Origin of the sequence: Skermanella aerolata KACC 11604, assembly GCF_000936425.1 — a bacterium.
In the GTDB taxonomy this organism is placed as follows: Bacteria; Pseudomonadota; Alphaproteobacteria; order Azospirillales; family Azospirillaceae; genus Skermanella; species Skermanella aerolata.
In genome coordinates this window covers 112,876-170,546 of sequence record NZ_AVFK01000014.1, presented here as the reverse complement: position 1 = coordinate 170,546, position 57,671 = coordinate 112,876, and the positions used below count along the sequence as shown (strand labels likewise).

Here is a 57,671-nt window from a genome sequence, read left to right as displayed (position 1 = left end):
TATCGGCCGCGCATCCGGGACGCTGGCGGACGTCGCGGGCTGGGAACAGGTCGTTGAACGGCTTGACGCGCTCTCCAGGCCCCGTCAGCCCTTCGCCGGCCTCGCCCTCGACAAGCCGGCGATCATGGGGATCATCAACGTCACCCCCGACAGCTTCAGCGACGGCGGCGACTTCCTCGACCACGCCAACGCCATCGCCCAGGGCGCCGCTTTGCTGGATGCCGGAGCCGATATCCTGGACGTCGGCGGTGAGTCGACCCGTCCCGGCGCCGATCCGGTATCGCCGGAGGAGGAGATCCGGCGCGTCGTCCCGGTCGTCCGTCATTTCGCCGGAACGGGAGCCAAGGTGTCGATCGACACCCGTCACGCCGCCGTCATGGCGGCGGCGCTGGAGGCGGGAGCGGCCATCATCAACGACGTCACCGCCCTGACAGGCGATCCGGAAAGTCTCGGCGTCGCGGTCCGGTCGGCGGCTCCAGTCGTCCTGATGCATATGAAGGGGGAGCCGCGCACGATGCAGCAGGCTCCCGACTACCTGGACGTTTCGACCGACGTCTACGCGTATCTGGCCGAGCGGGTCGCGGTGTGCCTGGATGCCGGCATCCGGCCGGAGAACCTGTGCGTCGATCCCGGCATCGGCTTCGGCAAGACGGTTGCGCACAACCTGGACGTCCTGCGCCATACCGCGCTGTTCCACGGCTTAGGATTGCCCGTCCTGATCGGCCTGTCGCGCAAGGGCTTCATCGGCGCCCTGAGCCGCAAGGAACCGCCGAAGGACCGGCTCGCCGGATCGCTGGCCGGCGCGCTCGCCAGCTTGGGGCAGGGAGCCCAGATCGTCCGCGTCCACGACGTCGCGGAAACTTATCAGGCACGGGCGCTATGGCTGGCTCTCGAGGGGCAAAGCGCCACCTGACCGAATGCGTCTGCCCTCACGGTTGGCATATTGCCGGTTTTTCCGCTAGAACACCGCGATTGTTCGAGAGGGATCATGACGCGAAAACTGTTTGGTACCGACGGCATCCGCGGCACCGCCAACATCGAGCCGATGACCGCCGAAACCGCGCTGAAGGTCGCCATGTCCACGGCGATCCAGTTCCATCGCGGCGATCACCGGCATCTGGCCGTGATCGGCAAGGACACGCGCCTGTCCGGCTACATGCTGGAGCCGGCGCTGACGGCGGGGCTGATCTCCATGGGCATGGACGTGGTGCTGGTCGGTCCGATGCCGACCCCGGCGGTCGCCATGCTGACCCGCAGCCTGCGCGCCGATCTCGGCATCATGATTTCGGCCTCCCACAACCCGTTCCAGGACAACGGCATCAAGCTGTTCGGCCCTGATGGCTACAAGCTGTCGGACGAGGTCGAGGGCGAGATCGAGGCGCGCTTGAACGATCCCCTCGGGACCGGTCTGGTCAAGCCTGCGGCGCTTGGCCGCGCCAGCCGACTGGATGATGCCAGCGGACGCTATATCGAGTTCGTCAAGAACACCTTCCCGCGCGGCCTGCGGCTCGACGGTCTTAAGATCGTCGTCGATTGTGCCCATGGCGCCGCCTACAAGGTCGCCCCCAAGGTCCTGTGGGAGTTGGGCGCCGAAGTCGTCGCGGTCGGCGTCAAGCCCGACGGCATCAATATCAATCGTGGCTGCGGCGCCACTGCCCCGGCGATGCTCCAGAGCGAGGTGCTGGCCAACGGCGCCGATCTCGGCATCGCGTTGGACGGCGACGCCGACCGGCTGATCCTGGTGGACGAGAAGGGCCGGCAGGTCGATGGCGACCAGCTCATGGGCATGGTCGGCCGGTCTTGGTGCGAAACGGGACGGTTGAAGGGCAACGGTGTCGTCGCCACCGTCATGTCGAACCTGGGTCTGGAACGCTACCTCAAGGGCATCGGCCTCGACCTCGTCCGGACGCCGGTGGGAGACCGCTACGTGGTCGAGCACATGCGCGAGCACGGCTTCAACGTCGGCGGCGAGCAGTCCGGCCATATCGTGCTGAGCGACTATGGCACGACCGGCGACGGCCTCGTCGCCGCCTTGCAGGTGCTGGCGGTCATTCAGGAGAGCAAGCGCCGGGTCAGCGAGGTCTGCCGCGTCTTCGATCCGCTGCCGCAATTGCTGAAGAACGTCCGGTTCGGCGGGGGCGCTCCGCTCGAGGACGACCTCGTCAAGGAGGCCATCCGCGATGGCGAAGCCCGCCTTGACGGCATCGGCCGCCTGCTGATCCGCAAGTCCGGGACCGAGCCGGTCATTCGCGTCATGGCCGAGGGTGACGATGAGTCCTTGGTTAATGCGGTCGTGGGGGATATCGTAAACAGCATCCAGCAGGCGGCTGCCCGGGAACAGGAAGCGGCGGAATGAAGGGAAGGGTCTTGATCGTCGCCGGCTCCGACAGCGGAGGCGGCGCCGGTATCCAGGGTGACATCAAGACTGTCACCGCACTGACGGGATATGCCGCGACGGCGATCACGGCCCTGACCGCCCAGAACACGCTGGGCGTGTTCGGCATCCATGCGGTGCCGGTCGAGTTCATCGCCCAGCAGATGCGGCTGGTGTTGGAAGACATCGGCGCCGACGCGATCAAGACAGGCATGCTGCACAGCGCCGAGGTCATCAACGCTGTTGCCGATGTGATTGAGGAATTGGGGACCGACATCCCGCTGGTGGTCGATCCCGTCATGGTCGCCAAGGGGGGAGCCTCGCTGCTCGACCCGGACGCCGGCCATGCGCTTCAGCGCCGGCTGCTGCCGCTGGCGGAGGTCCTGACTCCCAACATCCCGGAAGCCCAGGTGCTGAGCGGGATGGAGATCCTCGACATCAACGACATGCGCCATGCCGCCAACCTGATCCTCAGCTACGGACCCCAGGCCGTGCTGATCAAGGGCGGGCACATGGAAGGCGAGACCGTCACCGATATCCTGGTCACCAACGACGGGGAGGAGGTCTTCACTTCCCGCCGAATCGAAACGGTCCACACACACGGAACCGGCTGCACGCTGGCCTCCGCCATCGCGACCGGCTTGGCGCAACGGCTGACCCTGCCGGAAGCGGTGACGCGGGCGCGGAACTACGTCGATCAGGCAATCCGGCAGGCTCCCGGCTACGGCAAGGGCCATGGCCCGCTGAACCACGCCTGGACGGTCGACGACGGGTTCTAGACGACTGACAGCGACGCTCCCACGGGGTTCATCAGCAACTCGGCGATGACTTCCAGCCCATGGCGGACATCGTCGCGCCGCTGCGGCATGGAAATGCCGACGCGGACGGCATGGGGCGCCGCACCCCGTCCGACCATGAAGACGTCGGCTCCGGTCAGCATGATGCCACGCTGGCGCGTTTCCGAAACGAAGTCCTCACGCCGCCACGGCTCCGGCAGCTTCAGCCAGAGATGCTGGCCGACCGACGGCACGGCGATCACCGGACAGTCGCGCAGGATGTCCTGCGCCATGGCATGCCTGATCCGGCATTCGCGGCGCTGGGCGTCGGCGAAGCGGTCAGCGCTGCCGTCCTCGATCCAGCGGCTTGCAAGCTCGCTCATCAGCGGCGGCACCGCGTAGTTGAGCGCCCGCATGGTGCCTTCCAGCCGGGGCATCAGGCGCGACGGCGCCACCAGATAGCCGATCCGCAGGCCGGGCGCGATGCTCTTGGACATGCTGCTGATATGCAGGGTGATATCCGGCGCCAGCGTCTGGATCGGCGGCGGCGCGTCCGGCATCAGGAAGCCGAAGACGTCGTCCTCGATGATCGTGACATCGTATTGCCGGGCGATTTCTATGATGCGCAGCCGCCGCTCCAGCGGCATCACCGCCGTCGTCGGGTTGTGCAGCGTCGGCACGGTGTAGAGGGCACGCGGGGCGGACTGGCGGCAAGCCGCCTCGAACGCATCCGGCAGCAAACCGTCCTCGTCCATCGCCACCCCTTCCAGCCGCAGCCCTAGGGTGGAGGTCAGGGCCTTCATGCCGAAATAGGTCAGCCGCTCCGTCAGGATCAGGTCGCCCGGCCTCGCTACGGTCGAAATGGAAATCGCCATGCCGTTCTGAGCGCCGCTGGTCACCAGCACGTTTTCCGGCCCGACGGAAAGCTGGTGCCGGCTCAGCCATTCGGCCCCCGCCGCGCGATGCGCCGGCAACCCGCCATGGGGCGGGTATTCCAGCAGGCCCCGGAAGTCGGCCGGGTTCGACATGCTGGCGAACATCGTGGCCAGGGCCTCGGCAACCCCGGCGCTGCTCGGCGTGCAGAGCGACAGGTCCACAACCGCCGGGATGTCGCCGGGAGGCGGAGGCAGTTGCGGCCACTGGTCCATTGCGCTGGCGGGAGTGCCGGCCTTGACATAGGTCCCGCGCCCGACCTCTCCCCCAATCAGGCCGCGCCGCTCGGCTTCCGCATAGGCGCGGGTCACCGTGCCGACCGTCACCTTAAGGTGATAGGCCAAATCCCGGTGCGTCGGCAGCCGGGCGCCGACCAACAGGCGGTTGGAGGATATATCGGCGGCCAGTGCGTCCGCGATGGCGCGATAGCGCGGGCCGGGGAAGTTCGCAAGGTCGGGAAGCCAATTTGTCATGGTGACAATGTTATAATTGACCCTCATCCGAATCAAGACATAATCGCATTGTCTCGATTGTAGCGAGGCAGAACGCTGGTGGATGGAGGATTGTATGCGTACAATTGATGCGACGGCCCGCACGACGGCGGGCGTTCCGGTGGTTTTCTCGAAGGGGCTTCGCGCCGCCGCCGGGCTCCCGGTCCGCATGCTCCTGAAGATGCTTGACGTCTATCTCGCATGGGACGAGAAGCGCCGCCAGCGCCTAGCCTTGCTTGCGCTCAGCGACGAGATGCTGAAGGATATCGGCATCAGCAGAGCGCAGGCCGATGCCGAGGGGAGCAAGCCATTTTGGCGGGATTGACCATGAAGACCGAAGCGGACGATACGGTGGTCGTGTACGCGCTGGAGCCCGGATTGTCCGGGACGGAGTTCGTCGATGTGCTGGTGCGGTCCAGCCTCTCCGAGCGCCGCCCAGTCGCGGATCTGAAGCGTATCGGTACAATGCTGGAGCGGGCTGACATTATCGTCACCGCCCGCGCCGGCGGCGTTCTGGTCGGCGTCGCCCGGTCGGTCACCGACTTCAGCTATTGCTGCTACCTGTCCGATTTGGCAGTGGACCGGCAATGGCAGGGCAGGGGCATCGGCACCGGACTGATGCTGCAAACCAAGGCTGCCGCCGTGGCGGAGTTCGGCGACGGCGTCCGCTGCATCCTGCTCTCCGCCCCGGCAGCCATCGAATTCTATGAGAAGGTGGGGCTGGAACGGCATCCCAACTGTTTCGACTTTACCAACCTGAACGGGTAAGACTTAAACGGGTAAGACGGATCATGAGCCAGCGCATTTATCAGGTGGATGCATTCACCGACATCGTCTTCGGCGGCAACCCGGCGGCGGTCATGCCGCTCGATACATGGCTGCCGGACAGGATGCTCCAGGATCTCGCCGCCGAGAACAATCTGGCCGAGACAGCCTTCTTCGCGCCGGAAGGGCAGGACGGCTACCGGCTGCGCTGGTTCACTCCCACGACCGAAGTCGATCTGTGCGGCCATGCCACCTTGGCCAGCGCCTTCGTCATCATGACGATTCTCCGTCCGGGAACGGAGCGGGTGGAGTTCGCCACCCAGGTCGCGGGTACGTTGCCGGTCACCCGATCGGGCGACCTGTTCACCCTGAACTTTCCCTCCCGGCCGGCCGAAGCGGTCCCGGCCGACTCCGATCAGTTGAAGGCCGACATCGCGGCGGCGTTGGGCGGCGGCACTCCGGCGGACATCTTGGTCGCGCGCGACTACATGGTCGTCTACGACGACGCGGCGTCGGTGGCGGGGCTCGCTCCCGATTTCTCGGCGCTGAGCCGGCTCGACCGCGCCGTGCTCGTCACCGCCCCCGGCAGCGGCGAGGTCGATTTCGTCTCGCGCTACTTCGCGCCCAGCCACGGCATCGCTGAAGATCCCGTCACCGGTTCGACCCACTGCACGCTGACGCCGTATTGGGGGGAGCGTCTGGGCAAGACGGAGCTTGTAGCCCGCCAGCTTTCCAAGCGCGGAGGGCTATTGAAGCTCAAACTGGCGGGCGACAGGGTCTTGATTTCCGGGACCGCCGTGCTGTACCTCGAAGGCACCGTATATCTTTAAGTAAGCAATGAAGAGGCTGAGACGGCAGCCCGTGCCTTTGGGGAGCGATCCGGCGCATGCAGACCAAGTATTTCGAGGACTTCCTGATCGGCGAACGGATCGAGACATCCGGCATCACCCTGACCGAAGCCCAGATCATCGACTTCGCGCTGGTCTACGATCCCCAGCCGATCCATGTCGATACCGTAGCCGCCTCCAAAGGCCCTTTCGGCGGCCTGATCGCCAGCGGTTTCCAGACGCTGGCGCTGACTTTCCGGCTGTTCCGCGATACCGGCACCATCCATGACAGCAGCCTGGGCGGCAGCGGCGGCGACGAGCTGCGCTGGCTGCGTCCGGTCCGTCCGGGCGACACTCTGCATGTCATCGCAGAGGCGGTCGAGATCGTGCCGTCGCGTACCCGCGACGACCGGGGCCGAGTGCGGCTCCAGTACACGACATACAACCAGCGGGACGAGGCGGTGCTGAGCGTCCTGCTCGACCACATCGTCGCCCGCCGCTCGCCGCTGGCCGTATCGGTTTGATTTGATGCGTCCGAGTTGTTGGGCCACGGCCCAACCTACGAATTCATCACCCGTAGGTTGGGCCGTGGCCCAACACATCTCTCCGATGCCTCCTCCCGGCACAGTATTGCGCCGTTGATTTGGCGAATAGCTCTCCTTAGTATCCGCGCCGGGCCACGACCCCCCACCGGGTCGCAACTATTCTGCAAGGAATAGCCGTCATGAAGCCGAACACGCGGCCAGTCAGTACCCATTTCTCCTCCGGTCCCTGTGCCAAACGTCCGGGTTGGTCGCTCGAAGCGCTGTCCGACGCCCTCGTCGGCCGCTCGCACCGCTCGAAGCCGGGCAAGGCCAAACTCGCCGAGGTTCTCGATCTCAGCCGCTCGATTCTCGGCATTCCCGACGGTTACCGCATCGGCATCGTTCCCGCGTCCGATACCGGTGCCGTCGAGATGGCGATGTGGTCGCTGCTGGGTGCCCGTCCGGTGGACATGCTGGCGTGGGAAAGCTTCGGCAAGGACTGGGTGACCGACGTCGTCAAGCAGTTGAAGCTGGCCGATACGCGGAGCATCCAGGCCGACTACGGCAAGCTGCCCGACCTGTCCCAGGTCGATTTCAGCCATGATGTCGTGTTCACCTGGAACGGCACGACCTCGGGCGTCCGCGTCCCCAACGGCGACTGGATACCGGCCGACCGCCAAGGGCTGACCATCTGCGACGCGACCTCGGCCGCCTTCGCAATGGACTTGCCCTGGGACAAGCTGGATGTCGTGACGTGGTCCTGGCAGAAGGTGCTGGGAGGCGAAGCGCAGCACGGCATGCTGGTGCTCAGCCCGCGCGCCGTCGAGCGGCTGGAAAGTTACAAGCCTGCCTGGCCGATGCCCAAGATCTTCCGCCTGACCAAGGACGGCAAGATCTCCGAAGGCATCTTCAAGGGCGAGACCATCAACACGCCGTCGATGCTGGCGGTGGAAGATGCGATCGACGGCCTGCACTGGGCGCAGTCGGTCGGCGGGCTGTCCGGCTTGATCGCCCGGTCGGAAAGCAATCTGGCTGCCTTGGCGGATTGGGTCGAGAGGACGCCCTGGATCGGCTTCCTCCCCGTCGATCCCGCCATCCGGTCCTGCACCTCGATCTGCCTGAGGATCACCGATCCGGAGATCACGGCACTCGATCAGGCGACCCAGGCCGATGTCGCCAAGAAGGTGGCGTCGCTGCTGGAGAAGGAAGGTGTCGCCTACGACACGGCATCCTACCGGGACGCGCCCGCGGGTCTGCGGATCTGGGGCGGTGCCACGGTGGAGCGCAGCGATATCGAGGCGCTGATCCCCTGGATCGAGTGGGCCTTCGCGACCGTCAAGTCGGAGACCGTCAAAGCTTCCTGAACGGGGGAACGTGCCGTATGCCTAAAGTCCTGATCTCCGACAGCCTGAGTCCACGCGCCGTGGAAATCTTCCGCGAGCGGGGCGTCGAAGTTGATGTCAAGACCGGCCTCAAGCCGGAAGACCTGAAAGCGATCATCGGCGAGTACGACGGGCTGGCGATCCGCTCGGCAACCAAGGTGACGAAGGACGTGCTGGCCGCGGCAAGCCGGCTAAAGGTGGTCGGACGCGCTGGCATCGGCGTCGACAACGTGGACATCCCGGCGGCGACCTCGCGCGGGGTCGTCGTGATGAACACGCCGTTCGGCAACTCCATCACCACGGCCGAGCATGCCATCGCCATGATGTTCGCGCTCGCCCGCGAGATCCCGGCCGCCAACGCCTCGACTCAGGCCGGCAAGTGGGAAAAGAACCGCTTCATGGGCGTCGAGCTGACGGCCAAGGTGCTGGGCGTCGTCGGCTGCGGCAATATCGGCTCTATCGTCGCCGACCGGGCGCTGGGGCTGAAGATGCGGGTCGTCGCCTACGATCCGTTTCTCAGCCATGAACGCGCCGTCGATCTCGGCGTCGAGAAGGTCGAGCTGGACGAGCTTCTGGCCCGCGCCGACTTCATCACCCTTCACACGCCGCTGACCGACGGCACCCGCAATCTCATCAATGCGGAGTCGCTGGCGAAGACCCGCAAGGGTGTCCGCATCATCAACTGCGCCCGTGGCGGCCTGATCGTCGAGGAAGACCTGAAGGCGGCGCTGGAAAGCGGTCACGTCGCCGGAGCAGCGCTCGACGTCTTCGCGTCGGAGCCGGCCAAGGACAACGCCTTGTTCGGCATGGATCAGGTGATCTGCACGCCGCACCTTGGCGCCAGCACGACCGAGGCGCAGGAGAACGTGGCGCTCCAGGTTGCGGAACAGATGGCCGATTATCTGGTGTCCGGCGCCGTCGTCAACGCGCTGAACATGGCGTCGGTCTCGGCGGAGGACGCGCCGAAGCTGCGGCCCTACATGGCGCTGGCCGAACAGCTCGGCAGCTTCGCCGGCCAGATCACCGAGAGCGGGCTGAAGGGCGTCACGGTCGAATACGAAGGCCATGTCGCCGAACTGAACACCCGCCCGCTGACGGCATTGGTCCTGATGGGCCTGCTGCGCCCCTTGCTCAACAGCGTCAACATGGTCAATGCCCCGGTAATCGCGCGGGAGCGGGACATAGAGATCGCGGAGACCAAGCGCGAGCGGGCCAGCGACTATCAGACGCTGATCCGGGTGATCGTCGAGACTGAGCACCGGGCGCGGTCGCTGACCGGGACGCTGTTCGGCGGCGAGAAGCCCCGTCTCGTCGGCATCGAGGATGTGCCGATCGAGGCCGAAGTTTCCAGCCACATGCTGTTCATCCGCAACGAGGACAAGCCCGGCTTCATCGGCCATCTCGGCACGACGCTGGGTGACGCCGGTGTCAACGTCGCGACCTTCCACCTGGGCCGCACGGCGCCGGGGGAGAACGCGATAGCCTTGGTGTCGGTCGATCAGCCGATCAGCGACGAGGTCCTGCGAAAGATCGAGGCCTTGCCCAGCGTCGTCAGGGCGAAGGCGCTGAGTTTCTGACTTTCAGCGTCCCGCTGCGGCGTTTCGGATATTTTCTCCATCTTTCCACCATACCAAGGCTTGGCCCTGGTAACCTTGAGTGCGATCGAGGTTCCTGCTACTGCCCCCCCCCCTGGCCTCGGTGTCCAAGATCAAAGCGCGGAGCGATGCGGTGGCGCGGTGCAGGGGCTGGAGGTTGAATCTCGTCCCAAAGGCGGAAGATGCGGTCCGGCAGCGTCGTGCAGACCGCGCCACCAAGCCGATTGCCAAAGTGCCTGCCAACATGGCGAACGGCGCCACACCGCGCCGCAACAAGCGGTCGCTACCAGGCCGGGTGAATAACCATGGTAATGGTCATGGCGGCGATCGTTATGCTAACAAGAGAATGATGCTGGATTGAACGCGATGAACTTGAGGTTTTAAAGCCCTTCTTGTTCCATGACCAAAATCCTTTGCAGGATACAGCGGGGAGCCGGCAACTCTTGAATCGTCATGTCAGCGGATTATGCCGAAGGTTCAATCGCCGATGCTGGCACCGATACCCTTCGGTCTATTAACGGACTGTTCGGTGGTTCCGGTCCATAATGGGATCATCGGTCGGAGCGGCACCTTCGCGATGCCCGGATGCCTCGCATAGGTCGAATAAGGTAATATTTATGACAAAATTCTAACTAGTCCTCTAATATCGAAAGAAGTATCAACCTCATCCATATTTCGCGTGGAGAGTGCCATGTCCGCGTTAAGAGTATTTGGGATACTGCTGACCGTCTGGATTGCGGTAACGGTGCCGGAAATTGCGGCGGCAGGTACGTTGGCCGCCCCGACCGGTCCCGTCGTTCTTACCGTCACCGGGCGCATCGCTAATACTAATGCCGGCAAGGCGGCCGAGTTCGACATCGCCATGCTGGAGGCGCTGCCCGGCCGTACCGCCAGGGTGAACACACCTTGGGCCGAAGGAGTCAACGACTTTCAGGGTCCCTTGACCAGGGCCGTCCTGGAGGCCGTAGGGGCGGAAGGGGCCAAGCTGAAGGTCATTGCCCTGAACGACTATTCGGCGGAAGTGCCTGCGGAAGACTTCATCAAGCATGATGTGATCCTGGCGCTCAAGAAGAACGGCGCCTACCTGCCGGTCCGCAACCAGGGACCGATCTTCGTGATATATCCCTTCGATCTCAATCCAGGACTTTACAACGAGGTGTATTTCAGTCGATCCGTATGGCAGGTGAAAAGCATAGAGGTCCAATAGCGGTTCGCCCGCGCTGGGCCTCTATCGAAGGCCTGTGTAACAGGAGGTTGCCGAAAGTGGTGCATTCCTTGCGCGCAAAAGCGCTGCTCGGTCTTAGCGGGATGCTTTTGGTTTCCTGTGTGATCCTGCTGACGCTGCTGCTCGACCGGCAGGCGGAAGTAGACGGCAGCGTTCGCGAGGATGCGGTATGGGCTGCCTATCAGCTTGATCGCGAAACGGTGAAGCTGGATGCGGCGCTTTCGGACTATATGGCGCAACCGACGCAGCGGACTGCCGCGGAGGTGACGCTGAGATACGACATCCTGTTCAGCCGGACGGCCCTGCTCAGGGGAGGGCAGCTTGCGGCCATCATCTCCATCGTCCCGGAAGACGCCGAGCGCGCCTCCCGGATCGTCGAGATGATCGAACGGCTGGCGCCCGGCGTCGAGACCCTTGATCCCACGATGCTTGATCTCGCCGCCTTCCGCTCCGCGGTGCGCGAAGTCCGGCAGATGACGGAAAGCCAGCTGGTCCGGATCAATGCGCGCCGCTCGGTCGAACTCGTGGCCTACCGCGACAAGACCCGCATCCTGTCGGTGGTGCTCGCGGTCTGCGTCGCTGCGCTGGCGGCCAGCATGGCCGGCATGGTGTGGATGCAGTTCGGACAGCTTCGCGACCTGCGGCGCTCCCGTCTGCGGCAGACCGCCCTTGCCAAGGAATTGGAGCAGGCGCTCGCCGCGGCCGAGTCGGCGAACCGGGCAAAGTCGGTCTTCCTCGCCACCATGAGCCACGAGATCCGGACCCCGATGAACGGGGTCATCGGAATGGCCGACCTGCTGCTGGGTACCATGCTGACCGCCGAGCAGCGTCGCTACGGACAGGTGATCCAGACCTCGGCCGAGGCTTTGCTGACCGTACTCAACGATATCCTCGATTTTTCCAAGATGGAGGCCGGGCGTTTCGAACTGGACGACGCCGATCTGGAAATCGAGCCATTGGTCGGTAGCGTCATCGAACTGTTCGTTCCGAAAGCCCGCGAGAAGGGTGTCGAACTTTCGGTGACGATCGAGGAAGCCGCTCGGGTAACGGTGCGCGGCGATGCCGGCAGGCTTCGTCAGGTACTGGTCAACCTGATCGGAAATGCGCTCAAATTCACCGCCGAAGGCGGTGTCGACGTTGCCGTCGGCACCGATGCTGCGGGGGACCTCCGTTTTGCCGTCCGCGATACTGGACCGGGCATATCGCAGGAGGGACAGGCCAGCCTGTTCCAGATGTTCAATCAAGTCGACGGGCAGGCCAGCGGCAAGTCGGGCGGCACCGGGCTGGGGTTGGCGATCAGCAAACGGCTGGTCGACCTGATGGGAGGCCGTATCGGCGTCGAAAGCACCCTGACCCAGGGCAGCACCTTCTGGTTCACGCTGCCCCTGCGTCCCGGTACGGGGGATATGGCCAAGGCCGTCATGACCAGCGGGGCAGTGCCGGGCGGGACAGCCCAGGCGACGCCGCCGGCCGTCGCGGCGATCGGCGCATTGCGCATCCTCGTGGCCGACGACAACCCGGTCAACCAGCAGGTCGCCGCCGGCATGCTCAGGCGGGGCGGTCATCAGGTCGATGTCGTCGGAAATGGCGCCGCCGCGATAGAGGCTGTCGTCAAGGGAGCTTACCACCTTGTCCTGATGGACATCGAAATGCCGGAGATGGATGGTTTCGAGGCCACGCGCCGTATCAGGTCGCTGGAAGGACCCAATGCCTCCGTGCCGATCGTGGCGCTGACCGCGCATGCCATGAGGGGAGACGAGGCCCGCTGCATCGATGCCGGCATGAGCGACTATATGCCGAAGCCGATCAGCCGCCAGCGACTGGACGAAACCGTGAGGACGTGGGGCCGCAACATGCCTTCCGTCGACAGGGTCGAGCGCGGACCCGTCATCGATCAGGACACGCTGGAGGAACTGATCCAGACGATGGGATCGGATGCCGGGCTGCTGTTCGAGACCTTCCTGTCGGATTCCGCTGTTCGGGTCGCCGCGATCCGCGCCGCCGCATCGAACTGCGATGGCGTCCGCCTGGAGCTGGAACTCCACAGCCTGTCCGGTGCCGCCGGCACCATGGGGCTGCCATCGCTGGTGATTGCCTGCGAACAGCTTCGCAAGGCGGTGGGGCAGGCGACCTTGCCGCCGCCCCAGCATCTGGTCGACCGCATCGACAGCGCCCTGGACGAGGCGAGGGACGCACTGCTTTCGTGCGCCCTGGCCGCCTGACGTCCGGCAATGACCTAACGACTCTACCTTGCCGTAACGGGCCTGAAACCGAGAATGAGAAGCGCCTTGGCCATGACCGACATGACTCTCCTGATCGTGGACGATAGTCCGGCCGACCGCCTGCTGATGAGCCGGTATGCCGAGGCGGTCGGCGATGTCCATGTCAGGACGGCGTCTTCCGCGCAGGAAGCCCTGACCTCGTGCGAGGAGCAGGGCGTCGACTTGGTCGTCACCGATTTCATGATGCCTGGAATGGACGGCATGGCGTTCGTTTCCCGGCTGCGCTCGATGCCGAACATGACCGACGTACCGATCGTGATGGTCACGACCAATGCCGATACCGGCCTTCGTCGCGACGCACTGCTCAACGGGGTCATGGATTTCCTGTCCAAGCCGGTAGACAGGATCGAATTCGTCGCACGTTGCCGCAACCTGCTGGCGCTCCGGGCATCCAGTATCCGCCTGCGCGAGGAAGCCGCGAGCGAGCTGATCATGCGCCTGTCGCGATCAATGGACTCTCGCGATAGCGAGACCGGCGCCCATCTGGAAAGGATGGCCCGCTACGCCGCCGTCATCGCGGCGGCGATGGGACTGTCCAGGCAGATGCAGGAGCGCATCCGCATGGCCGCGCCGATGCACGACATCGGCAAGGTCGCGGTTTCCGACCACATCCTGTTCAAGCCCGGCCGCTACACGGACGAAGAATTCGAGGTCATGAAACAGCACACGCTCCACGGCTACAGGATCCTGGACGACAGCGCCTCTCCCCTGGTCCGCCTGGCTGCGACGATCGCTCTCAGCCACCACGAAAAATTCGACGGCTCGGGTTACCCGCAGAGATTGAAGGGCAAGGATATTCCTCTGGCAGGCCGCATCGTCGCCATCGCCGACGTGTTCGACGCGTTGACCAGTGCACGGCCCTACAAGGAAGCATGGCAGGTCGAGGAGGCTCTCGATTTCCTCAAGGCGAACACCGGCAGTCATTTCGACCCTGACTGCATGGCCGCGTTCTTCTCAAGCCTGCCGGTGATACTGGAGATCAGGGAAGAGTTCCGGGACTGATCCTGCGGGTCCATCCTTGAAGTAACGATGAGTGGATAAAGGCGTTTTGCGGGTGTCGCAAAATGAAAATAGCAAAATGCGAATAGTATCTATGACAAATTGCCGAATAACTTCTCATGACACCAGAAAACCGCGGAATCACGTGCGGATCCACTGAGCCTTCGCGTCTGTTCCATAGACCGAAAGCAATGTTCCGGCTGGCATCGCTTATGCAAATCCCCACTGAAAGTACGGTTTTCAATGCACTGTGGTGGGGAGAAGTTCAAAAATGTCAAATTCCGGAAGCTCCGATGCGTCCACTACGACCGCGTCAACGGCAGCCTTTACAGCCGGCAGCTCCATCGTGGATCTGGCGGAAGTCCGCGCAGCCCGGAGCCGCACCGCTCCGGCAGCCGACGCGACCCGTGTCGCCGGCGACGACCTTTTCGAGGGGATCGAGCGTCAGGCCTGGATCGTCGGAACGGCGGCCGAGCTGATGATCTCCGGAATGAACCGGTTCATCGACGAACTCGATGTTCTCATGAGCGAAGTCAAAGTCGCCAAGGAGTTCTGCTCCGCCTGTCAGGAGGCCTGCGAACTGGAGGATCTCGACGCCATGATCGAGGCTCGCGACCGTCTCCGTGCCGAATTCAACAGCCGTTCCACCAGCGCTGCCGGTCTGGCCGCGGAGTGAGGCGGCCATCCCGGCTTGCGGAGGCTGGGGACGGAGCGGCCGTCCCCGTCAGCCTCCCGTCCGGGTTTGAACGACCGACTGCCCCGGTCTGACTTGACGGGCTTCCAGGTAGGCGCCGGCAACGTTCAGCAGCGCCAGCATACCGATGACGGCCACGGCGATGCCGCTTATCAGGTTGGCCCAGCGTCGGGCGCGCCGCTCGTTCTGGTGTTTGAGTTCCTGAAGCCGGCGGTCGGCGGCATCGACCGTCCTGCGGGTGATCGCCAACTGGCCCCGCCTGCCATGCTTCGACCATTCCACGATCAGGGTGGAGGCTTTGCGGGCCTCGATCATCCGGCGCGCGAATTCCCGCGCTATCCTGGACGATGGAAACTCTCCCATCAATTCGCCGGAAGTGTCCACCACCCGGATGAACTCCTCCTCGCCGGTGGCGGCCCTGGAGCCTTGGTCGGACATCGATCGTTCCTCCGGCCGCGGTTAGGTCTGGTTGCGGGCTTGGAGTTTCCCCAGGCGCGCCGACATTTCGCTGTCCACCTGTCCGGTACGCCAGTCCTCGTTCTGCTGGACGATCCGGTTCTGGCGGCGCTGAAAGTCGGCGGGCTCGACATGGATCCGGGTCTGGCTTTCGCTGCGTGGAACGACGGGGATGATCCGCATGATCTCCGTGATCCGCTGGTGGCGTCCCAGGGTCTTGTCCCCGTCCGTACCGTCCCACAGGTCGCAGACCTGTCCCCAGCCGTCCAGCAGCCACGACAGCCGTTCCATGCTCTGGCGGGCCGACGTGACGCGGACATCCCATTCGGCGACGAAGCGGATGATATTGCCGATGTCGCGGTCGATCTCGGACAGGATCGAATTGCCGATCCTCATGGTCAGCTGCGCCACCTCGGCCAGAGTCCGCGTCGTGCCGCCGCTGTCGGTGCGTATCACCTCGTCGCGGAAATGGCTCAGCCGATGCAGAAGCTGGCGCAGACGCCCGCGCTGCCCTTCGATCTCGAAACCGATCGGCTGGATGATGTCGCTCAATTCCAGGATCCGCTGATGGCAGGCCTCGGGAGTGGTCGCGATGTGGTCGCCCAGCCGGCGGAACGCCTGCTTCACCATCGTGCGCCCCTCGGGCGAGTGGATGTTGATCAGGGCCAGTGCCGCGCGGTCGGTATTGACGCCCGTCGCCTCGATCACCCGCAGCATCAGGAAAAAGCCGCTGGCCAGCTTTTCCGTCGCTTCCCGTTCCAGCGCCTTGTTGGCCTGTTCGATCAGCTCGGGACCGCCAAGCCCGGTCCGGGCCACCCGATATGCCGCCATCCTGATCTTGTCGGGCGTGGTCGCATCGGAATAGGAGATTTCGGCGTGAAGCGCCTTGTCGTGAAGGGATAGTCGGACGACCTGCGGGATGCTTGCCCAAGGGAAGACATAGGTACAGCGTCCTCCGGAAAATCCGTTGACCAGGACCTCCAGAGCGCCGCGGCTGCCCCGCCGCAGACGACAGTATGCCAGTTCCGGCGTGGTGAACGGGATGGTCGTCCCCCTTTCCTCGAAGGTCGACGGCACCGTGTCATGCACTACATCTCCAGCCTGGCCTAACGCTGTTACTCCACTCATACCTACCCCCTGTCAAAACAAGATAACAGCGCCGGCTTCCACCAATGGGTACTATTTTAGACGATGTTACGGCATTAACCCCCTATAAAAAGAGGTATAGTTGGTCGGTATTCCCAAAGTCTTAGTTCAAGACATACCTCTACAGAGGTAAACTTCTAGGTGATCTGTTTGGCGCCTACGGGCGTTCAGGACTAGTTCTATCGATAGTATATTCAATTTTTATGCAAAAGCTTAGTGTCGCCGGAATGGGCAAGGGGTCTTGAAGCTATGCAGTTGCCGGAAAGACAAGAGCTGGATCAGCTTTCCGAAGAGAAGATCAAGATGGTCTATGCTCTGGCGGACAAGATGCCTGATGGCCAGCTGCGCGGTCAGCTCAAGGATCAGATCCGTCACAGGCTGAAGAAGATCCGGCCGCTGCGCCGGCTGACGGCTTCGCGGCTGTTCTGTCTTCCGTTCGAGAGCCTGCTGTCCAACGATGCGTTACGCGTGAGGACGTTCGGCAGTATCCCACGCAACTGCGTCGGTCCCTTGTGGTCGCTTGTGAAGGAAGAGCTGCCAGACCACGGGGCGATCGACCGGATCGATGCCTCCAACCAGATGCTGATGCCGCAGCCGTGCCCGATGATGGAGCACCGCCAGCTTCTCGCGTCCTTCGCGGATGCCGTTTCCCGCATCCGGTCCAATCTGTCGAGCGACCGTGGCATGCCCGCCCGGCTGGCGGCGATGCACCGCGACTTGCCCGATGTCATGGAGGAAGTCCACGCCATCTACCAGATGCGGGACGAGATCCTTACCGCCAAGCGCCAAATCATGGCGTCGGAACAGCTGATCGGCATCGGGGACGATTATGCCCGATCCGTGATGGCGCTGGCGCGGCAGGCTTCGGCGGGGCGTGGGGATCAGCGATGGTACAAGCTGTTCTTCCTGGTGCTGCTGATGGACGAGGACCTCGCCGATCATTCCGGCGCCTTGATCGAAGCCTTGGCGGAAAAATCGGCCAGAGGCGCCGGTGCGTCGATCGCCTCCGAAGTCTGCGAGCTCATGGTGGCGCGGGAGGGCGAGGCGCTGAAAGCCGGCTTCGCCGCGGCACTGACGACTCCGGCCGATCTGAATGCCGCTGCCGATCAGGTGCGGGCATCCGCGGAAAGCCTTGGCGTCATGCGCTTGGCTTCGCCCCACCTGAACCGCCAGATCGGCGAAAGCATCGATCAGATGGAGGGCCGCATCCACGAGTTCCTGGGCGGCCAGTTCGCCAAGGCGGCAAGCGCCAGCGTCGCATCGTTCACCGGGGGACCGGGAGAATCTTTGCCGACCATGGATGAGATAAAGGCGCTGGGCCAGACCATCCTCGCGGTTGCCAAGGTCCAGGCCGCGATCCACCACATCTACGATCCGCCGGCCGACCTGAAGGAACTTGCAAAAACGGCCATCGAGTCCGTCGGGGCCAGATTGGACCGGATTGCGGCGGCGCGCGTCGCCGGCACGATGCGGCAAAAGCAGGACGCCCTGGCGGTGGCCGTGCAGGTCGCCCGTTCGATCGAGCCGATCAGCAACGAGGAAACGGTGCTGGAAATGCTGGAGGACTGTGCGGTGCAATTGGGGTTCGCCGAGAGCAGCGATCCGGCGCAGTTCTTCCTGAAGATCATCCACGCGATGAATACGACCCATGAGTAGATCCTCCCCTACTTCGAGCCTTAGCAGAGGCGCCGCCGGCAAGCAGGCGGAACCGGCTCGCGTGGCTTACGGCGGGGATGCCCAGACGCTTCGGCTGGCCTATGACTACGCCCCGTCCACCTTCGACGAGCGTGGGACTACCGTACCCTTCACGACGCCTGAACTGGCGTTCTCCAGGGTCAGGCGCGACAGCAGGACGAATCATCTGGAAGTGCTCGTCATGGGCTTTTCCGGCGGCCGGTCGATCTATGTCTTCCCCTGGGAGGGGCTGACCTCCGTACTCCGGCTTACCCTTCACGACCGGGCGCTTCAGGCCGAGATCAGTCTGGCCGACGCCATCACGCCGATGCGCATGCGCTTGGCGGCCCACCGGGTCGCCCGGACCGGGCTTGCCGGAGTGGAAGCCGCCGCTGCCGCGTCGGTCGCGATGGAGCGGATCGCGCAGGACGAGAAGCTCACCCGCGAAGCCATGCTTCGCCGGATCATCCGGCTGACCGGCGTGCTCGACAAGACCACGGACGATCTGATGCGGCGCGTCCGGGGCCGTGTCGGCGAAAGCATCATCGTCCAGGTCTCGGAGGTGTTCGCAAAGCTGACGCGGCAGCCGTCGGACCTATGCCGGACCAGGCTGCTGGAACTGAGCGACGCCATGGGGCCGCTGGGGTTCGCCGACGAGGAGGACGCCGGCTATCTGCGCCGGACGCTGCGCCAGCTGGGCGACCTGCGGGCGTCGATTTCCGCCGCGAATATCGGGGCCACCGGCCACCTCGCCGCCGAGACCGCCGGAGTGACCGCCCGGATGGCCGAGCGCATGATCGGCGAGATCGACCGCGAGATCAGGAACCTGCCGGCCTTCTTCGGCAACTGGGAAACCAACATCGCGCAGCTTCGCCATGCGATGGACCGGCTGGCCTGGCTGCTCGACGGCTGGCTCGACGTTTGCGAGTTATGGCAGGCCGCCATGGCCGACCGGCAGAACATCGACCACCGCCGGATCGCCGAGATCATGCGGATCATTCCGCTGGTCCCCAAGGGCGAATGCGAGACGACGGTCCGGGTCACGATGGACAATCTTTCCGGCATCCGCCACCGCATCGTCCAGCAGCTCCAGGACTGGCGGACGGGGGAGGTCGATTACGAGGTCGTCAGCCGGATCGAAGCCATCAAGGCGCGGACTGCCGTTCTGTAAAGAAGCCCGGCAACTGCGTTTTTTCCAAACATATGAACTCCTTCACTGCGGAGCGGGCTCCCAACCGTCAAAGTCTTCCCATGCAGAGGCAATGAACAACGCCTTACCTGACATGGAGACCGGACATGCACAGCATCTTCTCCCGCAGCGTCGTCACCGCACTCCTTCTCGTTCCCGCTTTCGCGGCATCCGTATCGGCGGGAGAGGTCAGGATGTTCGACCGGCCGCCGACCGTCTCCGAAGTCCAGGAAATGCTGGCCGCTCCGGCGCCCGCTCCCCGCTACCGCAGCATCGAAATCATCGGCGGCGCAGTGAAGTCGGCCCAAAGCAACGCCCCGTCCCCTTCGACGACCCATGCATCCTATGAGACGACCGAACGCCGTCAGGCCGCGCCCGCGACTGCGATGCCTCCGGCACCGGTCGAGGAGGCCGCTATGACGCCGCCGGCCCAGGTCGCTACCGCACAGGCCCAGCCCAGGGAAGAGCGTGCTCACGCATCCGACCAGGCGGCCTTCGGTTTCCGCATCAACTTCCGCTTCGACAGCGCGGTCATTCCGGCCGACGCTTATGAGTATCTGGATACGGTAGGTACCGTCCTTCACTCCGAACCCAACGTCGCTATCGTCGTCGAAGGACATACCGACGCCAAAGGCGCCGATGCCTATAACCTGAAGCTGTCGGAGCGCCGGGCGAAAGCGGTCGAGGACTATCTGGTTCAGAAGCATCAGATCGCGGAGTCGCGGATCCATGCCGTCGGCAAGGGCAAGGCGGAGCCCCTGACCTCCAACCCGTTCGATCCGAACAACCGCCGGGTCCAGTTCGCCCGCGCCAACTGAAATGTCCGTCTTCCTGATTAATCAGGAGAGCCTTACCCCCTTATCCAGAAGACTCCTCACCGGGTAAGCATTTCAATTTTTCGGGCGTTTAACCGACAATGTTCATGATGCCACGGCTGGAGAGGTTGAAATGATCGTACGCATTGCGGCTCTTCTCCTCACCTGCGCCCCGGCCCTTGCGGTTGTCGCCATTCCCGCGACGGTCCAGGCGCAGGATGCGGCCACCGTCCAGCCGGACACACCGCCGAAGCGGGGGCAGGCGCCCAAGGATGCGCGGGCCTATATCATCTGGCCGCCCAACGGCGCCGTGATCGATGGCGGAAAGCTCTGGGTCCGGATGGGTCTTCAGAACTTCGGGGTGGCTCCGGCGGGTGTTCGCCGGGACAACACCGGGCACCACCACCTGATCATCGACCGCGACCTTCCGCCGCTGGACGAGCCGATCCCCAATGACAAGAACCACCTGCATTTCGGCGGCGGCCAGACCGAGGCGAGGATCGAGCTGCCGCCCGGGACCCATACGCTCCAGATGCTGATCGGCGATGCCGACCATGTCCCGCACGATCCCCCTGTCACGTCGCCCAAGATCACGATCACCGTTCGCTGAGGCGCGATCCGCCGACTTTGAGCAGCCGACTTCCAGCCGTCGACAAGAGCGCCGAAACAGAAAGGCACGCCATGAGATCCCTCTCCGCTCCGTTTCTGGTGACAGCCGGTATCCTGATCGGGATCGCGGGAGGGATAGCGCCCGGATCGGCGGCGGAACGCCAGCCCGCCCCCAAGGACGCCTATGCCTATATCGGCTGGCCCAACGACGGGGAAGTGGTGACCCAGCGCTTCAAGGTCTGGCTGGGCCTGCGCAACTTCGGCGTGGCGCCCTCCGGTATCGTAAAGCCCAACACAGGGCATCATCACCTGCTGATCGACACCGACCTGCCGCCGCTGGACGAACCGATTCCGAACGACAGGAAGCACATCCATCTCGGCGCCGGCCAGACCGAGACCTACCTGGAGCTGCCGCCGGGACGGCATACCATCCAGTTGCTGATGGGCGATGCGGATCATGTCCCCCATGATCCGCCCGTCATGTCGAAGAGGATCACGGTGATCGTTCGCTGATCCGTCCGCCGGCCGATGCGGCGTCGCGCACCAGCCAGACCCGCACCGCGTTACGCTTGCCCTTCAGCATCAGCTCGCCCACGGGCGTGCCGTCCAGGCGGGACTTCACCGCGTTCCAGGTCGGTTCGCCGACGATGACCTGGCACCACGGCGACGTCAGCTCGCCGACCTCCTTTGCGTAGGCCTCCAGGCGGGCGGCGGTGTTGGCGGTGTCGCCCAGCAGCGAGTATTCCCGGTGCCGCGCTCCGCCCAGGCTGCCGGCGACCAGCGGTCCCGTATGGATGCCGACACGGATCACGACCGGCGGCAGTCCCTCCGCTTCCCAGCGCCGGTTCAACCGGTCGAGCGCCCTTCCCATCGCCAGGGCGCAATCGACCGCACGGGCCGCATCCGCGTCGATCTCGGCCTGAGTGGTCCGGGCGACCGGCGCCCCGAACACGGCAAGGACGGCATCGCCGATGAACCGTAGTACGACGCCGTCATGGGCCGAGACGGTGTCGACCATCGCGTCCAGATAAGCATCAAGCCAGCGGATCAGGGCATCGGGCGGTAGGGCTTCGCAGATGGTCGTGAAGCCCTTGATGTCAGAGAAGAGGACCGACGCCGTCAGTTGCTGCGGCTTAGGGTGACCTCCCGCCATGAAGGTGGCGCGCTCGCGCCAGATCTCCTCGGCGACCGGTTTCGAGACGTGGTTGGCGAACAATGCCATCAAGGTCCGGCGGTCGGCCCGTTCGCGCAGCGACCGGTGAGCGGTCATTCCGGCCAGTCCTCCCGCCAGCGCCAGGGTCGGCGACAGCAGCGGGACAAGCACGCCTCCGCCGGCGAACAGGGCGGCGCTGCCGGACCAGAGCGCCGCCAGGATGGTCGAACCGGCCAGTGCCAGCAGCCAGAGCGGCAGTCCCGCCACCGCCAGCACCACGCCGGCTGCGCTCGACGCCAGCGTCAGGAGCGCCTGCCCAGGCATGCCCAGGCGGCGGCTGGCACGGCCGTCAAGCAATTGGGCCAGCACATGGGCCTGGACCTCGACGCCCGGCATGCTGGCGCCCGTCGGGGACAGCGGTGTCCGGTGGCGGTCGGTGCCCGACAGCACGGTGCCGACCAGTACGACTTTTCCCGCCAGCCATTCCGGCGGCAGCAGGTGTACCAGCTCGGCCGGATATATGGGGAACGGGGGAGTCCCCGGTTCCGGCCCGTTGCGCCAGTCGATCCGGAACGGCTCGGCCGGCGGCGTCACTCCGAGCACGTCGGCCAGCCGGACGGGGAAGCTCGGGCCGCCGTCACCGGCCGCGACTGGGACATGCCAGCGGATGGTGCCGTCCAGCGTGTCCTTCGCCAGATTGGCATAGCCATGCGGTACCCCTGTCAGGAAGCCGCGTAGAAAGTCCTGCTGGCGCTCGGTCAGGGCCGTCCCTTCAAGGGCGGAGATCGCGACGACCGGCACGCCGGGATCGGTCAGGCGGCGGCGCAGCCGCTCGTCGTTCTCCGGCAATGTCGGCTGGTCGAACAGGATGTCGATGCCGATCGCCCGGACCTTGGCGGCACGCAGCCGCTCGATCAAATCGGCCAGGAAGGCCCGGTCGACCGGAGACCGACAGGCCAGCGCCACGAAGCTGTCTTCCCCGATTGCGACCATTGCGACGCCGCGATGCTGCGGTTCGGGCGGAGAGAAATGGCCGATCAGCAGGTCGCCGAAGCTTTCGTCGGCCAGACGCAGCGGCGGCAGGATCAGCGGCAGGACGAACGACGCCGCGGCGATGCCCAGGACGATCGCCGCCACCATGCCATGCGGCGTCCAGCCCCGGATATGGAGCCGGATCCTGCGGACCATACCTTCCGCCTGAAGCCCCCGGCCCGGTATCCCGACATCCTGCAAGATTCCTCCAGCCTTCCCGAACCGCCGTTGTTCCTACTTTACCCGCAGGACGATCTGGGTAACGACCAGCCGGGTCTGGCGCAGGCCGTCCAGCGTGGCTTCCAGCTTTGCGATGGCATCGGCGCCGAGCGGCTTGAATGCCTGTATGCCCGAGGGCAGGTCGGCCGCCAGATCGCGGTCCGCCGCGAAGCAGCGGACTTCGCTGTCGCTGCCGGGTTCGGAAGCCGACAAGGGCAGGGGCATCCTATCGCCGGGGAAGGTCAGCGGCATGCTGCCCTTGACCTGGGAGCCGCCGGAGTCCGGCGACGGGAAGATCGGGATCAGGTCGGCTCGCCGGCGCAGGTAGCAATACAGATGGGCGTCGCGGTTGGTCTGGAGCACCAGCCGCACCGCCTCTCCCGCACGGTAGGTCGGATAAAGCCCGCGCTCCGACGACAGGTAGAGGTCGAGAGGAACGGTCGCTTCGCCGATGGCGGTCAGCACCGCGTCGGCCTGCCGCCGGCAGCCGGCCTTGACCAGACCCACGGCCAGAACGCCGGGATCGTCACTGTCTTTCACGATGCGCATCACCAGATTGTGGCTTTGCGACTGGTCGCGGCTGCGGACCTGGATCTCGGCGCCGTCATCTAGGGGAAGTGCGGGTGGCCAGGGCTGGGTGGCCGAGGCGCCGGCCCATGAAACCGTCGTCGCCTTGCCGGCAGCGGGTTTCAGCACCGCGGGGTTGAAGGCGGGATCGGCCGGCCGCTGGATGGCGGGCACGTGTCCGGCCCGCACGCACCAGACGCCGGGAACCGAGGCGTCGATCGCCGAAAGCTCGTCGGCGGAGCGGGTCCTGGGGGTGCCGAGGTTGCGGGCGGCGCCCAACTCGTTCTGGGCGAACCGTTCCGCTCCGAACAGGCCGCTCAGGCGGCCTTGTGCTTCCTTGCCGCTGGACAGGCGGTCGAGCGGGCCTTCGTAGGGGCCTTTGACGGTGACGGTCCGGCCGCTCGAGAAGAGGAACAGCGCGTTGGAGCCTTCCGGCATGCGGACGGCGGCGCCGTCGTCGATCACTTGTCCGATGGTGAGGCCCGGCGCCGTGGCCGCGACGACGATCGCCTGATCGGCGACGGCGTGCCCGGCGGTGCCTAGGCCAAAGACGATGGCGAAGGCCGCGCAGGGAAGGAGCGGGCTGTTCCGGCGGGTCTTGAGCATGATAACCTCCGTGAATGCTGCCCCATCCTGAGCGCCGCCACGTCGGCGCACAGTAAACCAGGTGACACCCGCGCCGAATTCCGATGGGAAATTCAGTTCAGGTCGCGGGCGATCCTGAACCCGTTGGCGAGGTAGCGCACGTCAACGTCGTAGTTGAGCCGGGCCGTCACGGACATGGCGTCCGCATCGTTCCGCCACGACCCGCCGCGCAGCACCCGCTTGCGGCAATCGCCCTGCACCCAGGCTCCGCCATCGGCGGGAGCGCCCTTGTAGTTGTTGTTCCAGCAGTCGGCCACCCACTCGGCGACGCCGCCGTTCATGTTGTAGAGCCCGAGCGGGTTCGGCTTGAAGCTTCCGACCGGCAGCGGGAGGGAGCGTTCGTAGCTGCCGCCGCAGTTTTCGCAGTTGGCATTGGCGACGCCGACCGTTTCCCCCCACCAGAACCGCCCGGCGGTGCCGCCGCGCGCGGCGTATTCCCATTCCGCTTCGGTCGGAAGCCGGTATCGCTGTCCCGTCCGCTTGGACAGCCACGTGGCATAGGCGACGGCGTCGTTCCAGTGGACGTTGTGGACGGGAGTCTCGTCGGTGACGGATGCGGCCATGCGGGGCATGTCGGCGCAGCCGCCGCCCCGGACGCAGGCGCGCCACTCGGCCACGGTCACTTCGTACATGCCGAGCGCGAAGGGCTTGGCGAGCGAGACCTTGTGCGCCGGTTGCTCGCTGGGATCGCCACGGGGGACTCCCATCGTGAAGCTGCCGCCCGGCAGCCGGACCATGACCGGGCATTCCGGGCAGTCCTGGAAGCTGTTGTTCGTCCCTTGGTTGCGGGTAGCGGGTGCGGCGGCGGCTGAGGGATCGGTTGCGGCAACCGGTGGAATTACCGGCGGGAGCGCCGAGGGGGCCGGCTTGGCCGCCTCGGCTTTCGGCGGCTCGGGCTTCTTCGCTTCGGGCTTGGCCGGTTCCGGCTTGGGCGGCTCCGGCTTGGGCGGCTCCAGCCTGGCGATTTCGGTCCGCGAAGACTCCGGCTTTTTGGCTTCCTGCCGGGCTGCCGGAGTAGGGGCCGGTGCCGGTGCCGCCTGGACTACGGTGGTCTGTGACGGGGACGGTCCCAGCGCCGCCAGTCGTTCCCGTGCCAGCGGCGCATTGCGGCCACTGGGGAATAGCTGGAGATAGGCCGTGAAATCAGCCGGTTGTCCGGCGGTGCGTACCCGCTGCCACATGGCATCGTCCAGGTCGGGTCCGCTGGGGGCGGTGCCGGGAGGCGCTACCTCGATCTTCACCGAGGCGGTCGCCTTGCCGCCATGGCCGTCGTCGATCAGGACGGAGAAGGTGCCGGCATTGCCGGGAGCGGATTGTTCGGGGTCATAGGTGAGGCCGGCGAAGTCGGCAGCCGTCAGCTTGTCGCCCATCTTCAGCGGTTGCGTACCCCTCCGCACCTTCCCGATGCTTGGAAGACCGGCGACGGTCATGGTCAGCGGATCGCCGTCGGGATCGCTGGGAGCTTCCAGTCCGAGTTGGGAAACCGCTACCCGCAAGCTCCGTTCGCCGGCGACGGCGGGCGGGCGGTTCGATTGATTGACGCTGATCGGGATGCTGCCCGAGGCATGCCCGCCCCGGTTCTCCATCACGTTGAAATCGAAACTGCCGATGGCGCCGATGCTGCCCGGTTCGGGCTTGAAGGTCACCTGGGCAAGCTGGGAAACGTTCAGATAGTCGCCGATCAGTACGATCCGGTCGCCGACCCTGACTTGGCCCGAGCGGGGCAGGCCGGAGATCTGGGCAAAGACTTCGTCGCCGTCGGGATCGACGATCTTGCCGATGCCGAGCTTGACGGAGTCGACATTGTCCGCGACGGTGACCGGCTTGAGCGGCGGGATTACCGGATTGCGGTTGGGCGGCGCGGGGTTGAAGTAGAACGGCGTGGCGCCGAGCGAGCCGAAGATGAACGGCTCCTGCCGCCCCTGCGTCGCTTCCATCACGTTGTCGCGGACGCGGCGGAAGAACAGGCCGAGTTCCAGGCCCGGCACTTCGAAGTTCTTGAGCAGGGCATCGGTATAGGGACTGTGGTCGCCGGAGCCATCCTCGGCCAGCGCGTCGGCCCGGGTCGCCAGCGCCACCAGCGTATCGCTCGGCGTATCGTCGATCCGGGCCAGGCCGGCGGAAACGTCGCGCTCCCGGATGGCGCCGGCGTTGCTGCGCGACAGGCGGTCGGCGAAGGGATTGTTCCGGCAGGCGTCCAGGATCAGGACGCCCAGTTTCCGCGCCTGCGCCAGCTCTCCCATGATGAGGTTGAGCGGCATAGCTTCATAGACCAGGTCGCGTTCGCGTTCGAGGCGGGCATCGGACGGCAGAAGATAGTTCTGGCCGCGCACCTGGAGACCATGACCCGCGTAGAACACCACCGCGACATCCGCGGTCGAGGCACGCACCCCGAAATCGCGGAGATGGGTGGCGAAAGCGCGGTTGTCGAGATCGAAGACTTCCTGGACCTCGAAGTCGAGCTTCCGCAGGGCGGCACCGATGGCGCGGGCGTCGTTCGGCGGATTGGGAAGTTCGGGCGCGTATTTGTAGCTGCCGATTCCGATTACGAGCGCAATGCGCTTATCCCCGTCCGCCGCAGAGGCGGGACCGGTCAGGCAGGCCGTCAGCATCAGTGCCAGCAAGAAACCGAGAACTCTCATCAACCAGAATTCCCTACTGTCGCGAACCGCCCGGCGCAGTCGGGACCGCGGGCCTTGGGCGAATGGAAGGGCCGGCGGCAAGTTATCAGAACGGATTATACCCCCGGCCGCGGATGTGTTGACAGAGCACAAAAGTAAGTATTCCGAAAGCTCCCGCTAAGCGGATCTACCGGACAGCTCAGTGATGGTCCGGTCATTTTATTACATCCTGCACCATCATGCCTGCGCCGCTCCGGCCTGAGTGTGGGATTTATCACCGTGAAGGCGTTCACAGACATCCGCCGGGCTATCGGTCTAGCCTGTTTCATCGACACGGCGGATCACCCGCCGGTCATGACGCAGAGGAGGGCAAGTCCCCATGCCGAACCTATCGCCGATCTTCAAGACCGGACGGCTTCTGATCGCAGGTGCCGCTTTCGGCATCGGACTTGCCCTGAGCTTCGCCGGTGGCGCCGATGCCAAGGAATTGAACCAGCGCAATCATCTGGAACCCCGCTTCAATGCCAAGATCCAGAGGGAGATAGCGAAGAACTGGCGGCGCCAGGGGGAGTTGCAAAACCAGGACTTCACCGGCGGTCAGACCAACGGCTGCGGCAGCCAGTCCGTCGGTAACGTCTTCGTGCCCAAGGGATCGCGGGCACCGCGTGAAGTCATCACGGTCATCACTGGCGACGTCATCAACAACGTCGGGCGCGGCGGCTGCTAATGCCGTCCTCCCGGATCATCCGATGGGAATGCGATCCATGACCGTGCGAACCCTGATCCTGGGCGCCGTGCTGTCGGCGGCCGTCGCCGGCATGGCCGCCGCGACCGTGGTGAACGAAAGCGGACCTCCGGTAGGCGCCAAGTCGGGGGGCGCCGCTTCGGTGGCGCCCAGCGGAGCCGTGCGCCTGCAATGCTGGCAGAACGGCGCGCGCATCATCGACGAAGCCGGCCTCCGTGACGCGGCGGTCAACTTCTTCGACGCTTCGAACAGCCTCCGCTTCCGGCGCGGCGGCGGCGCCGACCAGATGGTCATGCTGGTGAACCCGTCGCCGGAAACCACCTGCCTTCTCCAGGAAGAGCGCAAGGGCGGCGAATAGCCGGCCGTCACGCCGACCAGACCGTCAAGCCCAAACCGTTACGCCAGGAACCATCAGGAGCGAGAGACATGATCCGCCAACCTCATCAATGGCTGGCCGCGATGACGGCCGTTCTTCTGCTGACCACTTCAGCCTCCTCCTGGGCCGGGTCCGGAACCGGTCAGCGGGCGAGCATCGACGAGTCGTTCGATGCCAATGCCGCCGAACTGATCGGCGTGGCCGGCCACGTCAGCATCCGGCACCACGACGGTCACGACATCCGGCTGCGGGCCGAGGGACCGAAGCGCTGGATCAGCGATCTGGTCCGGCGGACTGAAGCGGGCGTCCTCGTGGTGAACGCCGGTTCGCTCAGCGGATCGGCGATCAACATCGCGTCGGGTCCGGGCGCCCGGGCGGAGACCCGCATCGGCTCCCTGACCATCACGTCGGAAGGCGGCGTCGCCATCGGCGGTTCCGCCGATGACCCGCCGGAGGTCGAACTTTACGTGCCGACCGGCACTCCGCTGACGGTGACGGCGGCGGCCGGGGAATGGGACATCGTTGCCCTCAAGGCTCCCCTGTCGTTCGAACTGGTCGGTGGCGAGGTCCGTGCGGGAGCCATGACCAGCGCTCGCTTGTCGGTGCGCGGCGGCGGCGAGATCGAGATCGCCCGCGTGGATGGCGACCTGCATGCCGATATCGCCGGTTCCGGCAGCATTACCGTCCTGGCCGGATCGGTGACCAGCCTGAAGTCCAGCATAGCCGGGACGGGAAGCGTAATCGTGCAAGCCCCGGCGGAACGCGCCGAACTGGCGGTATCGGGTGTCGGATCGATCGAGGTGCAGAAGGTCCGGCAGGAACCCAAGGTGCGGATCAGCGGCCTTGGCACGGTGCGGACAGGCTATCGGCCGTAAGGGAGTAATACCAGCGGCATTGAAGCTTGATTTATCCGCAACATTGAATGTCGGGCTGAAGAGGCCCGATCTACGGGCGACGCTGGCCGGAAACGACGATACCCGCACCGTGTCGAGCCGTAGGTCGGGCCTCTTCAGCCCGACACCAGTGCTGGAACTCACCGGTCAAACTTAAATGCCGTTAGCATAAGGCAGAATAAGCTGGCGGCCCCCGCTCATCCCCCCTGCGTCGGACGAATCCGGCGCAGGGGGATGCTTTATTCACGGTGTCGAAGATCCGGCGCCCGGCGCTGCTTGGGTATAGCAAGGGCATGAAAGGACTTAAATCCTTTCATGCATCCATCTCAGAACCGATTGCCCCGAAAGAGGCCGGCTGTGTCATCGCAGCTCCGATGTTGACATCCCCCTACCTGTACGCAAATGTCATGATTCTTCATCATTCCAGATGCTAACAGCCATTGTTCCGTCAGCCTCCAGGCATTCGCGTAGATCGTTCTGTTTATTCGCTGAAGGAAATGGCAAGTCCGCAATATAGGATTAATATCCGATAACGCAAGCCTCGAAACCATCGTTTCTTTGCATCGAGGACTGAGCCTCAATGCGTCCCATACCAACGGCTTTGAAGCTTGACCGGTGAGTTCCGGCAGGGATGTCGGGCTGAAGAGGCCCGACCTACGAATTATCGCAATCCCTATGCCCGGCGCTCCGGCCATCGTACACGAGCACGCCCCCGAGGTTGGGCCTCTTCAGCCCGACGTTTAACGTTCCAGATAGGTCAAGCTTCGATGCCCCTGGTCTCAGAAGCTCACCGAACTGTCCGGGACGACCCGCAGGTTCAGGCGCTTGGTCCGGATGTTGGCGCCGGGGATCTTGTTGAAGGCGTCGGTCACGGTTTGCAGGGTCGCCTTCGGGATCGGCTTCAGGTCGTCCAGCTTCATGCTGTCGGGCAGCGACAAGCCGACTTCCTGCGGAGAAGCGAAGCAAGCCACGGCTTCGTTATCGCCGACGCTGTCCAGGCGGATGTTGAAGGGCTTCTCGTAGCCCGGCGGGATTTCGACCTGCTGGTTGGCGTTCACGAAGGCATCGGGCTGGAAGCGGTTGGGGAAGACGCGCGACACGCTGCCGTCGTCGTCCTGGTAATAGCAGTAGAGGAAGGCGTCGACGGTCGGCTGAGCCTTCACGACGAGAGTTTCGCCCAGCTTGTACTGGGGCAGGGGGCCGCGGTCGGTGTTGAGGAACACGTCGAGCCGCCGCTGGCCGTCCGGATCGGTCGGCATGACCGGGATGCCCTTGCCGCCGGCCCCGGCGATGGCACCCTCGCGTCCGGGTGCCCGGGCGAGCACGCCGGGTTTGCTCAGCATCGAATAATACAGGTCGAAATCGATGCGGCCCGAGGGGATCAGCTCGTTGTCGGCCTGATAGCGGCCCGCCGCGTCGCGGGTCTGGGTGTCGTAGAGGCCGGTGATCGGGCCGTCGTAGTAGCCGGTGCCGGTCAGCACCTGCTGGACGAAACGCACCTGCTCGTCGGCGGGCATGGTGTCGAACCACTCGCGCGCCTGCGACCGGAAGGTCTGGTTCGTCTGGTCGAGGCCCAGGCATTGCCAATACGGCACGCGGGTCAGCTTGCCCAGCGCTTCGACGACGCTCAGGTCCAACAGGGTTCGGACGGCCTGATGGAAGCCTTCCGACTTGTTGAAGGCCACGTTGAACGACAGGCCGGCTTTGTCGATCCGGCCGCCGGCGTCGCCGCTGACGCCGGAGCGGATCACGGCGATCGAGTTGCTGGCCGACATGCCGGGCAGGATCTGGCGGGTGACCACCTCGCCGACGTTCAGATCGACCGAAACGACGGAGACGACCTGGTCGCGCGACGCGCCGACATCCAGCCAGGGCAGCGACAGGCCCGCTCCCTGCGTCTCGCTCAGGACGCTTTCGTCGAGCTGGGTCACGGCGCCCCGGATGTAGTAGCTGGGCACGACGAAGTTGGGCTGTACGCCGATGAGCGCCGACAGCGCCGTGACGTCGCTGGTCGGGTTGGGCTCGAAATCGACGAAGCGGAACGCGTTGCTGCGGGCCGACATGCGCGAGATCGCGGTGATCAGCATCTCCTTCGTGCCCGCCGCGACCTTGCCGGTCGCATCCGGGATGCCCGATGTCATGATGTAGATGTCGCTCTTGCCGTGCTGCCACAGCAAGGTGTCCATGCATTGCAGGCTGGTGGTGAAGCTGCTGATGGTTTTGTTCGGCGTCGTTTTGGCTTCCGATACCACCGGGGCAATCGCCGGATCGGACATGCAACCTGAAAGCGTAAGGCAACCGCCGATCAGCCACCCGGCACGCCGGGACAGGGAGCGTCCGGAACGGCTGCGGGGAAACAAGCGGTTGCTGGACATGGTCCGATCCTTTGCGCCGGTGTGTCGATATATGGAATAGCTGACAGGCTGTTGGTTGCTTGTACCGGGTAGCGAGAGTGTGCGGCTGCTTCGCGTATGTTTCAGCATACAAAAAGTTTTACCGACTTGGCGTCTCATCTAAAGTAGTAAGTAATAATCTGAAGTGTTAAGGCCGCAATTTCTATTTCGTTTAAGTTTTCATCAACATGGGAGAAGTGGACGATCCTGGAATCGTGTGGTCATAATGATTTCCGATGCGTGCCGCATGAAGAGCCGGTTTCCGGGGGATAAGTCGAATGGCCATCACGGGACTTGAAGACAAGCTCGCCGTCCTTTCCGAGCATTCCCTGCTGAAGCACGTCAATCCAGGCGAATTGGCCCAACTGGCTGCCTATGCCACCGTCGCCCAGCACCGCGCGCGGACGATCATCTTCCGCCAGGGCGATCCCGGTTCCAGCATGATGGCGGTTCTGTCCGGCCGGGTGCGGATCTGCAGCTATTCCGCCGAGGGAAAGGAAGTCACGCTCAATATCGTCCGCAAGGGCGAGTTCTTCGGCGAGATCGCGCTGCTCGACGGCAAGACCCGGACCGCCGAGGCGGTGGCGCTGGAGCCGACCGACCTCCTGGTGCTGGAACGCCGGCATTTCCTGCCGTGGCTGGAAGCGCATCCTACCGTCTGCCTTCGCATGTTCAACGTGTTGTGCGACCGTCTGCGGCGAACCAGCACGCAGCTGGAGGACACGCTGTTCCTGGAAGTGCCGTGCCGGCTGGCCCGCTGCCTGGTCAGGCTGGCGACGGCCTTCGGTGTGGTGGAGAAGGGCGGTACCCGGATCGACGTCAAGCTGTCGCAGCAGCAACTCGGAACTCTGGTCGGGATCACGCGGGAAAGCACCAACAAGCATCTCAACGAGTGGCAGCGCGATGGCCTGATCACGGTATCGTCGGGGTCGGTCACGATCCGGGATCTCGAAGGACTGCGGGAGCTGGCCGACTTCTTCGACGAGGAAGAACAGACCTGAGATCCGGTGCCCGGCGGCGGTCGCCGCCGGGCTTTCCGAACCGGCTGGAGTTATTCGCAGCCGCTGCTCGAGTCCATGGTGCCGACCGACTGGCAGGCCTTGGAAAGGAAGCCGGTCGAGGCGTTGACGGCGTTGTTGGCAAGACCGATGACGGTCGCGTTGCCGTCCACCTTCACGTTGCCCTTGATGGCGCCAATGTTCTGGTCGGCCTTGGCGAGGAAGCCGGTCGCGGCGTTGACCGCGTTGTTGGCGAGGCCGATGACGGTCGCGTTGCCGGCGATCTGGACGCCGCCCTTCTGCTGGGCGGAGGCGGGACCCGCCATCAGGGACAGGGCGATCAGGGCGGTCGTGGCGACAGTGGTGCTCAGGGCGGTGATGCGGATCATGACTGGAACTCCATTCTCAAGGGTTGGGTTCAGGGTGGTTTTGGTCCGTTACATTGTCTTCAGGCCGTTTCCCGTCGTCGTCTTCATCTTCGTCTTCGGTGGCCGATCGCCGTGTCTGCGATGAACAAAACTTACCCAAAACCGCCTGCCACGACTGTAAGCCAGCCCACAAGTACTTGGTTTTAGGTGTGAAGCGGCTCACGCCGCGATGTACCGGGGCAGTGAGGATTTGCAGGAAGGTATGGCGTCAACACGGACTCGGGATTTCACCCGATCAATCCCTAGGGGCGACGTGAGACGGTTTGGCGCGGTCCGGAACGTCCTGCCCATCCTAAAACTCAATGAGACATTAGCGATTCCCTGACACTTTATTAAAAAAGGGGAACCGCGATGAACGTCCACATCGTAGCCGATTACATGCTGAGTAAGGGCATCAAGCCCAATGGCGAACTGCTGTCGCCACTCAGCATTCAGAAGATGCTCTACTTCGCGCAAGGCTGGCACCTTGCCATTCGCGAAGACCCGCTGTTCTTCGAGGAAATTCGTGCTTGGCGGCATGGACCAGTGATCAAGGATGTCTATACACGCTTCCGGCGGTACGGCGAACGGTCCATTGATGCATCCGCCATGCTGTCCCAGCCGAACGCGATCCTGTCTATGCCCACGCGTGCCTTGATCGATGAGGTATGGGCAATGTATGGGCATTACAGCGCCCCATCGCTGGTCGGCCTTACTCACCGGGACGGGCCATGGAAAGACGCTCGCGGCGATCTTGCGAAGGATGCCGACAGTGATCTTCCGATCTCGGAAGACAGCATGTTCACGTGGTTCAAACGTGAGTACCAAGCGGCGCTCGCTCCCAGGGACGAGCCAGTGACACACGATCTCACGGCTGAATTCGACGCGCTGCGAGCTGCCTGAGAGTGTCGCGCCAAACCGTCTATCCACACCCGGCGGTAAGCGACTGGGTGCGACGAACCGATGATCAGCACTTTGGGGTAGCAGCATCGTTCAATCGGGATTGCGAAGCATTGAGCAACATCGATCTTGCCGCCTGCGGTGCCGTCATCCAGTCGGACCGGTGCCGCCTTTACAACTACGTTCCAATGAGGGAAGTGCCTGGGGCGTTCCGGAAGTGTTGGGCCACGGCCCAACCTACGAAGCAGGAGCCTGTAGGTTGGGCTGTGACCCAACAAACACTGTCCACACAGGTCGATGTCTTCAGCATTCTCAGCGTTGCTATCCCATCGCTGACCTTGATCTATCATGCACCGGCCATGCGGTAGTCATGGGAGTGTGCAGAACGGAGTTCCACCGCTCCCGCAATGCCCAGCAGCGGCTCACGCCCTCGGCAAGGCGAAGAAGCGGCGGAGGCGGTCCAGGAGGTCGTGGCGTTGCGGCACCGCCGCCGGCGGCATCGGGCGGAGGGCGGAGGCTCGTTTCTCGGCGTTGCGGCGCGCCCGGTCGGCCATCAGGTCGGATAGGCGTTCCGCCAGTTCGGCGCGGTCGTGCAGCATGGGGCGCAGCAGTTCGTCCGACAATTCGAAGATGACGGCGTCGCAGAGCGCTATGACGGTAGCGCTGCGGGGCTCGCCGGTCAGGAGCGCCATTTCCCCGAAGATATCGCCGGGATGCATGCGGTCCAGCACGACCGGCGATGCCGCGGTGGCGACGCAGGTCCTGACTTCCATCACGCCTTCGGTCAGCAGGAACAGGGAAGCGCCGGGGTCGCCCTGGCGGAAGACGGTGGCGCCGGACGGTATGGAACGGCGCATCATGCGGTGTGACAGGTCGTCGAGTTCCGCCGGCGTGAAGGCTTGGAACAGGTCGATGGTACGGAGCATGCGGCCGCACAACTCGCCGCCGTTCGGGTCCGGATCGATGTGGCGCAGCGATACCATCGAGCGGCGCGGCACGGCCAGCGGCAGGCCGGCGTGATGCAGGGCGTTCAGCATGGCCGCCGAAACCGCGTCCCGGCATAGAATTTCGGACCCGTAATCCGGGACCCAGAAGCGCAGCAGATAGCTGACGCCCGCTTCATCGACGCCTTCAACGACCACGTCGGGAGTGCGCTCGGCCAGCAGGTGATCGACCGACAGCAGGGCCGTCGTCAGGATACGCCGCGCCCGGTCCACTGGAACGGCCGGGTCCAGGTGGACCCGTATGCTGGTCCGGTAACTGGGATCCGGCATGCTGAGATTGACGAAGCGGCTGGACGCGATCAGGCCGTTGGGCATCACGACGGTCGTGCCGTCGTTGGTCATGAGACGGGTAGAGCGCCAGTTCACCTCGACCACCCGGCCGGTCACGGGTGCACCGGCGCCTGCCGCACCGACCTGAAGCCAGTCGCCGATCCGGTAAGGGTGCTCGACATTGATCGCGATGCCGGAGAATACGTCGGACAGGACGCCGCGCAGCGCGAAACCGAGGACGGCGATCAGGACGCCGGATGTCGCCAGCAATCCCGTGACCGGGAGATGGAGAACGGAACCGGCGATGGCCACGACAGCCAGGCCAAAGAAGGCGAAGCGCGCCAGATCGCTGACCAGCCGGGGTGCGGCCGGTGCGTGGTGAGCGACCGCGAGCCGCCGCAGCAGGCCGTCAACGATGCGGACACCCAGCCATGCCAGACCCAGCCACCCGGCGGACCCGGCAGCTACGGTGACCGCGTCGTCTATGACGGTGTCGGCGGCAAGGCCGAAGCGGGTACGCAGTCCGGGCCAGAACGCATGGATCAGGAAGCCGGCCAGCGTGACGGCGGTGGGCAGCAGCGGGATGGGCAACCGGCGCGCAGGCACTTGGGAAGGCTCACTCTGGTCGATCCCGTCCGACGGGGATGTCCGAGTGTATGCACGCTTCCGCCGGGGTGAAAAGCCGGGGAGGCGGAAGCGAGCAAAGAAAATGCCCCGCGGCGTGAACCGCGGGGCCAGTCCGGATCATGAACAGGGGGAGAAGGCGGTTGGCCGGCGGCGTGGGGCTATTCGCAGCCGCTGCTCGAGTCCATCGAGCCAACCGACTGGCAGGCCTTGGAGAGGAAACCGGTCGAAGCGTTGACCGCGTTGTTGGCGAGGCCGATCACCGTGGCGTTGCCGTCAACCTTCACGTTGCCCTTGATCGAGCCGACGTTCTGGTCGGCCTTGGCGAGGAAGCCGGTCGCTGCGTTGACGGCGTTGTTGGCGAGGCCGATCACCGTGGCGTTGCCGGCGATCTGGACGCCGCCCTTCTGCTGGGCGGAAGCGGGACCGGCAACCAGGGTCAGGGCGATCAGGGCGGAAGTCGTCAGGGCGGCGATGCGGATCATGGCGGTTGTCTCCTTCAGGGGGATGGTCGAACTGGAAAGGATCGGTTCAGGATCGGAGGAGGGCAGGGAGGCGGCGCCGGGTTATTCGCAGCCGCTTTCCGAGCTGATCACGCCGATGTTCTGGCAGGCCTTGGAGAGGAAGCCGGTCGAGGCGTTGACCGCGTTGTTGGCGAGGCCGATCACCGTGGCGTTGCCGTCGATCTTCACGTCGCCCTTGATGGCGCCGATGTTCTGGTCGGCCTTGGCGAGGAAGCCGGTCGCGGCGTTGACGGCGTTGTTGGCGAGACCGATGACCGTGGCGTTGCCGGCGATCTGGACGCCGCCCTTCTGCTGGGCGGAAGCGGGGCCGGCAACCAGGGACAGGGCGATCAGGGCGGAAGTCGTCAGGGCGGCGATGCGGATCATGGCTTGGGGCTCCTTCGTGGGGGGTGATCGGTTGGTTCGGTGTGTCTTGCGAGGCCGTCTTGTTCGATGAACCAAACTTAACCGGGGAGCCCCTCGCCGCCTGTAATCCGGCTTACACGCCGTCGGGTTTCTGTGTGAAGCCGTTCACCTGTCGGATCGCGATTAAGGGCATTTTGGGACAAATGGCCCCCTTTTGAGAGAGCGATAGTTTCATCGATCGATGATAAAAAGGCGGAATATTGCCTCTTTGAGGGTTCCCAGGTTCATGATGGTGCGTGGCAAGAGCATTGAGGGCCGGTACGTCCGGGCACGTTGCATTGCTGCCGGCATGTTTCTGGTGGCGCTCGTGCCCATGATGCCGCCGGCTGCCGCAGCCGCCGCCACCAGCGACGGCATGGTCCGGGTGACGCTGAAGGAGGGACAGAGCCTGCGGGACCTTGCCCGCCAGCATCTGGGTGATCCCAACCTGTGGACCGAGATCCTGAAGGCGAGCGGGCTGGCATCGGTCGCGGATGCAAGACCCGGGATCGAGTTGAGGATTCCCGTGACCCAAGTGAGCCGGGCCGCGAAGGCGGTGGCATCGGCGCTCGACCACATCCAGGCGGCGACGCAGGCCGGGGCGAAGGTCTTCGCCGCCGACCAGATCGACGAGGCGGTCTCCCTGCACGAGCAGGCTCAGGCGCGGCGGCAGGCCGGCGATTGGGACGGGGCGATCAAGCTGGCCGGCGGAGCGGAGAAGGCGGCCGACAAGGCGCTGGAAACGGCTTCCAAGGCACGCGACGCGGCGGTGGAGGCATTGCTGAGCGACCGCCAGGGAGAGGTCGAGGGACGCCGTCCGCGCGACCTGGACTGGGGCGACCGGCCGGTGAAGTCCGTGCTGACGGAAGAGGAGCGGGTGCGGACGCTGTCGCGCTCGACCGCGCAGATCACGTTCCGCGACGAAAGCAGGCTGCGGCTCAGCTCCAACTCGGAAGCGGTCATCATGCGGATGCGCGCCGACCCGCTGGAGCGGGCGCAGGAGGCCAAGGTCAACCTGATCGAGGGCGATTTCTATGCCCTGCTGGCAGGGAAGAGCCGGCGCAAGACCTTCGAGCTGGAGATCCCCAACGTCGATACGCAGATCAACTCGACCAATTTCTGGGTCGAGCGCGACAAGCGGGGATCGAAGTTCACCAATTACGACGACGCCACGCTGGAGGTGGCGAGCAACGGAGCGAGCGTCACCCTGGGGCGCAACGAGGGGACGGTCGTGCGGGCGGGACAGGCGCCGAGCGAGACCATCGGCGTGCTGGCCAAGCCCGAACTTGTCAGTCCCGCCGACGACGGCACGATCTTCAACGCCGGGGCGGTGCTGGCCTGGAACGCGGTGCCGGATTCCACCGGCTACTGGCTGGAGATCGGGCAGGACAGCATCTTCCAGCACGTCGTCGAAAGCCGCTGGGGTTTGCAGCGGAACAGCATGGAGACGACGGGGCTGGAGATCGGGTCCTATTACTGGCGGGTCGCGGCGCTGGATAAGTTTGGGCTGCCGGGAGAGCGGAGCGAGACCTGGCGGTTCAACATCCGCACGGATACCGTCCCGCCTTATCTGGCGATCTCGGAGCCGGCCGATGGCGCCGTGCTGCGGGAGCCTGTTGTGACTGTCCAGGGAACGACGGAACCGGATGCGGTGCTCTCGTTCCGGGGCGAGGTGCTGAAGGTCGCTCCGGACGGCGCGTTCCAGGCGAGCGTCGTGCCGGTCCATGGCGTCAACGAGATCGCGGTCTCGGCGGTCGATGCCGCGGGCAACCGGACGGAGCGGACGCGGGCGTTCGTCCATACGCCGGCCGGCAAGGCGGCCGTCGCCTATGATCCCGGTTTGCCGCGTCTGGGACCGTTGCATTTCGTGACGAACCGCAGCCCGCTGACGCTGTCGGGAACGACCGAGGCCAATGCCCGGATCGGCGTGCGGTCTTCGGCCGGTCCGCTGCGGGCATCCGCCTTCAGCGACGCCAGGGGGCGCTTCGTCCTGACGGTGCCGCTGGCGGTGGATCGGGAAGACCTGACGCTGTCGGTGACCGCGTCCAACGGCGTCGTCACCGAAGACGCGTTCCAGGCTTCGATAGACCGGGAAGCGCCGCGTATCCAGACCGATGCGGAACCGCCGCCGGTAACCGGGACCGAGTGGCTGACGCTGTCCGGGACGGTCGAGCCGGATGCCCAATTGACGCTCAACGGCAAGGAGATCGACAATTCGGGCGGGCGGTTCGAAGAACGGGTCGAATTGGTTTCCGGTCCCAACAGGATCGAGATGCAGGCGACCGACCGGGTCGGCAATACCGGGATCGAACGCTGGCAGGTCAGCCTGGACCAGGATCCCCCGGAACTGGCGGGACAGCGCGTCGAACCGAAACAGATGGAAAAAGGCGGACGGCTGGCGGTGGAAGTGACCGCCCGCGACAAGTCCGGCCTGAGGCAGGCGGCGCAGGTCACCGTTGCGGTCGGCGGCGAGGTCTTCACGGACTACCTGCGCCTGAGCGAGGCCAGCGGAGTCTATCGCGGGACGCTGACGCTGCCGGCGGGGGCTCGCGGACCCGCCGTTCTGAAGGATGTGCTGCTTGAGGACTATGTCGGCAACGGCCGGCGCTATCGTTTCGACTGACAAGAAAACCGGGAGGAAAGCGTGGGGCACGGCAAGGGAACGTGGTTTCTGTCGTCTTTTTTGTTTGCTTTCCTCCTGTGGGTAGCGACCGGCGAAGCCCAGGAGAGTTTGGCGGAGCGCCCGCTGTCCGTGACCTATGGGCCGAAGGCCCTGCCACAGGAAGGCGACGACGATCACCAGGAGACGATCCTGCTGAACATGCCCCAGGATACGTCGGAGCGGCTCTATGTCAGGGTCTTCGACCCCGATCTCGGCGGCGACCATGATCTGGTCTACGGCAAGCCCGATACCGAGACGCGATTCATGGTCTATGGGCGGGGCGATACGCTGCTGATGACGCGCCGCTTCGCCGCCGATCCGGCGACGGACGGGAAGTGGGCGACCTTGGGCGAACTCGATCCCGCCGACGCCGATGTCGTGGATGGCCGCAGGGTGTTCCGGCTGGTGGTCGATGGTGTCGGCGGCGACGATGCCAACCTGTTCACCGCGACGGTCAGCCTGCGCGATCACCGCAACCTGGAGCCTGCGGGGCTGGAGTTGCAGGACGAGCGGCCGACCGTCCGGATGCCGGACAAGCGGTCGCTGGCGGAACTTCGATTCCGGGTCCCAGCGGAAGCCCGAAGCCTGACGATCCGGAACTTCGACGCGGCCAACGGAGAGGTCACCTTCGTATCGGCGTTCCGGACCCAGGCGCTCGCGGCATCGGCGCAAGGCGACTGGAAGGCTTCGACCGTGCAGGTCGATCCGGAAGAGCGCGGAGGCATCGCCGCCATCCTGTTCGCCGGCGGCGACGAGGTGCCGAACGACGCGACGTTCACGGTGACGGACGAGGCCGGCAAGCCGGTGCCGATCCTGCTGCCGGTGCGTGCCCGACGGCCTAACCAGCGCCCGCAGCCGGATGCACGGGTGGAGACGCTGGCCGATTGCTCCTCGGTCGCGTTCGATGCGTCCAGAACAGTCGATGCGGACGGCGATTCGCTGCGTTACCGCTGGGAGTTCGGCGACGGTTCGACAGGGGACGGACGTACCGTGATCCACCGATACGACCGTGCAGGTGGATATATGGGCAAGCTCCGGGTGCTGGATGGGTCGGGAGCCGTCGGCAACGGGACCGTCCTGCCGTTCAGCGTCTTCCTGAAGCGGCCGCCGACGGCGGTTGCCGGGGCGGACAAGGTAGCGGCGCCGGGAGAGGCGGTGATCTTCGAGGGGACCGGGTCGCAGCAGGGCGACCGGCCGATCACCCGCTTTTCATGGAACATGGGCGACGGGACGCGCAGCGACGGGGCGAAGGCGCGGCACGCGTTCACCACGCCGGGGCGCCATGTCGTGACGCTGAGCGTCGAGGACGACACGCCGGCGCCCTGCAATGCCGGCACCGATACCGTGCTGGTACAGGTCAACGCGCCGCCGGTGGCGGTGGCCGGGACGGACACGCGGATCTCCGTCGGCGAGGCGCTGAGGCTGGACGGCGGCAGCAGCTATGACATCGACGGCAGCATAACGGACTATTCCTGGGACTTCGGCGACGGCACGGCGGCGTCGGGGCGGGCGGTCGAGCACGCCTTTCAGAAGCCGGGGACTTACCGCATCGGGCTGGAAGTGCGCGACGATGCCGGAGTGGCCAACAGCATCGGCCGAGCCGGGCTGAAGGTGGTCGTCAACGACCCGCCGGTCGCGAATGCCGGACCGGACCGCAGTGTCGCGGTGGGCGAAGTGATCGCCTTCGACGCTTCGGGATCGGTCGATCGCGACGGCGTGCTGATCGACCATGCCTGGGACTTCGGCGACGGCGCCAAGGGTGACGGGGCGAAGGTGACCTATGCCTACAGGACGCCGGGGACTTACAGAGTAGGTCTGGCGGTGACCGACGATTCCAGGACGTCGACCAACACGGCGGAAGACGATCTGACCGTCGTGGTCAATGCGCCGCCGGTGGCCGATGCGGGACCGGATCAGGTGGTGACGGCCAGCGAAGTCAGCTTCGACGGCGGCGGCTCCAGCGATCCGGACGGCGTGATCGCGCGCTACGACTGGGACTTCGGCGACGGCGCCGCCGGGACGGGCCAAACCACATCGCACGTCTACCGCAAGGTCGGCGCCTATACCGTCAGGCTGACGGTGACGGACGACTCAGGCACGGTGCGGAGCAGTGCCGGCGATAGCTTACGGGTGCTGGTCAATGCGGCGCCGATAGCGGATGCCGGACCGGATCAGGTGGCGGCGCCCGGTCAGACGGTAGTGTTCTCGGGGCAGGGATCGCTCGATCCGGACGGCGACATCATGGGCTGGCAGTGGGAGTTCGGTGACGGAACCGCTGCCGGGGGAAAGCAGGCTTCGCACCGCTACACGGAACCGGGGACCTACCGCGCCCGGCTGACGGTGCGCGACGATACCGGCCAGCCGGATGCCGTCGATTACGACGAGGCGCTGGTCTTCGTCAACGCGCCGCCGCTGGCGCTGGCGGGGCCGGACCTGATTTCTGCGCCGGGATTGGCGGTCAGGCTGAACGGCTGCAACTCGTCCGATCCGGATGGAACCGGCCCGGCGTTCCGGTGGGACTTCAGCGATGTCGAGACCAAGGCCGTCGGCTGCGAGACGGTGCGGCGCTACGACAGGCCGGGGACCTACACGGCGCGGCTGACGGTGACGGACCGATCCGGCGCCCTGAACGGCACCGCTCAGGATACGGTTGCGATCAGGATCAACGCGCCGCCGGTGGCTTCCGCCGGGCCGGACATCCTGAGCGGCGGCACCGTGATCGAGTTCGACGGATCTGCCTCCGCCGATGCCGACGGCGACCCGCTGACCTTCCGCTGGGACTTCGGCGACGGCTCGGCCGCCGGCGGCGGGGTGCGGGTGACGCATACCTATGCGGAGGGCGGCAGCTATCCGGTGTCGCTGACGGTCGACGACGGGACCGGGCTGCCGAACGGCAGGGCGTCGACGGCGATCACCGTCACGATCAACCGGCCGCCGATCGCGGTCGCGGGGGCCAACAAGCAGGTCTGCGCCGGCGATACCGTGCTGCTCGACGGCAGCGGTTCTTCCGATCCTGACGGCGGGCTTCTGCGCTACCGCTGGGACTTCGGCGACGGGACGACGGCGGAAACGGTCAATCCCGCCAAGACCTACCGCAAGGGTGCGGTGTATCCGGTGACCCTGACGGTCGAGGACGAATCCAGCTTCGCCCACAGCAGCCACACCGATCGGCTGGTGGTCGTGGTCGATGAATCGCCGATAGCGGAGGCGGGGCCGGACCTGAAGGTTTGCGCCAATACCGACGTGCATTTCGACGGTTCCGGCTCCCACGATTTCGACGGCGTGGTCAACCGGTTCACCTGGGACTTCGGCGACGGCAATATCGGCGGCGGCGAGAAGCCGGTCCATGTCTTCCGCAAGCCGGGCAATTACAGGGTCCTCCTGACCATCGAGGGCGACAAGGCGGGCCAGTGCGACAACACCAGCACCGACGAGGTAGCGGTCGAGGTGGCGGCGGCGCCGGTGGCGAAGATCGACGCTCCGGACCGCATTCCGGTCGGCAGCCCGGCCGGCTTCAAGGCCGCGCAGGACGCCGCGATCGCGCACTATCGCTGGGACTTCGGCGACGGCGCCTCGGCTGAGGGGCGCGACGTCGAGCACGCCTATGACAAGCCCGGCGTCTATGTCGCCACATTGTCGGTCGAGCCCGCCGCCGGAGCGACCGCGTGCAGCGTGGTTTCGGCGCAGCACAGGATCGTCGCCAACGCGCCGCCGGTCGCGGTAGCAGGGCCCGACCGCGTCGTGGCGGTGAACGAGGAGGTGAGCTTCGACGGTTCCGGTTCAACCGATCCGGACGGGGCGGTCGGCCGCTATCGCTGGGACTTCGGCGACGGCAACTCCGGAACGGGGATGGTTGCCCGGCACCGCTACAAGGAGAGCGGTGACCATACCGTCACGCTGACGGTGACCGACGATGCCGGCCTGCCCAACAGCAGCACCCGGGCGACCGCGAAGGTGACGGTCAATGCGGCTCCGGCGCCGGTGATTTCCGTAGCCGGAGGGGCCTGCTTCGGGCGGCCGTTCGGGCTGGACGCTCGGCAGTCTAGCGACGCCGACGGGGCGATCCGCAACTTCGAGTGGGACTTGGGCGACGGCGCGAAGGCGACGGGCGCCGAGATCTCCCATGTCTTCAGCGATCCCGGCGTCTACAACGTGGTGCTGACCGCCGACGACGGCGCCGGGCTGGCGAACAGCCGGCGAGCCGCATCGAAGGCGTTGCACGTCAACCGTCCGCCCTCGGCCTCCGCCGGGCCGGACCGGAGCGTCTGCGCCGGCGAGACCGTCGCCTTCGACGGCGGCGGCTCGATCGACTGGGACGGCAAGCTGACGGAGTACCGCTGGGACTTCGCCGACGGGACGACGGCGTCGGGAGCGAAGGTCTCGCACGCTTTCGCCCAGCCGGGGACCTACCCGGTCAGGCTGACGGTCACGGACGATTCGAATTCCTCCTGCGCCGAGGCCGAGGCGGTCAGCCGCATCCACGTCAACGCCTCCCCTCAGGTCAGTCTTGGCGGCGACCGCGAGGCGTTTGCCGGAGGGGCGCATGACCAATTGCTGTTCGACGCTTCCGGGACGAGCGATCCGGACGGCGCCGGTTTGGAGTATACCTGGGACCTGGGCGACGGCACGTCGCGGTCGGGCGAGAAGCTGCGCCATGCCTATGACAAGCCCGGCGTCTACAAGGTGAAGCTGACCGTGCGCGATGGTACGGGGCTGTCCTGCGGTCAGACGGTCGGCGGCATGACCGTGACGGTGCGCGGGCGGGACGAGCCTGCCGGAGAGCTGACGGCCGACCAGGTCACGGAGCGGCCAGGCGGTGAGCGCCGCGCCGCGGCGCGGCGCTGAGGGAGGCGGGGAGAAGACAGGTGCGGACCAGGATCAGCCTGCGCAACAAGCTTCTGATCTTCGCGATCCTGATCGCGGTCGTACCGCTGGTCGTAGCAGGACGGAGCATGATCCGGATCGCCCAGGACGAGCTGAAAAGCTCGGCCAACGGCGAGTTGGTGGCGGTGGCCGAGCAGCTGGTGTCGGAGATCAACGACCGGTCGGAACGGACGTGGCTGGCGCCGCTGCTGCTGATCCGCAACGCTCTGGACGACGAACGCCTGGGCGTGCCGGAGAAGATCGCGCTGCTGACGCTGGGCATCAAGGACATCCCGGAGTTCGCGGCCTTGCAGATCACGGTCGAGGGGGCGCCGGTTCCGGTTGTCGTGACCAACAGCCTTTTTTCGAAGCGGCTGGCGACGGCGGGGCTCGATCCGTTGGGCGTGCTCCGCCTGCCGGCCGAAGCGGTCGAGGCCGCCTCGAGTTCCGGCGAATTCCATGTCGGGCAGGCTACCCACATCCCTGAGACGGACGACTGGCTCGCAACCATCGTCCTGCCGCTCCGGACCCGCTTCGCCGGTGCTTCCTCGGTGCTGTCGGTGCGGGTCGACCTGGATCGCACCCGGCACTTCCTGGAGGCCCATCCCTTCGCGAAGACCGGGTTCGTCACGATCGTCGATGCCCAGGCGCGCCGGGTCTTCGATCCTGGACGGACCGATCTGGGTGAGGTCTCCTTCGTGAGAGAGGCGGTCGGCCTGCTGAACGGCGGGACCCGGACGATCGCCGCCGGCCCCTATGTCCGTCCGGACGGCGAGCCGATGCTGGGAGCCTACGCTTTCCCGCGCGCCTTCGACTGGGCGATCCTGGTGGAAAAGCGGCAACGCGACGCCTATATCGCCATCGATCGCATGATCGACAGCCTGCTGCGCTGGACCGTGGCGGGACTGGCGGTCGCCGGATTGGGGGCGCTGCTGCTGGCGTTCCGGATCAGCCGCCCGATCGTCGAGATCGACCGCGTCGCCGGGGAGGTCGCCAAGGGGAACTTCCAGGCGCGCGTCCAGGGTGTCCGCTCCCATGACGAGATCGGCGAGCTGGCCCGGCGGATGGATGACATGGTGGTAGGCTTGAACGAGCGCTTCCACCTTCAGAAGTTCGTTTCCGGCGGGACCATGCTGGCGATCCGCGATTCCGGAGGCGGGATCAGGCTGGGCGGACAGCGCCGGCGGGCCACGATGCTGTTCTCCGACATCCGAGGCTACACCGCCTTCTCGGAGCGGGTCGATCCGGAAGTCGTGGTCGAGATGCTGAACCTCTACTTCCAGCATCAGGCCGAGATCATCCAGCAGCACGGCGGCGATGTGGACAAATATGTCGGCGATCAGCTCCTGGCCGTCTTCCAGGGGGAGGACATGGTCGGCAACGCCCTGCGCGCCGCGATCCGCATCCAGGAGCACACGGCCGAACTTGGCCGCCAGCATCCGGAATGGGGCTTGGCGCTCGGCATCGGCATCAATGCCGGGGATGTCGTGATGGGGGCGATGGGGAGCACAGACCGGATGGACTACACGGTTCTGGGCGACAACGTGAACCTCGCGGCCCGACTGTGTTCCCACGCCGGACCGGGGCGCATCCTTCTGAGCGAGAGCGTCCGCGAGGCGGTGGAGACCTGTCCGGAGTTCACGATCTCGGCGCTGCCGCCGCTGGCCGTCAAGGGGAAGCGGGCGCCCGTCCCGGTCTTCGAGGCGTGGCGGCGGGAGACGATGGATCTGCCATCGTAAGCCGCCGACCTGATGCCGCGGTGAAGACCGGGACGGGCGTCCCGCCGGGGTCAGCGCTTCTGGTCGAGCCTGTCGCTGGCTTCACGGGCCTTGTCGGCCGACAGGCGCGACAGGCGTTCGCTGAAGCTGAGCAGTTCCTTCAAGTTGTCCTGAAGGTAGCGATTCTGGATGTCGAGCAGGTCGTTGGGGCTTCGGGCGGAGGCGAGCTGCTGCATCATCTCCGTCTGACGCTTGGCCGAATGCTTGGCGTATTCCGCGCATTCCGACGCGGCGCTGCGGGCGCCGGAGGCCATCGCTTCGGCGATGCGCTTCATCATCTCGAAGTTCTGGCCGGAGCGCTGGATCATCTCCTGGGAGACCTTGGCCGACATCCCCGCCATATCGGCCATGTTGCCCATCTGGTTACGAAGCTGGTCGGCGCCTTGGCGCAGGGCATCCTCGGCCTGCTTGGTGCCGGTGTCCTGTGCTGCCCTGGCACTACCCTTGGGTTTCTCTTCAGCCATAACTTCCTCCCTCCGCTGATCTGCATTGGTGTTCGCACGGAATAAACACGCGGCGGCGAAAAAGGTTGTTGATGGAAATTTATCGGAGATACCGAGTGTGAATGGCACAAAGGGATATCTGTATGGCGTGAAATACATCCGCGAAAGACTAAAAATCGGGCGCACTACAATCAATACGGCCGTTGACCCGATGGCGAGAGCAAAAGTTGTAGCCCCTGGAGAACTCAGATAGAACTCACCCGATCATTGACTTGGTCTGGCACCTATGGCCCCCTAGCCAAAACATCAAGCAACAGGGAGGCGAGCGTGGCTCACAATGATGAGAAGGCCGAGACCACTGGACCGGCCGCAAGCCATCAGCCGGGCTGGGTCAATCAGTGGACGATCTATGCACTGGGCGGCGCCACGGCCATTGCCCTGATCCTCGCGGTCACGGGCTGGAGCAATGCCAATTCCTACCAGGAGCAGGCCAACGGCCTGCGCGCCGAGATCAGCACCTTGAAGGGGCAGGCGTCCGATCTGCAAACCCAGGTGACCGGCTTGCAGGGACAGGTGAAGGACGCGCAAGGGCAAGTGGCCGCCGCCAACGGTGAGAGGGATGCCTTGAAGCCGCAGCTCGCGAGCCTGGAGCAGCAGATCGCCGGCTTCGGCATCGAGCGGTCGGAGATGCTCAACGAACGGAACTCCATCGTCCAGCGTCTTGGCGTCGCCGCCTCGGCGCGCGACGTGTCCGACGGCAAGATCGTCATGCTGGAAAAGGACTTGGCTCGGCTGACGGCCGAGCGTGACGCGCTGATGCCCCTGGTGGACGAAGTGGCCCAGCTCGAGGATATGCGCGCTGAACTGCTGAACGAGCGGAACGCCCTGGTGCAGCAGGTCGGTGGCGTCGCCTGGGCGCGCGACATCGCCGCCGCCAAGCTGGAGGACCTGAACAGGGAACGCGACGCGATGGCCGCCGAGCGGGACCGGATCGCCGCCGATATCGAGACGATCGAGCAGTCGGTCGGTTCGAAGGAGGAACTGACGGGGCAGGTCACGCGCCTTCAGGCGCAAGCCAAGGAGATCGAGGGGCAGCTTGCCAACCTGAACGCCCAACGCGATGCGGTCACCGCCGAGATCGCCCAGAGCGAGAACCGGGTGGCTGAGCTTCAAAAGGCCGCCGACCTTGCCGGGCAGAACCTTGCCGCCATCGGCAACGAGGTGGCCCAGCGCACCCAGGCGCTCAACGTGCTGCGGCAGCAGCAGCAGGAAGCGACCCGGCAGGCGGAGGCGGCCAAGGCGGTCTTCCTGGATGCGGAGAAGCAGTTGACCATGCTGCGCGACCAGATGGTCAATCAGGCCGAGGTGCTACGCGCGGCGGCCATGCCGGAAACCACCGAGAAGGCCGCTCCGGCAATGCCGGCGAACGGCAACGCCGACAGCGGGACGCCCGCCGAAGCGGTCAAGTAGGAAAGCGGCGGCGAAGCAAGACGAGGCGAACGCTCCGGTGACGATCCGTCACCGGAGCGTTCGCGTATCCGCGTTACACCGAAAGATCGGTACAGGAATCGTGACAGATCGGCTCCTCCTTCGCCATAACACGGGTTGGGCGTTAACCAAGGTCTTGCTTGGGAAAGCGAACCTTCGGAGCGGGCAGGAGGGAGAGTCCATTGATCTGGCACCGCTGGAACCAAGCCGATACACGGTATCTCCGGCGCATGGCGGCCGGGGCCGGCCTGCTCTGCTCAACGATGCTGCCGATGGCGGCCATGGCGCAGCAGAGCGAAAGTTTCACCTGCACGCTGACCGATCAGGTCCGCAAGGTCGAGCGCATCTACGAGCCGGGCGGCGCTCCCTGCATGGTGCGCTATTTCCGGAACGACCAGCCCGTGCAGACCCTCTGGCGGGCACGGGAGTCTGGCGCGGTCTGCGTCGATGGCGCACGCAAGCTGATGCAGGACTTCAGGGCGGCGGGGTACACCTGCACGGGGGCGGGAACGGAGGCGGCAGCCATGCCGGCGCCGGAACCCGATCCAGCGCCGGAACCCGCTCCGGCACCGGCACCGCGAAGCGGCACGACGGGGCCTGCCGAACCCGCGGCCGGAGCGGGCGCTAGCCGGCCCGCCGGGAGCCCGTGCTACGCCCTGACCTACGAGGCCTGCGCGCCGGGAAGCGGGAACTGCGACACGAAGCCGGCTTCGATCTGTGCCCAGACCGACAGCCGCTGGCTGATGACCGACGGCATGCCGGCTGACCTCGACCCGCTCACCCGTTTCCTGCCGGGCGATCCCGGCAAATGCTATCGCGTCTACCGGGAAGGCCAGCCCCGGCCGCTCTGCACGGAAGCGCCGGGCTCTCCCAACACGGTCTGGTCGTTGCGCTGACGAGAACCGGTCACGGCCCCGTCCCCGCGCCGGAGGCATGGCAGCGCGCCGTTCCTCCCGGTTGCGGGAGTCGGTTGACAGCCGTAACATCGTAACCGTCAGTTGCCGCCGGGCCTATCGGCGTCACTCTGAGATCCGATGACCCGAGACCCGATGGAAAATGCGCGTGACGGAAACCCAGGCGATCGATAAAGCCGCCCTTGTCCGCAGCCAGCATCTTCAGGGGATCGGCCTGATCATCGCCGCGGTCACCCTGTTCTGCTTCCTGGACACGCTGGCGAAGCTGAGCAGCCAGCACGTCCCGACGGTCGAGGTCGTCTGGTTCCGGTACGCGATCCACTTCGCTCTCGCCATGCTGTTCCTCAACCCGTGGCGGTCGCGCTCGGCGTGGCGGACGTCGCGGCCGGTGGCCCAGCTGATTCGGGCGGGGCTGCTGACGCTGTGTACGGGGCTGAATTTCCTGGCCCTGCGCTATCTGCAGCTGGTGGAAACCGTCACGATCCAGTTCCTGGCGCCGCTGTGCATCGCCCTGCTGTCGGTCGTCTTCCTGAAGGAGACGGTGGGCGTACGGCGCTGGGCGGCCATCGCCGTGGGGTTCGTCGGCATCCTCGTGGTGACGCGCCCCGGCATCGCCGAAGTCCACTGGGCCGTCCTGCTGTCGCTGGCCTCCGTCGTCAGCAGCGCCGGATACTTCATCATGACCCGCTCGCTGGCGATCACCGAATCGCCGGGCAGCATGCTGCTCGTCATAGCGGCGTTCCCGACCGTGCTGCTGCTGCCCTGGCTCTACGCCGTGTGGGTGACGCCGCCGGATCTCTTCACATGGCTGACGCTGGCGGGGACCGGCATCTTCGGTGGCCTTGGCCATTTCCTGCTGATCCTTGCCCATCGGCACGTCCCCGCGTCCGTCCTGGCCCCGTTCGGCTATACGCAGATCATCGGGATGGTGGCGCTGGGCTACCTGGTGTTCGGCCACGTGCCGTCGCCGTGGACCTTCGCCGGGGCGTCGATCATCATAGGGTCCGGGCTCTACCTGCTGGCGGAGGAACGGCGCGACAAAGGCGCCGTCCGGAAGGCATAAAGACGGGTCAATAGCGTGCGGCGATCATGCTCACTTTATTGTAGTCGGAAGCCGTTTCCGCTCTATATCTCCTGGTGCGTATTTGGCTCAAAAAGGGTATGGTCGTACGAGTATGGGCAATTTAGCTCCATATTCGTCATCCATGACCGCGGTGTGAAGATCTTTGAACACTCCCTTGGCCGGGATCACCCGCTCCCCTCACCAGGAAAACTGCATGCTGCCCGAAAATGACGGGGCGCTCTATGCAAGCGCGCCGACGAGTACCCCGCCGGACCTGCACGACAAGAAGCAGACGGCTCGCCGCTGGGCGCAACTCCTAGCGGCTTATAAGCAACCGATCCTGCACCGGAGCGTCGGGCAGATCGGGACGACTCTCGGACCGCTCGCCGCGATCGTCGTTCTGATGGGTTTCAGCCTCCAGGTGGGGTATTGGCTGACCTTGCTGCTGGCGGTTCCCGCCGCTTTCTTCCTGGTACGGACTTTCATCCTCCAGCATGACTGCGGACATGGCAGCCTGTTCCGGTCCAGCCGTGCCAACGACTGGCTTGGCCGTGTCCTTGCCGTGCTGACCATGACCCCCTACGGCTACTGGAAGCGCGAGCACGCGATCCACCACGCCACCTCCGGCAACCTGGAAAAGCGCGGCGTCGGCGACATAACGACGCTGACCGTGCGCGAATACCTGGCGCTGTCGCGCTGGGGCCGCCTGCGCTACCGCATGTACCGTCATCCCATCGTGCTGTTCGGCATCGGCCCGGCCTTCATGTTCCTGGTCCGCCACCGCATCGCGATCGGTGAAGGAACGAACGATCGGGCCGCCTGGTTCAGCGTCCTGGGCACCAATGCGGCGATCCTGACGGGTCTGACCGCCGCGTCCCTGGTCTTCGGCTTCACCAACGTCCTGATGGTCTGGGGACCCGTGGTCCTTCTGGCCGCCACGATCGGTATCTGGATGTTCTATGTCCAGCACCAGTTCGACGGCGTTCAGTGGCACCATGAGCAGGAATGGGACTTCCACTGTTCCGCCCTGGATGGCTGTTCCTTCTACGATCTGCCGCGCTGGCTGCACTGGCTGACCGGCTATATCGGTTACCACCATGTGCATCACCTGTCGTCCAAGATCCCGAACTACCGTCTGCGTGACTGCCACATGTCGATCCCCGACCTTCAGCGGGTCCGGTCTCTCGGTCTGTGGGAGAGCCTGAAGACGGTGAGCCTTGCCTTATGGGATGAGGAAAGCCGGCGAATGATCCGGTTCTGCGAGTTGCGGACCCGGATGGCCTGAGCGAAGGCCGTTCGTCACGCAACGCCGCTCCTGCGACGCCGTCCTCCGGGGCGGCGTTTTTGTTTTCAGACCAGCAGCCACGCAGCCTTGCCCGGCTGCATCGCTGCGATGTCGGACGAGTTGACGCCCATCAGCGTGACCAGTTCGTCGACGGCGCCGTCGTGATAGGCCCATACCGCGACGGCGTTCGATCCCTTGGCGACGACTTCGATATCCAGGTCGCCGTCGGAGGAGAGCAGGGGCCGTAGGTTGACGAAATCTTCCGACACCCTGAAGTCCATCACGACATCGCCCTTGTCGGACAGTGCCTTGAACACGAAGGTATCGCGTCCGCCGCCGCCCCAGAGCTGATCGGCCCCGCCGCCGCCGGTGATCGTGTCGTTGCCCGCACCGCCCTTGACGATGTTGGACAGGCCGTTGCCGGTCAGCGACATGCCGCTGGACTTCATGCCGTAGAGGTTCTCGACGTTGTCGGAAAGGGCATAGCTGTCGGCCCAGGCCCTGACGGAGTCGGTGCCCTGGCCGGCTTTTTCGACCACCTTGTCGTAGGGGCTGCCGGCTATGTAAGTGTCGTCGCCCTTGCCGCCGGTCATCGTGTCATGACCGGAACCGCCGTCGATCAGGTCGTTCCTGTCGGTTCCCTTCAAGTTGTCGGCCTTCGACCCGCCCCTGATGGAGTTCTGGGTTGCTCCGCTTTCCTTCCAGGCGGGAGCGACGGGAGTGGGGACCAGCGAAGAGCTGCCGAACTTGAAGTCGTCGGCGGCGAAGGCGGAGATCTTCTCGCCGATGAACTTCAGCGTCTGGCCGCCACCGAGATCTAGCACGACATCGCTGCCGGTCTGCTTCATCGCCGCCTTGATGGCGCCGAAGCTGCTGAAACCGAACCCGTCCAGCCGCACGGTATCGGTGCCGTCGAAGTCGGTAATGGTGTCGTTTCCCCGGCCCTTGGCGATCACGAAGACATCCTTGCCGCCACCGCCCGTCAGGGTGTCGTTGCCGCCGGCCCCGTCGATCACGTCGTTGCCGGTGCCGCCCTTGATGATATTGGCCTTGGCGTTGCCCGTGACCTTGGCGCCGCCCGACGCCGTGACGTTGGCATTGTCGGCCGACGACGACATCACGTAGGAAGCGGCGGTCACCGTAACGGTCTCCGGCTGGTCGGCGCTATCCGAGGAGCCGCCGACCGCGCCCGCCTTGCCGGTCCAGACGCCGTCGAATCGGTTGCCGGTGACGACCAGACCCTTGTTCTGGCCGTTCTCGACCGTCAGCCAGCCCTTGGAACGGTTGATCGTGTTGTTGCTGATGGTGATGCCGGACGATGCCGTGGCCTTGCCGCTCGTGTTGCCGGCGGAGACGTTGACGACCGTGTAGTAGTCGGGATTGCCTTCCAGCAGGTTGCCGGTAGCCGAGCTGTCGCGGGCGCCCAGGAAACTCAGGGGGCGCTTGCCCACGTCGTAGACTTCGTTGCCGATCGCGACGACGTTCTTCGCTTCGTAATCGCGCATGCCCGGACGCATCCACATGGCCGTCGTCCAGCCGCCGATCGTGATGCCGTCGACCTTGACGTCGTGGATCTTGTTGTACTCGATCCGCACGTTGGTCGATCCGCCCTTGGCGAACAGGGCCGCGACGCCGGTCACCTTCGAGATCTCGTTGCGGGATATCAGGGAGCCGTTGACGGCGACGAAGTCGATCCCCTGGTCGCCGGCGCCGATGATCTTGTTGCCCAGCACTTGGATGTTGTCGCCCTGGGAGATCTTGATGCCATCCTGGCCGGCACCACGGATTATGTTGTTCTGGATCAGGATGTTCTTCGTCATGTCCTTGAAGTCGCTCCCAGCCATGCCGAACTGGATGCCGTTGGTCTTGGACTGGGCGGTGATGTCGAAGCCCTTGACGACGATGTTCTCTTCGCCGAAGCCGTAGACCGTGGCGGTGCCGGCCTTTGCCGGCTTGATCTTGGCAGCACCCGTGCCGTCGGCTGAAATAAGCTGAATGGGAGCCGATGCCGTACCGCTGTCCTTGAAGACGACGTTCTCGACATAGGTTCCGGCCTTCACCATGATCGCGGTGCCGGGGGCAGCCTTGTCCAGGGCGCTTTGAATGGATTTCAACGGTGAGTTTTCCGACCCGCTGTTGCCGTTATTGCCTGAATTGGAAACCCAGATAACCCGCTTCGGGCTAATATTGGAGAACAGCGTCATCTAACAGTCCCTCTCGATTTCTTGAAGTGACTTCAGCGCTGCGCTTACGGCATTCCGCTTCAGTCAAAATCCCGGTACATGATTAGCTCAGCCGGGTTACTACTTCCGAGAGGATTAGACGTAATCTTTTAATAGATCGTTACCGCATTTTAGTAAGCTCTAGTTAACTATGCTGACTTGAAATTGAGGGGGAAATAATTCGATTTCCGTTTTATTTCCAAGTGCTGAAATTGATCCTTTAATCGTTCGATACCACACACCGGCCGTCATGATCGGCTGGGCCTTCTATCATGGTTAATGCCTTTTAATGTCACGGACACCTGAGCCGTGTCTCAAGAACGTAACGATCTATGTCACAACTTCGGACCCGTTTTTGTCGGATTAGCAGCCGGCTTTTTTGCTCCCCCACTTCGATAAATTCGATGTAGTTTCGCGCCAAGCCACTCGGCAACCAAAAAGAATTCCTTGAAAAGCAAGTATAGAGCTTTAAAATCATGGTTTTTCATGGTGATAAAAGCTTTGTGCTTAAAGTTTGACTGTGCTTCGGCACGATTTCTAGAATGAGAGCACCTATGGCCGACCGTCAGATCTGGGTTTCCCCCAAAGGAGACAACTCCAACTCCGGCAGCGCCTCGGACCCTTTGAAAACCATTCAAGCCGCTCTCAACAAGGCGACGAGCGGCACCGATGTGATGGTCAAGGCCGGCACATACACTGAGAACCTGCGGATATACGATAATAACCTTTCGCTGATTTCGGCCGATGGGAACCAGGACGCCACCATTCGAGCGGCATCCCAGAACGGCTCCACGATCAGCGGCTTCGGCGTCGAAGGCGTCACCATCAAAGGCTTCGAGATCGATGGCGCGAACAACTCGAACGCCATCCATTTCGGCATGTCGGGCAAGGGCTTCAGCGACCCGATCCGGGACCTGACGATCCAGGACAACGTGATCCACAGCTCCGGCGGCGACGGTGTCAAGGTATCGCAGGCCTACAACGTCAAGGTAGTCCACAACAGCATCACGAATTCAGGCGGCGAAGGCATCGATTTCGTCGCGGTCAACGATTCACGGATCGCCGGCAACAACATCAAGGGCGTCGAAGGCACGGCCGGCATCGTCGTCAAGGGCGGGTCGAGCAACGACGAAATCGTCAACAACAAGGTCTGGGATGCCGACGTCAACGGCATCAGCGTCGGCGGCTGGACGACCAGCCAGTGGATGTGGCCGAACGCGCGCGGCTACGAGGCCAAGGACCTGACGGTCACCGGCAACGAAGTCTGGGACGTCAACAAGTCGGCCATCCTGGTCTCCGGCGCCCGCGACAGCTACATCGCCAAGAACTACCTGCATCCGGACAACGACTACGATGCGGTCATCTGGCTCGACAAGAGCGTCGCCAACCACTCCAGCCCGCTCTACAGCGAGAACATCACGCTGAGCGGCAATATCTTCGAGCGCGACGACTGGCTGCGCGTCAACAGCGGCAACAACGACGGCCTGTCGGTCAGCGGCAACAAGGTCGGCGCCACATACGCGGCCAGCACTGCGGGGGCCTGGTCCTCGAACAAGGCTTCGGGGGCGGTCGCAGCGGCTTCAGGGTCCGCTGCCGACGAGGAATCGTCCGGCCTGGTGAAGAGCACGGGCGATGAACTGATCGTCTACAGCCATGCCAAGGAAGCGTCTGCCGGCGCTACCGATGTTCAGGCCGACGCATCGGCGTCCGCCTCTGCCGTCGAAGCGACGGACTCCACGGCCCTGACCAAATGGCAGGCTCTGGAGGATGCGCCGGCAGCGGTGGATACCATCGCCATCGCCGACCACGGCACCGATGCGCAGGCTCACCACACGACGGACGGCTGGCTGCTCTGACGACCCGCGGACGGAGGGAAGGACCGGCACGGCTGGTTCCGACCGGCCATCCCTTCGGCCCCGGCGCGTCTTCAACTCACCGTGACGACATTGACCGGCCCGCTCCGCCGCAGGACCGTCACGCCGACGTCGATGGCGTGACGGCGGAGCAGGACGTCGGCTTCGCAGTTTCCGACCTTCAGGCCATGCAGTTCCACTTCCTCCAGGAAGGGCGGCAGGACCGGCCGGTCGAAGCGGATCTCGTTCCGTTCAGGGACGAAGCGCAACCCGATCGCCGCGGCTAGCAGGCCGGGCAGGGTAGCGCTGGCCCATGCCTGGGGTGAGCAGGCGACCGGATAGGATACCGGCGAGCGCGAGCGCCGCCGAGGGAAGCCGCAGAACAGTTCGGGTAGGCGGCGCAAATCCGTATCGGCCGCCGCGTCGAACAATCCATGGAATACCCGCGCGGCCTCGTCGGCATGGCCGTATCGTGCTAGACCCATGGCGACCATGGCGTTGTCGTGCGGCCAGATCGACCCGTTGTGATAGGACATCGGGTTGTAGCGTGCCTCCGTCGTGGCGAGCGTCCTGATGCCCCAGCCGGAGAACGATGCGGCATCCATCAGCGTGGCCGCCACCCGTGCCGCACGGTCACCAGCCGCGATCCCGCTGAACAGCGCGTGACCGGCGTTGGACGTCCGCACCCGGCACTGCCGCTTGTCGCGGTCCAGCGCCAGCGCATAGGTACCGATCTCCTCGCACCAGAACGCGTCTTCGAACCGGACGCGCAGGGTCTCGGCCTCGGCCTCCAGCGATGTCGCCCGGTCGGCACGCCCAAGTTGCCGCGCCAGGACGGCGGCGGTGCGCTTGGCGGCATAGACGTAGCCTTGGACCTCGACCAGGGCTATCGGTCCTTCCGCCATGGCGCCGTCGGCGTGGAAGACGCTGTCGTGACTGTCCTTCCAACCCTGGTTGGCGAGGCCGGTCTGGTTGCGCCGGCCGTATTCGACGAAGCCGTCGCCGTCCCGGTCGCCGTAACGGTCGATCCAGCCCAGCGCCGCTTCGATGTTGGGCCAGATCCGGGTTATCAGGCCCAGGTCGCCGGTGCGCTCGTAATAGGAGCCGGCCAGCATGACGAAGAGCGGGGTCGAATCGACGCTGCCGTAGTAGCGCCGGAACGGGACTTCGCCCAGCATCGCCATCTCGCCGCCGCGCGTTTCGTGCAATATCTTACCGGGTTCGGCATCGGCGGCGGGGTCCTCCTCCTGCGCCTGCATCGCGGCCAGATAGCGCAGTACTCCGGCCGCGACATCGGGCGCGAAGCTGACGAGCAGCATGGCGGTGATGATCCCGTCGCGGCCGAACGCGGTGCTGAACCACGGGATGCCGGCATAGGGGTAGGCTCCCTCCAGCGTCCTGGTCGTCAGCATCGCCAAGTCCGATCCGGACCTGCGCAGGGTTTCGTTGAAGACGGTATTCGAACTCACGATCCGGGCCACCGGAGCGAACATCGTCCGGTGGTCGCGGAACTTGGCCCGCAAGGCGACGAAGAACCCGGCGCGCGTCCCATTGCGTTCGGGCTTCATGCCGGCGACCGAGATGGTGGAAAACAGCGGTATCCACTCCTTCGGTGCCAGATCCAGGTCGTACGACGCTTCGAACGACGTCAGCCTGGCGGGAGGAGGGTCGAACTGCAAAAGCGTTTCCCGCCGGTTTCCGTCGAGCCCGACATATCCCAGTGCCACGCGATCCTTGCCGATCTGCGGCGGCTCTATCGTGCCCCGTTTCTGGCGCTTTTGCCCCCGCGCCTCGAACAGGTCGGCGAAGTCGGAGCCGAACCGCAGCGTCAGCGTGGCCTGGACCGGACGGTCGGAGTAGTTCCGGATCACCAGCCTTTCATAGCAGGCGCCGTTCCACAGGAACTTGGCCCTGGCGAGATGCAGCGTCTCGCGCAGGATGTGCTCGCCGTCGCGGTAAAGGTCCGGATTGCACATGTCGCTGGACAGCACCGCCGTCCGGTCCTCTATCGTGGTGCTGAGCAGCAGCGGGCGCTGGCCGTCGATCAGCAGTTCCAGCCGTGAGACGTAGCGCGTGTCCTGATGATACAGTCCGTCCGGCCGCCCTATCGCGTAAAGGATATCGCCGTGGTCGTCGAACACGGCGAAGGTATCCGCATGCTTGATCGTTCGGGTCCGGCGGTCGGTCAGGGAACCGACCGCCGGAATGTAGAATTCCGATGCGGGGTCGGGGAATGCGGAGTCGGGCAACGCGTCAGGTCCCGGCGTCGTCATGATCAGGTAGCCTTTCCGGCCGCCCCGTTGCTCCAGCCCGACCGGTCCGGAATGGCCGGCAGGGCGTGCAATCTTCCCTCGGCGGCCTTGCGATAGAGATCGACATAGTCAAGCGCCATGCGCTCGGCTGAAAAACGCTCCATGAACCGGGCGCGGATCTTGCGGCGGTCCAGTTCGCCGATGCGTCCGACAGCGGCCACGGCTTCGTCCTGGCTATCCACGATAAACCCTGTGATCCCGTGTTCAACCACTTCTTCGACCGACCCGCAACGATAGGCGATCACCGGGGTCCCGGCGGCCATCGCTTCGATCATCA

47 protein-coding genes (2 of these 47 only partly in view) are annotated in these 57,671 nt (G+C 64.9%); 32 read left to right on the top strand and 15 right to left on the bottom strand.

What is annotated here, in order from left to right; all coding sequences use genetic code 11:
• From folP to thiD, 3 genes are all read left to right on the top strand, one after another.
• Positions 1-913 carry the 3' portion of a dihydropteroate synthase gene (gene folP / locus N826_RS18305; RefSeq protein ID WP_244619549.1) on the top strand. Its footprint begins 164 nt before the window's first position, so 913 of the gene's 1,077 nt are visible here — the last part of the coding sequence; its start codon lies beyond the left edge, outside the window; its stop codon occupies positions 911-913.
• Positions 914-985: 72 nt separating this feature from the next.
• A complete protein-coding gene (gene glmM / locus N826_RS18300; protein WP_169789375.1) occupies positions 986-2,356 on the top strand; it encodes a phosphoglucosamine mutase in 1,371 nt (456 codons plus the stop codon).
• The gene (gene thiD / locus N826_RS18295) at positions 2,353-3,153 is read left to right on the top strand and encodes a bifunctional hydroxymethylpyrimidine kinase/phosphomethylpyrimidine kinase (RefSeq protein WP_044431148.1); all 801 of its coding nucleotides are present in this window, start codon (positions 2,353-2,355) and stop codon (positions 3,151-3,153) included. Before glmM ends, thiD begins: the two co-directional genes overlap by 4 nt.
• On the opposite strand, the gene ehuR is transcribed toward thiD, so the two are convergent.
• Positions 3,150-4,556, bottom strand: coding sequence for a MocR-like ectoine utilization transcription factor EhuR (gene ehuR, locus N826_RS18290; protein WP_044431214.1), 1,407 nt, complete (start codon positions 4,554-4,556; stop codon positions 3,150-3,152). The two genes, thiD and ehuR, sit on opposite strands and share 4 nt — an antisense overlap.
• 94 nt (positions 4,557-4,650) lie before the next feature.
• Here ehuR and N826_RS45330 point away from each other — a divergent pair, with 94 nt between their 5' ends.
• From N826_RS45330 to N826_RS18240, 11 genes are all read left to right on the top strand, one after another.
• Complete coding sequence (locus N826_RS45330) at positions 4,651-4,899, top strand: DUF1127 domain-containing protein (RefSeq protein WP_084720870.1); 249 nt, start codon at positions 4,651-4,653, stop codon at positions 4,897-4,899.
• A gap of 2 nt (positions 4,900-4,901) precedes the next feature.
• Complete coding sequence (locus tag N826_RS18280; RefSeq protein WP_044431147.1) at positions 4,902-5,342, top strand: GNAT family N-acetyltransferase; 441 nt, start codon at positions 4,902-4,904, stop codon at positions 5,340-5,342.
• A gap of 23 nt (positions 5,343-5,365) precedes the next feature.
• The gene (locus tag N826_RS18275) at positions 5,366-6,169 is read left to right on the top strand and encodes a PhzF family phenazine biosynthesis protein (RefSeq protein WP_044431146.1); all 804 of its coding nucleotides are present in this window, start codon (positions 5,366-5,368) and stop codon (positions 6,167-6,169) included.
• A 56-nt stretch (positions 6,170-6,225) separates the two neighbouring features.
• Complete coding sequence (locus tag N826_RS18270) at positions 6,226-6,690, top strand: MaoC family dehydratase (protein ID WP_044431145.1); 465 nt, start codon at positions 6,226-6,228, stop codon at positions 6,688-6,690.
• A 200-nt stretch (positions 6,691-6,890) separates the two neighbouring features.
• On the top strand, positions 6,891-8,054 hold the full coding sequence (locus N826_RS18265; RefSeq protein WP_044431144.1) for a phosphoserine transaminase: 1,164 nt from the start codon (positions 6,891-6,893) through the stop codon (positions 8,052-8,054).
• Positions 8,055-8,071: 17 nt separating this feature from the next.
• Complete coding sequence (serA, locus tag N826_RS18260) at positions 8,072-9,649, top strand: phosphoglycerate dehydrogenase (protein WP_044431143.1); 1,578 nt, start codon at positions 8,072-8,074, stop codon at positions 9,647-9,649.
• Between the two features lie 175 nt (positions 9,650-9,824).
• Entirely contained in the window at positions 9,825-10,028 is a 204-nt protein-coding gene (locus N826_RS43110; protein WP_147040552.1) for a hypothetical protein, read from the top strand.
• A gap of 330 nt (positions 10,029-10,358) precedes the next feature.
• Entirely contained in the window at positions 10,359-10,874 is a 516-nt protein-coding gene (locus tag N826_RS18255) for a putative pterin-binding protein (RefSeq protein WP_044431142.1), read from the top strand.
• Between the two features lie 68 nt (positions 10,875-10,942).
• Complete coding sequence (locus N826_RS18250; protein ID WP_169789373.1) at positions 10,943-13,114, top strand: ATP-binding protein; 2,172 nt, start codon at positions 10,943-10,945, stop codon at positions 13,112-13,114.
• 72 nt (positions 13,115-13,186) lie between these two features.
• Positions 13,187-14,176, top strand: coding sequence for an HD domain-containing phosphohydrolase (locus N826_RS18245; RefSeq protein WP_244619550.1), 990 nt, complete (start codon positions 13,187-13,189; stop codon positions 14,174-14,176).
• Positions 14,177-14,444: 268 nt separating this feature from the next.
• The gene (locus N826_RS18240; protein WP_044431138.1) at positions 14,445-14,849 is read left to right on the top strand and encodes a hypothetical protein; all 405 of its coding nucleotides are present in this window, start codon (positions 14,445-14,447) and stop codon (positions 14,847-14,849) included.
• A gap of 48 nt (positions 14,850-14,897) precedes the next feature.
• On the opposite strand, the gene N826_RS18235 is transcribed toward N826_RS18240, so the two are convergent.
• Positions 14,898-15,305, bottom strand: a complete 408-nt coding sequence (locus tag N826_RS18235; protein WP_044431136.1) for a hypothetical protein — start codon at positions 15,303-15,305, stop codon at positions 14,898-14,900.
• A 21-nt stretch (positions 15,306-15,326) separates the two neighbouring features.
• Positions 15,327-16,412 carry a hypothetical protein gene (locus tag N826_RS18230; protein WP_044431135.1) on the bottom strand — a complete coding sequence of 362 codons (1,086 nt, stop codon included), beginning with the start codon at positions 16,410-16,412 and terminating at the stop codon, positions 15,327-15,329.
• 312 nt (positions 16,413-16,724) lie between these two features.
• Here N826_RS18230 and N826_RS18225 point away from each other — a divergent pair, with 312 nt between their 5' ends.
• The 5 genes from N826_RS18225 to N826_RS18205 all read left to right on the top strand — a co-directional run bounded on the left by N826_RS18225 (position 16,725) and on the right by N826_RS18205 (position 21,269).
• Positions 16,725-18,125 carry a hypothetical protein gene (locus N826_RS18225; protein ID WP_147040555.1) on the top strand — a complete coding sequence of 467 codons (1,401 nt, stop codon included), beginning with the start codon at positions 16,725-16,727 and terminating at the stop codon, positions 18,123-18,125.
• Entirely contained in the window at positions 18,118-19,314 is a 1,197-nt protein-coding gene (locus N826_RS18220; protein ID WP_147040557.1) for a hypothetical protein, read from the top strand. Before N826_RS18225 ends, N826_RS18220 begins: the two co-directional genes overlap by 8 nt.
• A gap of 125 nt (positions 19,315-19,439) precedes the next feature.
• On the top strand, positions 19,440-20,150 hold the full coding sequence (locus tag N826_RS45325) for an OmpA family protein (protein WP_052831552.1): 711 nt from the start codon (positions 19,440-19,442) through the stop codon (positions 20,148-20,150).
• 130 nt (positions 20,151-20,280) lie between these two features.
• The gene (locus N826_RS18210) at positions 20,281-20,757 is read left to right on the top strand and encodes a DUF4399 domain-containing protein (protein WP_044431130.1); all 477 of its coding nucleotides are present in this window, start codon (positions 20,281-20,283) and stop codon (positions 20,755-20,757) included.
• Positions 20,758-20,828: 71 nt separating this feature from the next.
• Positions 20,829-21,269 carry a DUF4399 domain-containing protein gene (locus N826_RS18205; RefSeq protein ID WP_052831550.1) on the top strand — a complete coding sequence of 147 codons (441 nt, stop codon included), beginning with the start codon at positions 20,829-20,831 and terminating at the stop codon, positions 21,267-21,269.
• Here N826_RS18205 and N826_RS40235 read toward each other — a convergent pair.
• The 3 genes from N826_RS40235 to N826_RS40230 all read right to left on the bottom strand — a co-directional run bounded on the left by N826_RS40235 (position 21,250) and on the right by N826_RS40230 (position 27,014).
• Complete coding sequence (locus N826_RS40235) at positions 21,250-23,097, bottom strand: adenylate/guanylate cyclase domain-containing protein (RefSeq protein WP_052831548.1); 1,848 nt, start codon at positions 23,095-23,097, stop codon at positions 21,250-21,252. The genes N826_RS18205 and N826_RS40235 overlap by 20 nt on opposite strands.
• A gap of 78 nt (positions 23,098-23,175) precedes the next feature.
• Entirely contained in the window at positions 23,176-24,333 is a 1,158-nt protein-coding gene (locus tag N826_RS18195) for a DUF4384 domain-containing protein (RefSeq protein WP_044431129.1), read from the bottom strand.
• Between the two features lie 92 nt (positions 24,334-24,425).
• Entirely contained in the window at positions 24,426-27,014 is a 2,589-nt protein-coding gene (locus tag N826_RS40230; RefSeq protein WP_052831546.1) for an SUMF1/EgtB/PvdO family nonheme iron enzyme, read from the bottom strand.
• 358 nt (positions 27,015-27,372) lie between these two features.
• Here N826_RS40230 and N826_RS18185 point away from each other — a divergent pair, with 358 nt between their 5' ends.
• The 3 genes from N826_RS18185 to N826_RS18175 all read left to right on the top strand — a co-directional run bounded on the left by N826_RS18185 (position 27,373) and on the right by N826_RS18175 (position 28,989).
• Positions 27,373-27,720 (top strand): hypothetical protein, encoded by a 348-nt coding sequence (locus N826_RS18185; protein ID WP_044431128.1) that lies wholly within the window; start codon positions 27,373-27,375, stop codon positions 27,718-27,720.
• 37 nt (positions 27,721-27,757) lie between these two features.
• Positions 27,758-28,096, top strand: a complete 339-nt coding sequence (locus N826_RS18180; protein WP_044431127.1) for a hypothetical protein — start codon at positions 27,758-27,760, stop codon at positions 28,094-28,096.
• A gap of 68 nt (positions 28,097-28,164) precedes the next feature.
• A complete protein-coding gene (locus tag N826_RS18175; protein WP_044431126.1) occupies positions 28,165-28,989 on the top strand; it encodes a GIN domain-containing protein in 825 nt (274 codons plus the stop codon).
• A gap of 797 nt (positions 28,990-29,786) precedes the next feature.
• Here the strand turns inward: N826_RS18175 and N826_RS18170 are convergent.
• The gene (locus tag N826_RS18170; protein WP_052831544.1) at positions 29,787-31,382 is read right to left on the bottom strand and encodes a DUF4384 domain-containing protein; all 1,596 of its coding nucleotides are present in this window, start codon (positions 31,380-31,382) and stop codon (positions 29,787-29,789) included.
• A gap of 296 nt (positions 31,383-31,678) precedes the next feature.
• Here N826_RS18170 and N826_RS18165 point away from each other — a divergent pair, with 296 nt between their 5' ends.
• A complete protein-coding gene (locus tag N826_RS18165) occupies positions 31,679-32,401 on the top strand; it encodes a Crp/Fnr family transcriptional regulator (protein WP_044431125.1) in 723 nt (240 codons plus the stop codon).
• 50 nt (positions 32,402-32,451) lie between these two features.
• Here N826_RS18165 and N826_RS18160 read toward each other — a convergent pair whose 3' ends face one another.
• On the bottom strand, positions 32,452-32,787 hold the full coding sequence (locus N826_RS18160; RefSeq protein WP_044431124.1) for a hypothetical protein: 336 nt from the start codon (positions 32,785-32,787) through the stop codon (positions 32,452-32,454).
• Between the two features lie 390 nt (positions 32,788-33,177).
• Between N826_RS18160 and N826_RS18155 the strand changes: the two genes are divergently transcribed.
• Positions 33,178-33,708, top strand: coding sequence for a Panacea domain-containing protein (locus tag N826_RS18155; RefSeq protein ID WP_052831542.1), 531 nt, complete (start codon positions 33,178-33,180; stop codon positions 33,706-33,708).
• Between the two features lie 419 nt (positions 33,709-34,127).
• On the opposite strand, the gene N826_RS18150 is transcribed toward N826_RS18155, so the two are convergent.
• The 3 genes from N826_RS18150 to N826_RS18140 all read right to left on the bottom strand — a co-directional run bounded on the left by N826_RS18150 (position 34,128) and on the right by N826_RS18140 (position 36,493).
• Positions 34,128-35,585 carry a mechanosensitive ion channel family protein gene (locus N826_RS18150; protein WP_244619551.1) on the bottom strand — a complete coding sequence of 486 codons (1,458 nt, stop codon included), beginning with the start codon at positions 35,583-35,585 and terminating at the stop codon, positions 34,128-34,130.
• A 179-nt stretch (positions 35,586-35,764) separates the two neighbouring features.
• The gene (locus N826_RS18145) at positions 35,765-36,088 is read right to left on the bottom strand and encodes a hypothetical protein (protein ID WP_044431123.1); all 324 of its coding nucleotides are present in this window, start codon (positions 36,086-36,088) and stop codon (positions 35,765-35,767) included.
• 81 nt (positions 36,089-36,169) lie between these two features.
• Entirely contained in the window at positions 36,170-36,493 is a 324-nt protein-coding gene (locus tag N826_RS18140; RefSeq protein WP_044431121.1) for a hypothetical protein, read from the bottom strand.
• 265 nt (positions 36,494-36,758) lie between these two features.
• Between N826_RS18140 and N826_RS18135 the strand changes: the two genes are divergently transcribed.
• The 3 genes from N826_RS18135 to N826_RS40225 all read left to right on the top strand — a co-directional run bounded on the left by N826_RS18135 (position 36,759) and on the right by N826_RS40225 (position 45,775).
• Entirely contained in the window at positions 36,759-39,134 is a 2,376-nt protein-coding gene (locus N826_RS18135) for a FecR domain-containing protein (RefSeq protein ID WP_044431120.1), read from the top strand.
• Between the two features lie 108 nt (positions 39,135-39,242).
• Entirely contained in the window at positions 39,243-44,018 is a 4,776-nt protein-coding gene (locus N826_RS18130; RefSeq protein WP_147040561.1) for a PKD domain-containing protein, read from the top strand.
• A 20-nt stretch (positions 44,019-44,038) separates the two neighbouring features.
• Positions 44,039-45,775, top strand: a complete 1,737-nt coding sequence (locus N826_RS40225; RefSeq protein ID WP_052831540.1) for an adenylate/guanylate cyclase domain-containing protein — start codon at positions 44,039-44,041, stop codon at positions 45,773-45,775.
• Between the two features lie 50 nt (positions 45,776-45,825).
• Here the strand turns inward: N826_RS40225 and N826_RS18120 are convergent, their stop codons facing one another.
• Positions 45,826-46,278 carry a phasin family protein gene (locus tag N826_RS18120; protein ID WP_044431117.1) on the bottom strand — a complete coding sequence of 151 codons (453 nt, stop codon included), beginning with the start codon at positions 46,276-46,278 and terminating at the stop codon, positions 45,826-45,828.
• 306 nt (positions 46,279-46,584) lie between these two features.
• Between N826_RS18120 and N826_RS18115 the strand changes: the two genes are divergently transcribed.
• The 4 genes from N826_RS18115 (at position 46,585) to N826_RS18100 (ending at position 51,007) form a co-directional block, all read left to right on the top strand.
• Positions 46,585-47,727, top strand: a complete 1,143-nt coding sequence (locus N826_RS18115) for a coiled-coil domain-containing protein (protein ID WP_044431116.1) — start codon at positions 46,585-46,587, stop codon at positions 47,725-47,727.
• Between the two features lie 200 nt (positions 47,728-47,927).
• Positions 47,928-48,641 (top strand): hypothetical protein, encoded by a 714-nt coding sequence (locus N826_RS18110; RefSeq protein ID WP_044431115.1) that lies wholly within the window; start codon positions 47,928-47,930, stop codon positions 48,639-48,641.
• Positions 48,642-48,807: 166 nt separating this feature from the next.
• Positions 48,808-49,722 carry a DMT family transporter gene (locus tag N826_RS18105; RefSeq protein ID WP_169789372.1) on the top strand — a complete coding sequence of 305 codons (915 nt, stop codon included), beginning with the start codon at positions 48,808-48,810 and terminating at the stop codon, positions 49,720-49,722.
• Between the two features lie 214 nt (positions 49,723-49,936).
• Positions 49,937-51,007 (top strand): fatty acid desaturase, encoded by a 1,071-nt coding sequence (locus N826_RS18100; protein ID WP_084720866.1) that lies wholly within the window; start codon positions 49,937-49,939, stop codon positions 51,005-51,007.
• A 65-nt stretch (positions 51,008-51,072) separates the two neighbouring features.
• On the opposite strand, the gene N826_RS18095 is transcribed toward N826_RS18100, so the two are convergent.
• The gene (locus N826_RS18095) at positions 51,073-53,121 is read right to left on the bottom strand and encodes a right-handed parallel beta-helix repeat-containing protein (RefSeq protein ID WP_044431113.1); all 2,049 of its coding nucleotides are present in this window, start codon (positions 53,119-53,121) and stop codon (positions 51,073-51,075) included.
• A 662-nt stretch (positions 53,122-53,783) separates the two neighbouring features.
• On the opposite strand from N826_RS18095, the gene N826_RS18090 reads away from it, so the two are divergent.
• Complete coding sequence (locus N826_RS18090; protein WP_044431112.1) at positions 53,784-55,085, top strand: right-handed parallel beta-helix repeat-containing protein; 1,302 nt, start codon at positions 53,784-53,786, stop codon at positions 55,083-55,085.
• 71 nt (positions 55,086-55,156) lie between these two features.
• On the opposite strand, the gene N826_RS18085 is transcribed toward N826_RS18090, so the two are convergent.
• Positions 55,157-57,355, bottom strand: coding sequence for an amylo-alpha-1,6-glucosidase (locus tag N826_RS18085; protein WP_044431111.1), 2,199 nt, complete (start codon positions 57,353-57,355; stop codon positions 55,157-55,159).
• A gap of 2 nt (positions 57,356-57,357) precedes the next feature.
• On the bottom strand, positions 57,358-57,671 hold the 3' portion of the coding sequence (locus N826_RS18080) for a glycosyltransferase family 4 protein (protein WP_044431110.1). Its footprint extends 781 nt past the window's final position; the window shows 314 of its 1,095 coding nt (coding positions 782-1,095); its start codon lies off the right edge, out of view — the gene reads right to left on this strand; the stop codon is at positions 57,358-57,360.

Bases quoted from the DNA above. Each gene is read 5' to 3' on its own strand.
- thiD (WP_044431148.1), top strand. From the start codon at position 2,353: ATGAAGGGAAGGGTCTTGATCGTCGCCGGCTCCGACAGCGGAGGCGGC.
- ehuR (WP_044431214.1), bottom strand. From the start codon at position 4,556: ATGACAAATTGGCTTCCCGACCTTGCGAACTTCCCCGGCCCGCGCTAT.
- N826_RS45330 (WP_084720870.1), top strand. From the start codon at position 4,651: ATGCGTACAATTGATGCGACGGCCCGCACGACGGCGGGCGTTCCGGTG.
- N826_RS18280 (WP_044431147.1), top strand. From the start codon at position 4,902: ATGAAGACCGAAGCGGACGATACGGTGGTCGTGTACGCGCTGGAGCCC.
- N826_RS18275 (WP_044431146.1), top strand. From the start codon at position 5,366: ATGAGCCAGCGCATTTATCAGGTGGATGCATTCACCGACATCGTCTTC.
- N826_RS18270 (WP_044431145.1), top strand. From the start codon at position 6,226: ATGCAGACCAAGTATTTCGAGGACTTCCTGATCGGCGAACGGATCGAG.
- N826_RS18265 (WP_044431144.1), top strand. From the start codon at position 6,891: ATGAAGCCGAACACGCGGCCAGTCAGTACCCATTTCTCCTCCGGTCCC.
- serA (WP_044431143.1), top strand. From the start codon at position 8,072: ATGCCTAAAGTCCTGATCTCCGACAGCCTGAGTCCACGCGCCGTGGAA.
- N826_RS18255 (WP_044431142.1), top strand. From the start codon at position 10,359: ATGTCCGCGTTAAGAGTATTTGGGATACTGCTGACCGTCTGGATTGCG.
- N826_RS18245 (WP_244619550.1), top strand. From the start codon at position 13,187: ATGACCGACATGACTCTCCTGATCGTGGACGATAGTCCGGCCGACCGC.
- N826_RS18240 (WP_044431138.1), top strand. From the start codon at position 14,445: ATGTCAAATTCCGGAAGCTCCGATGCGTCCACTACGACCGCGTCAACG.
- N826_RS18235 (WP_044431136.1), bottom strand. From the start codon at position 15,305: ATGTCCGACCAAGGCTCCAGGGCCGCCACCGGCGAGGAGGAGTTCATC.
- N826_RS18220 (WP_147040557.1), top strand. From the start codon at position 18,118: ATGAGTAGATCCTCCCCTACTTCGAGCCTTAGCAGAGGCGCCGCCGGC.
- N826_RS45325 (WP_052831552.1), top strand. From the start codon at position 19,440: ATGCACAGCATCTTCTCCCGCAGCGTCGTCACCGCACTCCTTCTCGTT.
- N826_RS18210 (WP_044431130.1), top strand. From the start codon at position 20,281: ATGATCGTACGCATTGCGGCTCTTCTCCTCACCTGCGCCCCGGCCCTT.
- N826_RS18205 (WP_052831550.1), top strand. From the start codon at position 20,829: ATGAGATCCCTCTCCGCTCCGTTTCTGGTGACAGCCGGTATCCTGATC.
- N826_RS40235 (WP_052831548.1), bottom strand. From the start codon at position 23,097: ATGGTCCGCAGGATCCGGCTCCATATCCGGGGCTGGACGCCGCATGGC.
- N826_RS18195 (WP_044431129.1), bottom strand. From the start codon at position 24,333: ATGCTCAAGACCCGCCGGAACAGCCCGCTCCTTCCCTGCGCGGCCTTC.
- N826_RS40230 (WP_052831546.1), bottom strand. From the start codon at position 27,014: ATGAGAGTTCTCGGTTTCTTGCTGGCACTGATGCTGACGGCCTGCCTG.
- N826_RS18185 (WP_044431128.1), top strand. From the start codon at position 27,373: ATGCCGAACCTATCGCCGATCTTCAAGACCGGACGGCTTCTGATCGCA.
- N826_RS18180 (WP_044431127.1), top strand. From the start codon at position 27,758: ATGACCGTGCGAACCCTGATCCTGGGCGCCGTGCTGTCGGCGGCCGTC.
- N826_RS18175 (WP_044431126.1), top strand. From the start codon at position 28,165: ATGATCCGCCAACCTCATCAATGGCTGGCCGCGATGACGGCCGTTCTT.
- N826_RS18170 (WP_052831544.1), bottom strand. From the start codon at position 31,382: ATGTCCAGCAACCGCTTGTTTCCCCGCAGCCGTTCCGGACGCTCCCTG.
- N826_RS18165 (WP_044431125.1), top strand. From the start codon at position 31,679: ATGGCCATCACGGGACTTGAAGACAAGCTCGCCGTCCTTTCCGAGCAT.
- N826_RS18160 (WP_044431124.1), bottom strand. From the start codon at position 32,787: ATGATCCGCATCACCGCCCTGAGCACCACTGTCGCCACGACCGCCCTG.
- N826_RS18155 (WP_052831542.1), top strand. From the start codon at position 33,178: ATGAACGTCCACATCGTAGCCGATTACATGCTGAGTAAGGGCATCAAG.
- N826_RS18145 (WP_044431123.1), bottom strand. From the start codon at position 36,088: ATGATCCGCATCGCCGCCCTGACGACTTCCGCCCTGATCGCCCTGACC.
- N826_RS18140 (WP_044431121.1), bottom strand. From the start codon at position 36,493: ATGATCCGCATCGCCGCCCTGACGACTTCCGCCCTGATCGCCCTGTCC.
- N826_RS18135 (WP_044431120.1), top strand. From the start codon at position 36,759: ATGATGGTGCGTGGCAAGAGCATTGAGGGCCGGTACGTCCGGGCACGT.
- N826_RS18120 (WP_044431117.1), bottom strand. From the start codon at position 46,278: ATGGCTGAAGAGAAACCCAAGGGTAGTGCCAGGGCAGCACAGGACACC.
- N826_RS18100 (WP_084720866.1), top strand. From the start codon at position 49,937: ATGCTGCCCGAAAATGACGGGGCGCTCTATGCAAGCGCGCCGACGAGT.
- N826_RS18090 (WP_044431112.1), top strand. From the start codon at position 53,784: ATGGCCGACCGTCAGATCTGGGTTTCCCCCAAAGGAGACAACTCCAAC.
- N826_RS18085 (WP_044431111.1), bottom strand. From the start codon at position 57,355: ATGACGACGCCGGGACCTGACGCGTTGCCCGACTCCGCATTCCCCGAC.